Genomic DNA, 57,365 nt, shown 5'->3' on the forward strand with positions numbered 1-57,365 from the left:
GCCCCGTTCGGGCCGATCAACCCCAGGATCTCCCCCTTGTAGAGGGTGAAGTTGACGTTGTCGAGCGCGACCACGCCGCCGAAGCGCAGCGTGACGTTGTCGACCTCCAGCAGCGGCTCCCGGTCGGGGACCGCCTCCATCGCCGGCGCGCCGGCCTGCGCCGGAACAGCCGGCGTCTGATCGGTGTCACTCACCGACGATCACCTCCTTGCGACGGTCTTTGAACTCCGCCGCCCGTCGTCGGTTCGGAATCAGGCCCTCCGGCCGGAAGATCATCATCACCACGAGGACCAGCCCGAAGATGAGGAACCGGTACTCGTACAGCTCCACGCCGAACAACTCGATGCCGCGGAACCGCTCGATCATGTACGCCACCAGGCCACCGCCGACGATCGCGCCGACGATGTTGCCCGAGCCACCGAAGATCACCGCTGCCAGAATGATGATCGAGTTGAGCAGCTCGAAGTTCTGCGAGTTGACGAAGTTCTGCTTACCCGCGAAGAGCGCGCCAGCCAGGCCGGCGATCGCGGCACCCGAGGCGAACGCCCAGAGCTTGAACTTGAACGTCGGCACGCCCATCAGCTGCGCGGCGTCCTCGTCCTCCCGGATCGAGATCCAGGCCCGACCAACCCGGCTGTGCGTCAGGTTCCGCACCCCGATCACCACCACGATGATCAGCGTGAGGACCAGCCAGTAGTACGGCCGGGCGTCCAGCACGCCGAAGAACGGCTTGCCGTCGGCGTACTTGCCGGGCGGGTGCGGGATCTGGTTGAAGCCCCGCTGGCCCTTGAGGAAGTCCGAGCTGACCGCGGCGATCCGGATCATCTCGGCGAAGCCGAGCGTCACGATCGCCAGGTAGTCACCGCGCAGGCGCAGCGTCGGCGTACCGAGCATCACGCCCGAAAGCATGGTCATCCCGATCGCCAGCGGCACCACGAGCAGCCACGGCCAGAGCGTCTTGACGTTGCTGCTCGGCGAGGTCAACACCGCGACGGTGTACGCGCCGACGGCGAAGAAGCCGAAGTAGCCCAGGTCGAGCAGGCCGGCGAAACCGACCACGATGTTCAACCCGACGGCCAGCAGCACGTAGATCGAGACGGTGAAGAGCACCTGCGTGAAGTTCGCACCGGGGGTCGGAATCGGCCCGAGGTACTGGTAGAACTCCTTGTTCGGCAACGCGTAGAAGAACGCGATCACCGCGACCAGCAGCGCCCAGCGCACCCAGCGCGGCGCGGTGTGCCACCGTTGCCCGGCCGCCTCGCGGCCGGAGCGCACCCTCTCCAGGACGGTCGTCATGCCCGTGCCCTCCCCAGCGATTCGCCCAGCAGACCGGTCGGCCGGAACATCAGCAGCACCACCAGCACCGCGAAGGCGGCGAAGTCCTTCCACTGGCTGCCGAACAGGCCGGCGGCGTAGTTCTCCACCACGCCCAGCAGCAGGCCACCAACCAGCGCCCCGCGCAGGTTGCCGATGCCGCCGAGCACCGCCGCGGTGAACGCCTTGAGCCCCAGCAGGAAGCCGACGCTGTAGGTCAGGGTCTGGATCCGCACGTCGTAGAGCAGACCGGCCACACCGGCCATGGCGCCACCGGTGATGAAGACCGTCAGGATGATCCGGTCCTTGTTCACGCCCATCAGCGCGGCGGTGTTGGCGTCCTGGGCCACGGCACGGATGCCCCGGCCGGTTCGGCTGCGGTTGATGAAGAAGTCCAGCAGGACCATCATCAGCAGCGCCGCGCCGATCGTCAGCAGTTGCACCGCGTCGATCGGTACGCCGAAGACGTGGAACAGCGGCTTGCTGCTCACCAGACTCGGCGCGCCCTCGGGCAGTCGGCGCGTCCAGATGCCGAACGCCTCGGAGATCGCGATCGAGGCGCCGATCGCGGTGATCAGGAAGGCCAGCGGCGGGGCGTTGCGCTTACGCAACGGCCGGTACGCCACCCGCTCGATCACGGTCGCGGTGCCCGCCGACGCGATAGCGGCGACGATCACTGCCACCAGCAGGTAGAACAGGATCGAGCCGATCCCGCTGACCTGCGAGTTCTGGTCGAGTCCAAAACCGTTCCAGGTCCAGATCGCCGCGAACGCGCCGGCGATGAACACCTCGGAGTGAGCGAAGTTGATGAGTCTCAGCACGCCGTAGACCAGCGTGTAGCCCAGCGCGACGAGGGCGTAGATCGCGCCCTGAGTCAAGCCGGTCGTGGTGAGTTCTCCGAAGTTGGAGAACAGTCCATTGAAGTCCAAGGGAGGGACGCTCCATCACGTCTGGAGAGGAAAATGGGGCGCGGCCGGGAGCGAGCAGCTCCCGGCCGCACCCGCGATCACAACTCAATCGCCGTAGCAGCGACCAACATCAGGACTTGGGGATCTCCTGGTCCGGGACAACCTTGCCGCCCGTGACCTTGAAGGCCCAGACCTTGACCTGCGCCGGGTCCAGCTCGCCGCTCTCGACGAACTTGTAGCTCGCCGCGACACCCTCGCCGCTGTAGCCCTTCACGAACTCCAGCAGGCCCTCACGGGTGTTCTTGCCAGCCTTGATGCCGGCCAGCAGGATGTTCGCCGCGTCGTAGGCGGTGTCGCTGTAGGTGCCCGGGTCGGTGCCGTGAAGCGCCTTGAACTCCTGGACGAACGTGCCCCGGGCCTCGGCGGCCGGCTGGCACGGGCAGGTGAGGATGGTGCCCTCGGCTGCCGCTTGACCGGCGGAGGTGATGTACGCACCGTCGTTGACGCCGTCGCCGGCGACCAGCGGCGCGGTGACCCCGGCAGCGGTGAGCTGCTTACGGATCAGGCCGGCCTCCTGGTAGTAACCGCCGTAGAAGATCGCCTTCACGCCAGCGGCCTTGACCTTGGTGACCACACCGGAGAACTCGGTCTGCTTGCCCTCGCCCTGGACCTTGTCCGAGCCGACGACCGCCGAGCCGAGGACCTTCTTGACCTCGTCGGCCAGACCGGCGCCGTACGCGGACTGGTCATCGATGACGTAGACCTTGTCGGCCTTCATCACGTTCTTCATGTAGTTGCCGGCCGCCGGGCCCTGGCTGAAGTCGTTGCCGACCGCGCGGAAGAAGGTCTTCCACTTCTGGTCGGCCAGGCTGGGCCGGGTCGCGGACGGGGTGATGGTCACCAAACCGGCCTCGTTGAACAGCGGGCCGGCCGCCTCGGACTCACCCGAGTACGCCGGGCCGACGATGCCAAGGATCTTGGTGTCGTCGATCGCCTTCTGCGCCAGACCGGGCGCCTGGTCGGGGCTGCCCTGCGAGTCCAGGGCGGCCAGCTCGACCTTGCAGTCGGCGTTCTCCTTGTTGTACTTGTCGACGGCCAGCTTGACACCGTTGTTCTCGTTGATGCCGAGCGCGGCGGAGCTGCCGGTCAGCGCGCCAAAGAACGCGATCTTGCTGCCGCAGGCGTCACCGCCGGCTGCCGTCTCTTCGCCACTGGAGCATGCGGTTCCGCCGGCGACGAGCGCCACCATGGCGACCCCACCGATCACACGCGCGAGCTTCTGCCTCAAGGCCCGAACCCTCCTCGTCCCATGGTCCGAACCACCCGCTGGTTATTGGCCCTTGCGGGGGCGGACGAACCAGACCGTCGTCGCCGGTCTGGGGCCGGACGTTATCCCACCGTGAAGCTGTGACGTAAGCCCCAAGCGAGCGGGTTGACCGAACCGTTACACGCCGTGGCGGATTCGAAACGATCCCTGTAAGAACCTTCGGGCGTGAAGCTCTTTCACCTTTGTTTCGTCGGAGGCGGTCAGGGGCCTTCCGCCACCTACCGATCGAGGTCGGATACCCCCGCCCACCAGGCACGCGACGTTTTTCCATCGTCCGCCACCAGCAGCAGTCGATCTCCCGTCGACGTCACCGCGACCGCGGTGTCCCCGCTGTCCGGTACCGGCTGCGGCATGGTCATCGCCCGCCATGACTCGCCCACATCGACCGAGAGCCACAGTCCGTGACGGTCCCCGTCCCTCGTCACCGCCACCAACCCCTGCCCGACGGCCACCAGCCCGGCCGCCGACGCCACACCCGTTCCGGCCGCCCCGAATCCGCCCGCCGGCCGCCAGCCCTGCGTGGTCAGCCGCCAACTGCCGAATCCGGCCCGCACCGACCCGACCGCCACCGGCACGTCGCCAAGCACCGCCACCCGTTGCGCCTGCCCCCGCCCGTCCACCACGGGCAGGGCGGCCCGCCGCCAGCTCCGGCCGTCCGCCGAGGACCAAGCCAGCGGCACCAGCGCGGTACCCCCGGGCGGCAGCAGCGCACCCACCACCAGCCAGCCCGACGGCACGGCGACCGCGTCGTACGCCGCCGTCCGCCCCCGCTCGTCACCGGCCAGCTCCGGTGCGCCCTCCACCAGCGCGAACCCGGCAGCGTCCGGGGAGATCCAGACCGCCGCACCGTCGATCCGACTACCGGCGATCAGCCAGCCCTGCGGCCCCGCCGCAAGCCGGGCCACGTTGACCGCGCGCGGTCCGGCGTACCGCTCGAAGGGCGCATCCACCTCGTGCAGCGTGCCGTCCGGCGCCTGCCGCCAGGTGCCGGTGCGGGGATTGCCGTGCGCGCCCCCGTTCTTCGCCCCGACCGCCGCCAGCCGCCCGTCCCGGCAGGCCGCCGCGGAGAGCACGTGCTGCTGGCCGTAGAACGTCACCGGCGCCGTCGGCAGCGGCACCCAGGAAATGGCATCCGGGCTGCTCCAGGCGGCCGGGCGGGTCTCCCCGGCCAGATCGACCACGCCGCCGACCACGTACCACCGGCCGGCACAGGCGGTGGCGTCGCGCAGCACCGGTCGACCCGGCGCACCCGGCGTAATTGGCAGGTCCACCGACTGCCAGGCCGGCCGGACCGGTCGCGGCTCCTCGCAGTCGGGACAGGCCGAGGACCCGCAGGCGGTCACGAGCACGGCGAGAACGCCGAGCACCACCCCCATCCGCCGCGACACGAGTCGACGCCGATCAGGAGGCCGGCAGGGTCACCTCGCCGCCAGCGGTCTCCGCGAGGATCCGCTCCGCGACCTCTTTCATGGTCATCCGGTGGTCCATCGCCGTGCGCTGGATCCACTTGAACGCCTGCGGCTCGGTCATCCCGTACGTGGTCATCAGCGCGCCCTTGGCGCGCTCCACCGCCTTGCGGATCTCCAGACGGTCGGTCAGGTTCGCGACCTCGGCTTCCAGGGCCGCGACCTCCGAGTAGCGCGACAGCGCGATCTCCACCGCCGGGACCAGGTCGCTCTTCTGGAAAGGCTTCACGAGGTACGCCATCGCGCCCGCCGCCCGCGCCCGCTCCACCAGGTCGCGCTGGCTGAACGCGGTCAGGATGATCACCGGGGCGATCCGGGCACCGGCGATGCGCTCGGCGGCGGCCAGCCCATCCATGATCGGCATCTTGATGTCGAGGATGACCAGGTCGGGCTTCAACTCCTCGGCCAGGCGGACGGCGGTCTCACCGTCACCGGCCTCCCCCACCACCTCGTAGCCCTCTTCGACCAGCATCTCGGCGAGGTCCAGCCGGATCAGCGCCTCGTCCTCGGCGATCAGTACGCGCCTGCGCTCGGTATCCGTCGGCATCTCAGCCACCAGCCCTACCCCCACCATCGATCACTGCACGGCTACCACCCATGCTCCCGCATGAGAGTAGTCGGGTACAGTAAGCGCCACCCGCCGGGATGGTGGAACGGCATACACGGAAGTCTCAAACACTTCTGCCCGAAAGGGCTTGCGGGTTCGAATCCCGCTCCCGGCACTCTGTCATACACCTGTTCGATGATGTGGGCGTGCATCCACCGCAGATGCGGGCACAAGCCCGCGCTCTCCGCGCTCGCGGACACACCATCCACTCCGTAGCTCGCACTCTCGCATTGCCATACGCAACGGTCTGGCACTGGTGCGTCGATCGACCCGAACCGGCGAAGCGCGGCACGGAGCTACGGTGCTTTCGTTGCCTGCCGGATGTCGACAATCCGACCGACCCCGCCGCCTACGCCTACCTGCTCGGTCTCTACCTGGGCGACGGTCATCTGGCCGTCTCACCGAAGGTGCCAGTGCTTCGGATTGCTTGCACGGCGATCTATCCGGATCTCATCGACGCGTGCGAGGCGGCCATGCTCGCAGTGCTTGCCGCGCGTGTGCAGAGGATCCCCAAGCAAGGCTGCATCTCGGTCGAGAGCAGTGGGGTGCACTGGCCCTGCCTGCTGCCCCAGCACGGTCCCGGCAAGAAGCACGAACGGCCGATCGTCCTGACCGACTGGCAACGGGAGATCGTGGTGGCTCACCCGGGGGTCTTCCTGCGCGGCCTCTTCCACTCCGACGGCTGCCGTATCGCCAACCGGGTTACGACGCGAGGCAGGCATTACGTCTATCCGCGCTACATGTTCACCAACGAGTCGGCCGACATCATGGAGCTGTGCCAGTGGAGCCTCGATCTGCTCGGCATCGCCTGGCGAATGAACCGACCCAACTCGCTCTCGGTGGCGCGGCGACAAGCTGTCGCCACTCTGGACCGGCACGTCGGCCCGAAGTCCTGACCGCCGCATTCCGCGGCCGTCGTTGGTCATGGCGGGCGTGTGGGAGCCTGGCTGGCGCGCGGGCGGGATGGCCGGCGGCGGGGTCGACGACAGGGGTGGGAACTGATGCGGGTGGTCATTTTCGGTGCGACCGGCATGGTCGGCCAGGGTGTGCTGCGGGAGTGCCTGCTCGCCGACGACGTGCGGGAGGTGGTGACGGTAGGCCGCAGGCCGACTGGTCGGCAGGATCCGAAACTGCGTGAGCTCACGGTCGCGGACGTGGGCGAGTTGGACGCGGTGCGGGCCGAGCTGACCGGTGTGGACGCGTGTTTCTACTGCCTGGGTGTGTCGTCGTTGGGGATGGGTGAAGCCGCGTACACGCGGGTCAGCTACGACTACCCGCTCGCGGCGGCGCGGCTGTTGGCCGAGGTGAGCCCGAGCGTGACGTTCATCTACGTCTCCGGCGTCGGCACCGACTCCACCGGCCAGGGTCGGGTGATGTGGGCGCGGGTCAAGGGTCGTACCGAGAACGCGATCATCGACCTGCTGCCCCACGGCTATGCGGCGCGGCCCGGGTTCATCCAGCCGACATACGGGGCGGTGTCGCGGACCCGTGGGTATCGGATCGGGTACGCGATCACTCGTCCGCTCTTTCCGGTGTTGCGCCGGTTGCTGCCGAATCAGGTCACCACGACCGACGGGATCGGCCGGGCGATGTTGCGGGTGGCCCGGCAGGGCTCGCCCAGGCGGGTGCTGGGCAATCGCGACCTGCGCTGACCGGGCGTCCGTTCAGACGAGTGTGTCGAGCGCGTGGGCGAGGTCGACGCGCAGGTCTTCGGGGTCCTCCAGACCGACCGAGAGGCGCAGGAGCGCGGCGTCGGGTTTCGCCTCGCCCTGGACGGGTCGGTGGGTGAGCGAGGCGGGGTGCTGGATCAGGGTGTCGACGCCGCCGAGGGAGACCGCGTGGGTGATGAGTTGGCAGGCGCCGGCGACGGCGGCCGCGGCGGGTGCGCCGCCGCGTACCTCGAAGGCGAGCAGGCTGCCGGGTCCGGCCATCTGGCGGCCGACCAGCGCCGCCGGGTCGTGCACCGAGGGGTGGTGCACCCGGTGTACGGCGGGGTGGTCGGCGAGCCAGCCGGCGAGTTTCTCGGCGGTGGCCTGTTGGGCGCGGACCCGCAGCGGCAGGGTCTGCAGGCCGCGGTGCAGCAGGTAGCCGCCGAGTGGGTGCAGGATCGCGCCGGTGACCGCGCGGACCTGACGCAGTCGCACGGCCCAGTCGGCGTCGCAGGCGACGACGCCGGCGAGGACATCGCCGTGCCCGCCGATGCTCTTGGTGGCGCTGTGCAGGACGAGGGCGGCGCCGTGTCGGGCGGGTTGTTGCAGGACGGGGGTGGCGACGGTGTTGTCGACCAGCAGCGGGATGTCGCCGGCTGCGGCGGCGAGGGCGGCGATGTCGACCAGGTCGAGGGTGGGGTTGGCGGGTGTCTCGACGATGACCAGTGCGGTGTCGGGGCGGATGGCGGCGGCGACCTCGTCGGGGCGCGCCCAGGTGACGGTGGTGCCGAGCAGGCCGGTGGCGAGGACGTGGTCGGTTCCGCCGTACAGGGGTCGGACGGCGACGACGTGCCGACGGTCGTCGCGGGCGGCGGCGAGGAGGGTGGCGGTGAGGGCGGCCATTCCGCTGGCGAAGGCGACGGCCTGCGCGGTGCCCTCCAACTCCGCGAGGGCGGTTTCGAAGCGTGCGACGGTCGGGTTCCAGAGCCGTTGGTAGACGGCGCTGCCCTCGGTGGGGGGTGTGCCGCCGGTGGCGAGTTGCTCGTACGCGGCCCCGCCGTCGTCGACCGAGGGCAGCGGGTTGGTGGTGGACAGGTCGATGGGTGGGACGTGCACGCCGAGGGTGCGTAGGTCGTCGCGGCCGGCGTGTACGGCCCGGGTGTCCACCGTTGTCATGCCGGTAGCGTCGAACATCCAACGGCCCATGAGCAATGGGTCGGCAGATCATTCTGTCAAGTGGCTTGGTTCTGGTGGTGGATTCGGGTGAGGATGGTGGGATGCCTCCTGAGCCGAATGATGTACGGCCGTATCCGGCGTTGGACGAGGTGGACCGCGCGATCCTGACCGAGCTGGCCGCGGATGGTCGTCTGCCGAACAATGCCCTCGCCGAGCGGGTGGGGGTGGCGCCGTCGACGTGCCTGACCCGTACGCGGACGCTGCGCGAGCGTGGTGCGATCCGTGGTTTCCACGCGGAGGTGGATCCGGCCGCGCTCGGTCTGCCGTTGCAGGCGTTGGTGTCGGTGCGGTTGACCGCGCACGAGCGGGCGGCGGTGGACGCGTTCCGGGCCCGGTCGGTGCGGCTGCCGGGGGTGGTGTCGGTGTTCCACGTGGCCGGTGCGGAGGATTACGTGCTGCACGTGCGGGCGGCGTCCGGTGACGCGTTGCGGGACTTCGTGCTGGACCATCTGGCGGTCGATCCCGTGGTGCAGCACACCCAGACCAGTCTGATCTTCGAGCAGGCTCGCGGGATGGGTTGAGCAGCGGCAGGGGCGGGTGAAGCAGCCGACAGATCCCGGCCAAGCGGAACAAAACTGGTCGGCGAAGGGTTGGCTGACCGTGTGATCACCGTACCGTTGTCTGTTCTTGATCTTGCCCCGGTCGCCAAGGGCACCACCGCTGGCGCGGCGCTGGAGGCCACCACTGAGCTGGCCCGCCGCACCGAGGAGCTGGGCTACCACCGGTTCTGGGTGGCCGAGCACCACAACATGCCAGCGATCGCCAGCTCCGCCCCCGCGGTGCTGCTGGCGCACCTGGCCGCGAACACGTCGACGATCCGCCTCGGGTCGGGCGGGGTGATGCTGCCCAACCACGCGCCGCTGGTGGTGGCCGAGCAGTTCGGCACCCTGGAGGCGCTGCATCCCGGTCGGATCGACCTGGGCATCGGGCGGGCGCCGGGCACCGACCAGGTGACCGCGCTGGCGCTGCGGCGGACCATGGAGGGCCTGTCTGCGGAGGGCTTCCCGCGCGAGCTGGAAGACCTGATGAACTACTTCAGCGGGGAGCGGCCGGGGCAGATCATCGCCACGCCGGGTCGCGGTGAGCAGCCGGCCGTCTGGCTGCTGGGCTCCAGCGGTTTCAGCGCCCAGCTCGCCGGCCTGCTCGGCCTGCCGTTCTCCTTCGCGCACCACTTCAGCTCGGCGAACACCCTGCCGGCGTTGGCCCTCTACCGGCAGAATTTCCGGCCGTCGCAGTGGTTGGACAAGCCGTACGCGATGGTGGCGGTCAACGCGGTGTGCGCGGAGACCGACGAGCGGGCCGAGTGGTTGGCGGGGCCGAGCGCGTTGTCGTTCCTGAAGCTGCGCTCCGGTCGGCCGGAACCGCTGTCGACGCCCGACGAGGCGGCGGCGTACCCGTACTCCGAGTTCGAGCGGGAGTTCGTGGTGCAGCGCCGCGACGGTCAGGCGATGGGCTCGCCGGAGACGGTGCGCCGGCAGCTGACCGATCTGGTGGAGCGCACCGGCGCGGACGAGCTGATGCTGACCACGCTGGTGTACGACGTGCAGGACCGGGTGCGGTCCTACGAGCTGATCGCCGAGCAGGTGGCGGGCGGTCTGCACCGGGGGGCGTGAAACACGATCTTCACGTCAGCGTCACCCTGCCGACCCGGACGGTGCCTAATGTTGGTGCCGGTGGTGGTACGGCATTCCCGGTCGGGACGGGTTGGGAATGCCGCGGTGTGGCGCACCGGGCCGGAGCTGAGCGGATTCCGCGGCTGCGGCCCGGTGCCTGCCACCCTAGGCGACCCCACTCGGGACCGCCAGGGTCAGATCAACGTAGGTAGATGTTCGGGGTGGGTGGGTTGGCCATCTGATCGCCGATGAAGAACCCCGGGTGTGGCGGCTGGTTGTAGGCCGTGTTCTGCCACGCGATCGCCACCCGATACTGCGGGTCGTGCATCAGGGTGTGGATCCGGGTGCTGGTCGGTGTGGGCGTGCTGTAGATGCGCAGCGCCCGACTGTCGGTGGTTCGCCAGATCACCTCCTCACGCCAGTCGCCCAGGATGTCGCCGGAGAGCGCCGGGGTGGACTTGGTGCCGTTGTTGGACGCCACCGAGCTGCCGGTGAGCAGCCGGGTCTCGCCACCGGTGCCGTACTTGTCGATCGCCGTGCCGTCGAGCAGTTCCCGCACCGGGTCGCCGTCCCACCAGGCGAGGAAGTTGGCCGACGACGGCTTGCGGCCGATGTTCTGCCCTCTGGTGTTGGCCAGCCCGGCGACCGCTGACGACCACGACTCCGCACCGGGGCTGCCCGCCCAGATGTCCGCGGAGACGCCCCGGCCGTTGTCGCCGGAGGCCGGCGTGGACCACAGGATCTGACCGGTACGGGCGTCGGCGAAGTAGGAGCTGGGCTTGCTGCCATCCTCGTCGACCTTGAACACCTCCAGGCCGGCGCGGCCCGGGTCGAGGTCGGAGACGTGCAGGGCGTCGCCGTGCCCGTTGCCCGTCGAGTAGAGCAGCCGACCGTTGTCGTCGATGGTGGCGGCGCCGTAGACGATCTCCTGTCGGCCGTCACCGTCCACGTCGGCTACGGAGAGCTGGTGATTGCCCTGACCAGCGGCAGCGCCGTTGCCGGAGGAGTTCGAATCGAACGTCCAGCGCTTGGTCAGCGAGCCGTTGCGGAAGTCCCAGGCCGCGACGACCGCCCGGGTGTAGTAACCCCGGGCCATGATCAGCGAGGGGCGCTGCCCGTCCAGGTACGCGGTGCCGGCGAGGAACCGGTCCACGCGGTTGCCGTACGAGTCGCCCCAGGAGGAGACGGTGCCGCGCGGCGGGTCGTAGTTGACGGTGGATGCGATGGCGCCGGTCTGGCCGTTGAACATGGTCAGGTACTCCGGGCCGGACAGCACGTAGCCGCTGGAGTTGCGGTAGTCCGCCGACGACGAGCCGATGAGCTGACCGGTGCCGGAGCGGGTGCCGTCGGCGGTCTTCATGGCCACCTCGGCCTTGCCGTCACCGTCGTAGTCGTACACCTGGAACTGGGTGTAGTGAGCACCGGCCCGGATGTTGCGGCCCAGGTCGACCCGCCACAGCCGGGTGCCGGTGAGCGTGTACGCGTCGACGTAGACGACACCGGTGTAGCCGGACTGGGAGTTGTCCTTGGCGTTCGACGGCTCCCACTTGAGCACGATCTCGTAGGTGCCGTCGCCGTTGAGGTCCCCGACGGAGGCGTCGCTGGCGCTGTAGGTGTAACTCTCTCCGCTGGGGGTGCTACCGCCGGCCGGGACCTGCAACGGCACGTCCAGGTAGCCCGCGCCGAACTGCAGGGCCGGCGCCGACGCCGCCTGCTCCGCGCCGCCGACCACAGCCCGCACGGTGTACGCCGAGCCGGCCGCCGCGCCGCTGTCGAGGTAGGTGGTGGCACCGGTGATCGGGCTGGCGTTGACCCTGGTCGACCCCCGGTAGAGGTTGAACGCCACCCCGGTGGTCTCGGTGCCCAGCAACCGCCAGGAGACCAGGTTGCCGCTGCCGGAGCGGACGCTGATCAGCCCTCGGTCCAGGTTCTCCATCTGCACCGCCCCTGCCGACGGCGGGGGCGTGGTGGGGGGCGGGGTCGTGGGCGGCGGTGTGGTCGGCGGCGGTGTGGTGGGCGGCGGAGTGGTCGGCTCACCGGTGGTGGGGGCACCCGTGCAGCTGGTGCCGTTGAGCGCGAAGCTGGTCGGCACCGGGTTGCTGCCGGTCCACGAACCGTTGAAGCCGAACGCGGCGGTGCCGTTGGTGGCGATGGTGGCGTTGTAGTCGACGTTGCGGGCGGTGACCCCGGCACCAGACTGGGTCACGGCGGCGTTCCACGCCTGGGTGACCTGTTGGCCCACGGCGTACGACCAGGTCAGGGCCCATCCGGTGACCGGGTCCCCGAGGTTGGTGACGGTGACGTTGGCGCCGAAGCCGCCCTGCCACTGGTTCGTGATCTGATAGTCGACCCGGCAGCCGACGGCGGCGGCCGAGGCGACCACCGTGCCGAGGGTGCCGGCCACGACGGCGGCCACCGTCGTACCTGCGAGCAGGGTCAGCCGATGTCTGGACGGGTGCATGGACTGCCTCCGGGGATCCGGTGGTGATCGCCGCGGCCCACCGGCCCTGCCCGGGAAGCACGGTGGACTCGCCCCGCCGCTACGGCGGCGGCCGGCGATCTGATCGGGGGTGAACGCCCTGGAACTCACGGATCCGACTCACCGCGCATCGTAAGGCAAGCGCTTTCCGACGCGCAACATCGACGCCCGTCACATCTTTGCGCCTGTCGACTCTCGCCGGCAGCACGAGAGGTTTCCCGAGGGATCAGCGCGGGCCAGCATGCAGTGAAACACACAGCGAATGGAAGCGGCGGCCGCGACAGAGATACGACCAGAATTGTCGACCGTCACACCACCACATCGGGTTAGAGAAGACGCAAAGCCCGGCCCACGGACACCTTCTCCGCTGGGCCGGGCATTTTCAAATTGCGTTATCAGCAGTTTTGGTTGACGACGCGAGCCGAGTTGCCGTCAGAGATTCGAATCCATTTGTAGGCGGCTGACGTCTGCAGCAAGTCACCGGTGTAGCGATAGTAGTTACCGGTGCACTGCAAAGCGAACGTGTCGGTGTCCTTCTTGTACTTCGTGGAGACTTCACCTGGCTTGAGCAGGTAAGTCTTGCCACAGGAACCAGCCCCATCGCACCAGTCCGCGATGGATACCGGGTGCGCGGAATCATTGCGCACCACTCCGCAGCCCGCAATCGAACAGTTGCCAGCCAACGCCGGGCCGGCGCCAAAAAGCGTCGCACCAGCCACCGCAGCAGTCGTTAAGAACCCCGCCATTGCCAGCCGAGCGATCCCCCGATTTTTCGCCATTACGATTGCCTGCCTTCCATGAGATCAACTGCCTTGGATGCCGAACCTATCGTGGGTTTTCTGCAGAGTCAACAGTCCGGCCGCATCGATATCGGTGTTACAGGGGAGTGGCGATGGCGGTTGCGATGTGCCATGAGCATCGATCCGCAGAAGGCTTGTTTTGGGCGCGCACGCATGATCGACTGATCGGATGGCTCCGCACATGGACCCCGCCGAATTTCGTCGCGCCGGCCACGCCGTCATCGACTGGATCGCTGACTACTGGGCGACGGTGGAGCAACGACCGGTCGCCCCGGCCGATCCGCCGGGCACGGTGGCCGCCGCTCTCCCCACCGCACCGCCCACCGTCGGCGGCGAACCGGTCGAGGCGGTCCTCGCCGACCTGGACTCGATCGTCCTACCGGGGCTGACCCATTGGCAGCACCCGAGCTTCTTCGGCTACTTCCCCGCCAACACCTCCGGCCCGAGCGTGCTCGGCGACCTGGTCAGCTCCGGCCTCGGCGTCCAGGGCATGCTGTGGGCCAGCAGCCCAGCCTGCACCGAGTTGGAAACGGTGATGATGGACTGGCTGGCCCAACTGCTGGACCTGCCGCAGCGGTTCCGCTCGACCGGCACCGGCGGTGGGGTCATCCAGGACTCGGCCTCCTCGGCGACGCTGGTGGCCACCCTGGCCGCACTGCACCGGGCCAGTGGAGGCCGTTGGCGCGACACCGGCATCGACCGGCGCTACCGCGCGTACACCTCCGTCCACGGGCACTCCTCCATCGAGAAGGCCGTGCGGATCGCCGGGCTGGGCACCGACGGGGTCCGGCCGATCGAGGTGGACCCGGACACCCAGGCGCTGCTGCCGGGCGCTCTGCGCGCGGCGATCGAGGCTGACCTGGCCGCCGGAGACGTTCCCGCCATCGTGGTGGCGACCATCGGCACCACCTCCACGACCGCCATCGACCCGCTGCCGGAGATCGGGGCCATCTGCGCCGAGTACGGGATCTGGCTGCACGTGGACGCCGCGTACGCGGGCGCTGCCGCCGTCTGCCCCGAGCTGCGGTGGTCGCACGCCGGCCTGGAGTACGCCGATTCGTACTGCTTCGACCCGCACAAGTGGCTGCTCACCGGCTTCGACTGCGACGCGTTCTGGGTGGCCGACCGCAGCGAGCTGATCGAGGCGCTGACCGTGCTGCCGGAGTTCCTGCGCAACGCGGCCTCCGAGTCCGGCGCGGTGATCGACTACCGGGACTGGCAGGTGCCGCTGGGCCGGCGGTTCCGGGCACTGAAGCTGTGGTTCGTGCTGCGCTGGTACGGCGCCGAAGGGCTGCGGGCGCACATCCGTTCCGGGGTGGCGCTGGCCGACCGGTTCGCCGAGCGGGTCCGCGCCGACGACCGGTTCGAGGTGGCGGCGGCGCACCCGTTCTCCCTGGTCTGCTTCCGACTACGCGCCGGCGACGACGCGAACGCGGCGCTGCTGGCCCGGGTGAACGGCACCGGGCGGGTGCACCTGACGCACACCCGGGTCGCCGGCCGGTACACGCTGCGGCTGGCGATCGGATCGCCGCAGAGCACCGAAGCGCACATCGACGAAGCCTGGACCCTGCTCTCCGCGGCAGCCGACACCCTCCCCACCCCCTAGTCCCACGCCCTCTCGCCCTCTCGCCCTCTCGCCCTCTCGCCCCGCGCCCCGCGCCCCGCGCCCCGCGCCCCGCGCCCCGCGCCCCGCGCCCCGCGCCCCGCGCCCCGCGCCAAGATCTACGCAACTTCCCGGATCTTGCTGCCTCCGACGCACGAGAAGCAGCAACATCCCTGATGTTGCGCGGATCTTGACGACGAACACCGTGCCCGACCGGCAGGGAGCGGGGTTCGGGGCGCCCGCGGCCGTCAAGGTCACGCTCGAACCAGGATGTAGTGGCCACGAAGCGCCGGGAAGCCACTACATCCAGGATGTTGCGCGATCTTGGTGACTCAACCTTGGCAATGACGACGTTTGACCGGACATCGCCGCGCTCCGGCCCGCGCCTCTGCGCACCCCACCCCGGACGGCACCCGCACCCGCACCCGCACCCGCACCCGCATCGATCATGGAGTTGTGGTTCCGCACAAACCGCATTGACAGCGACATTCATCCCACCACAACCCCAAGATCGACACGGGCACGAGCACGGGAACAGGCATGACGGGGGGCGGACGCGAGCAAAGGCGGACGCGAGCGCGGTGCCTTGCCAGCGAGCGAGCGGGCAGGCCGGAGGCGAGGACCAGGGGCGAGGACCAGGCGGGGCGGGGCGGGGCGGGGCGGGGCGGGTTCAGCGTGGGGTGGGCGTACCCGTTGCGGCCAGATCGGCAGGGACCTCGCCAGCAGCAGCGGTAGCCGCAGCAGTGACGGCGGGCGCGGCAGCAGCAGCGGCGGGGGAAGCGGCGGCGGCGCGGGCCCGGCGGGTGCGGCGCAGGGCTCGCACGGCCAGCACCAGGGCGGCCAACCAGCCGACGGCCAGCAGGGCGTACACGGCGGGGCGGACCGGGCCGTCCAACTCGGCGGAGCGGATCAGGGTGCGGGCGTTGGTCAGCACGATCACGCCGCCGACCGCCGCGCCGAGCAGTTGGGCGGGCACGATACGCACCAGCCAGGCGGCCAGCGGGGCGGCGATGAGCCCGCCGATCAGCAGCGCGGCGACGGTGGGGAGCAGGAACCCCTCGGTCCCCAGCCCGATCAGGAAGCCGACACTGGCCGAGCCGGCCACCACGAACTCGGCGGTGTCCACCGAGCCGATCACCTTGCGTGGCTCCATACGGCCGGAGACCAGCAGTGCCGGGGTGGCCACCGGGCCCCACCCGCCGCCGCCGGTCGCATCGACGAAGCCGGCGACCAGACCCAGGGGGCCGAGGAAGCGACCGCGGAGCCGCCCACCGACCCGATCGGTGCGCAGCGGTCGGGCGAAGCGGACCAGCAGGTACGCGCCGAGCGTGAACAGGATGCCGGCCATCCACGGCGCGGCCGCCTCGGTGGAGATCGAGCTGAGCAGGGTGGCGCCGGCGAAGGCGCCGATGGCGCCGGGCAGGGCGATGCGGGTCACCACCCGCCAGTCGACGTTGCCGAACCGCCAGTGCGCGAACCCGGCGGCGAGCGTGGTGCCGATCTCGGCCAGGTGCACGGACGCCGAGGCGGCGGCCGGGGCGACCCCGGCGACCAGCAGCAGCGTGGACGAGGTCAGCCCGTACGCCATGCCGAGCGAGCCGTCGATCAACTGCGCGACGAGCCCGACCAGAGCGAGGACCAGCAGCTTGCGCACGAGCGCCCCCTGACTTTTCGGTTTCTCCTATCGACTTGGTCGACAATGCGGCACGGGGCAGCCGGGGTCAAGCCCTCGATCGGTGGATGGGACAGCGCCGGGCGGCGCAGCTGAATCAGGCGTTCAGATCCAGGCGCGTGGGTCGGCGGCCAACTCGGTGACACGCGCGGGAAGGGTGCCCGCGGCCACGTCGGCGACGCTGACCAGCTCCAGGATCTCCCGCTCGCTCGCTCGCAACGCGATCCAGACCTCCTGGAGCGCGTGGGCCGGGCCGTGGTAGCCGAGCTGCTCCGGGCGCTGCCCGCGTACGTGGGCGAGCGGCCCGTCGATCACCCGGATCACCTCCGCGAGGGAGATCTCCTCGGCGGGGCGGGCCAGCCAGTAGCCACCTTCCGGGCCGCGCTGGGCGTGCACGATGCCGCCGCGGCGCAGCTGAAGCAGGATGCTCTCCAGGAACTTCGGCGGGATCTCCTGGGCACGGGCGATCTGGTCGGCCGTGACCGGCCGGCCGCGCCCAGGACCGCTGGCCGTCGCGGCAAGCTCGGCGGCCGCGCGGAGGGCGTAGTCGACCCGGGCGGAGAGGCGCATGTCGGCAAGGTTAGCCCCCGGTCAGCCGGCCGGGCGGGCGACCCTCGGCCGATCGGACACGCATCGATGGGAACCCGCGCTATTCGCACCCGTTCCGGCCGCCGTCGAGAACCGGCGAAGTGCGTCATGATCCACCCTACGGTGGGGGCCGGAAAAGCCGATCCGGCGCGTCCTTATGCTGGGAGGGAGTACGAGTTTTTGGCCGTTTACCCGGCCTCCAGCAACGTATTGATAAACACCCGGGTGTGCTTGGGGGGAAGGCAACACGATGACCGATATCGCCACACGCACCTGGGATGGCATGACCATCCCGGTCGCCGGCACCTATCTTCTCGATCAGGCGCACAAGCGGATCGGTTTCCTGTCCCGGCACATGATGGTGAGCCCGGTGCGCGGCGAGTTCGCCGAGGCCACGGCACAGATCTCCGTGGCGGAGGACCCGCTGCTCTCCTCGGTGACGGCGACCATCATGTCGGCGAGCATCACCACCGGAAGCGTCGACCGGGACACGCATCTGAAGAGTGCCGACTTCCTCGACGTGGAGAGCCACCCCACCCTCGAATATCGAAGCACCGGAATCAAATGGCAGGGCAACGAGGATCCCATCTTCCAATGGGCCCGTCTGCGCAACCATCGACTCGGTGGACGAGGCCGAGGTCACATTCCCCTGCCGCAGTCCGAGGGCACACCCGGACGATTCGTGCTCACCGGTGAGTTGACAGTGAAAGGAATCACCCGGGCTGTCGACCTGGAGGTCAATTTCGGTGGCGCCCGTCGCGATCCGTACGGGCAGAACATCTTTGGATTCAGCGCGACGGCCGATATCGACCGCGAGGACTATGGCCTGCTCTGGAATGTCGTCCTCGAAAGCGGCGGAGTGCTGGTCGGCAAGACGGTGCAGATCGAGATCGCCGGCGAGGCCATCCACCAGGCCTGACCGCTCCTCCCCGCCACGACGCGTCCGGCACGGGCACGCGGGCGGCGGGGATGACCGACAACGTCAGGCGCCGACGCGGCGCAACAGACCCTCCTGGACGGCGCTGGCGATCTGCTGGCCGTCCGTGGTGAACATCCGGCCGGCGGCCAGCCCGCGCGCGCCGGACGCCGACGGGCTCAAGCAGTCGTAGAGGAACCACTCGTCGGCTCGGAACGGCCGGTGGAACCAGAGCGCGTGGTCCAGGCTCGCGCCGACCAGCCCGCCCGGACCCCACACCTCGCCGTGCACCGAGAGCACCGAGTCCAGCAGGGTGAGGTCCGAGGCATAGGTGAGCGCGCAGGCGTGCAGCAGCGGATCGTCCGGCAGTTTGCCGTCGATGCGCATCCAGACACGCTGGTGCGGGTCGGCGGGCCGGTCGCCGGGACGGACCCAGCCGGGCTCGCCGACATAGCGCACATCGATCGGACGGGGAATCTGACCCCAGATGCCCAGGCGCTCCGGGTAGCGGGCGAGCCGGTCGGACATCGTCTGCACGTCCTGCGGAGGGGGCACGTCCAGCGGGGCCGGGGCCTGATGGTCCAGCCCCTCCTCGGCGCGCTGGAATGACGCCGACATGAAGAAGATCGGCTTGTCGTGCTGGAGCGCGACCGCGCGGCGGACCGAGAAGGACCGGCCGTCGCGGACGTTCTCCACCTGGTACTCGATCGGCTCGACCGGGTCGCCGGGGCGGACGAAGTAGCCGTGCAGCGAGTGCACGAACCGCTCCGGGTCGACGGTGCGGCCGGCGGCGACCAGGGCCTGGCCGGCGACCTGGCCGCCGTACACCCGTTGTAGACCGACGCGGGGACTCATCCCCCGGAAGGTCATCTTCCCGGTCGGGTCGAGGTCCAGCACTTCCAGCAGCTGGTCCACCGCGGCCTGGCCGACCGCGACCCGACCGTCGCTCACTGCAGCGCCCGCGCCGACGCCGCGTCGACCAGCGAGCCGAGCTGGTGGACGCGCAGGGTGTTGGTCGAGCCGGGGGTGCCGGGCGGGCTACCTGCCACGATCACCACGTAGTCCCCGGGGTTGGCCCGGTTGAGGCCGAGCAGCGCCTGGTCGACCTGGCGGAACATGTCGTCGGTGTGCTGCACGAACGGCATCAGGAAGGTCTCCACGCCCCAGGTGAGGGCGAGCTGGTCGCGCACCTCGGGGACCGGCGTGAAGGCCAGCAGCGGCAGGTCGCAGTGCAGGCGGGACAGCCGTCGGACGGTGTCGCCGGTCTGCGAGAAGGCGACGAGCGCCTTGGCGTTGATGGCCCGGGCGATCGACGAGGCGGCGACGGTGAGCGCGCCACCGTGGGTACGCGGGTCGTGCTGCAGCCGGGGCACCCCGATCGAGCCGGCCTCGGTGGTCGTCACGATCTTGGCCATGGTGCTCACGGTCAACACCGGGTACTTGCCGACGCTGGTCTCGCCGGAGAGCATCACCGCGTCCGCGCCGTCGAGCACCGCGTTGGCGACGTCGGAGGCCTCCGCCCGGGTGGGGCGGGAATTTTCGATCATGGAGTCGAGCATCTGGGTGGCCACGATGACCGGCTTGGCGTTCTCCCGGCACAGCTGCACGGCGCGCTTCTGCACCAGCGGGACCTCGTCCAGCGGCATCTCGACACCGAGGTCACCACGGGCGACCATGACACCGTCGAAGGCCAGCACGATGGCCTCGAGGTGCTCCACCGCCTCCGGCTTCTCGACCTTGGCCAGCACCGGCCGGAACACGCCCTCCTCGGCCATGATGCCGTGGACGAGCTTGATGTCCTCGGCCGAGCGGACGAAGGACAGCGCGACCAGGTCGACACCGAGGCCCAGGGAGAAGCGCAGGTCCTCGGCGTCCTTGTCCGACATGGCGGGCACGCTGACCGCCACGTTGGGCAGCGAGACGCCCTTGTTGTTGGAGACCGGGCCGCCCTCGGTGACCAGGCAGCGGATGTCGTTGTCGGTGACGTCGGTGACCTCGACGGCGACCCGGCCGTCGTCGATCAGCAGCCGGTCACCGGGCTTCACCTCCTGCGGCAGCTTGCGGTACGTGCAGGAGACCCGCTCCTTGCTGCCGATGATGTCGTCGCCGGTGATCACGACCGAGTCGCCGGTACGCCACTCGTGGGGGCCGTCGGCGAACTTGCCGAGCCGGATCTTGGGGCCCTGCAGATCGGCGAGGACAGCCACCGGCTTGCCTGCCGCCTCGGACGCCTCCCGGACCAGTCGGTAGACCGCCTCGTGGTCGGCGTGACTGCCGTGGCTGAAGTTGAGCCTCGCCACGTTCATGCCGGCCTCGACAAGACCCCGGATGCGCTCCGGGGACGAGGTGGCGGGACCCAGAGTGCAGACGATCTTTACGCGGCGTGTCACGCCCATCAGGCTAGTCTCTCCTTCAGGTCGGACTCGGGGCCGACCCATTGCAGGCAGCGGAACGTGTGTCCAACGACGCGCGGTGCGCGTCGGGCCGGCGGGCGGAACCGCACCGGGAACGTTGTGGCGACGGGCATCAGCGACCGCGCGCCGGGAATCGTACGCCTCCGGTGGCGTGCACTGTCGGGGTGCTCCCGGCGGCGGCCCACCGTCAATGCTCCGACGGCGGCAGGGTGGGCACCGCGGTGAGCAGGTCACGCGGGTCGTAATGGCGCTTGGCCCGGCGCAGCCGCGCCCAGTTCGCACCGTAGGCGAGCCGGACCCGGTCGGTCTCCTCCGGGGCGAGCAGATTGGGGTAGCCACCGGGCAGGGCGTGCGGGGCGAGCGCGGTCGAGGTGCGCTCGGCCCACTCCCGGTGCGGCCCGGCCTGCTCGCCGGGCGCCCACACCGCGATGATCTCGGTCAGCAGGTGGTCGGTGCGCAGGCCGAACGCCGTGTCGCCGAGCCGGACCCGGGTGGCCGCGCCGTGGAAGTGGTGCACGGCCAGCGCGGAGAACGGTGAGCTGACCTGCCGGGCCGCGTCGACGAGCGTGTCCACCGCACCGTCGGTGAGCGCGGGCAACCAGCGGGTACGCAGCAGGTAGTGGTTGCCGTCGACCATCCCGCCGTCGAACATCCGCAGCGCGTCCGCGTACGGCATCGGGCCGATCTGGTCGACCAGCGGGGTGCCCAGCGCGCGCAGCCGGTCCATCCACGGCAACCCGGCGTCCAGGTCCGGACCGCTGTAGAACGGGCAGACGAAGATCACCGGCTCGCCGGCAGGGCCCGGCAGGAAGCCGGTCATCACGGTCAGCTCGTCCGGGGCCTCGGCGACCAGCGCGCCGTAGCCCCGCAGCACGGCCGGCGCCTCGGCCAGCGCGAACATGATCATGCCGGCGAGCACACCGGGCAGCCGGTGCGCGCGGAACCGCAACTCGGTGACCACGCCGACGTTCCCACCGCCGCCGCGCAACGCCCAGTACAGCTCGGCGTCGTGCCCGGGGTCGGCGGTGACCCGGCGGCCGTCCGCGAGGACCACCTCGGCACCGAGCAGGCTGTCCAGGGCCAGACCGAACCGGCCACACAGCGGGCCGTAGCCGCCGGCGAGAGTGAGCCCGGCCATGCCCACGTCGCCGACCGTGCCGGTGGGCACCACCAGGTCGTACGGGCGGGCGGCGGCGAGCATCCCGGCCGCCGTGGTGCCGCCGCCGATGGTCACCGTGGCCGCGTCCGGGTCGACCCGGACGGCGCTCAGCCCGGTCAGGTCGAGCACCAGGCCGCCGTCGCGCAGCGCCCGACCGGCCCAGTCGTGCCCTCCGGAGCGGACCGACAGGGGCAGGTGACACCGAGCGGCGATGCGGACCGCGTCGGCCACCTCGTCGGCGTCGAGACATCGGGCGACCAGCGCGGGCAAGCGGTCCACCGCACCGTTCCAGAGCCGGGTGGTGGTGGCGAAATCGGGATCGCCCGGCTCGTGGAGCCGGTCGCCGAGCAGGGCGCGCAGACGGGCGGTGGCCGTCGCGACATCGGGGGTGGCGGCGGAGATCATGGCGACTCCTCGACCGGGGCCGAACCATGGTGCCGGGTGCGCCCCGGCGGCGGCCCACGCTGGGCGCGACCGTAGCACCGGCATGCGGCCGAGCGCCGTCGCCATCACGACAGCCGCCGATGGGCCGGCACCTCAGCTCTCGGTCTTGACCAGCGGAAACTCCAGGGACCCGGCCGGGCAGAGGAAGGTCAGCACGTCCACCCGGTAGAGCCCGGCCTGCACCGCCGGGTCGGCCTCCAGCACGCTGCGTACGTCCTCGACGCTGCCGGTGCGGGCCAACCCGAAGCCGATCGGCGGCTCCGGGTTGCGGGCCGGCCCATCCACCGAACCGGAGACCAGGATGATGCCGCGTCGCTGCAACGCCTGCATGTGCTCGGCGTGCTCCGCCTGCAACCGCTGCACGGTCTCGGGGGGCAGGACCCGTCCCGTCGCGCCCGGATAGATCACGATGCACTCGTACGTGTCGAGCGCGAAGTCGACCTGCGGCACTCCCGCCATGGGTGCTCCCTCCGCCGTCGCGCCGGAACGCACCGGCCCCCGGCCAGCGTCGCACGTACGCCCCGGTCGTACCGGGCGCTTCCGGGCAACTGGCCTCGGCGCGCAGGCGACGTGTCCACCCACACAGTCGGCCGACGCGCGGTACGACGGCCGAGTTCCGGGGGATGATCTACCTGGTGGTGGGTGGGCTTTCCGCGCCCGCGACCACGAGACGATTGGGGATCGGGCAATGTCGACCAATATCAGTGAGCAACCCGCGAAGGCGTCCGGCACGTACCGGATCGGTGGCGACGTCACCGTCAACCGGCTCGGCTACGGGGCCATGCAGATCACCGGCCCGGGTGTCTGGGGTGACCCGAAGGACCCGGCCGAGGCGGTCCGGGTGCTGCGCCGGGCGGTCGAGCTGGGCGTCACGTTCATCGACACCGCCGACTCGTACGGGCCGTTCGTCTCGGAGTTGCTGATCCGCGAGGCCCTGCACCCGTACGCCGACGACCTGGTCATCGCGACCAAGGCCGGACTGAGCCGCTCCGGCCCTGGCGACTGGCGTGCGCTGGGCCGCCCGGAGTACCTGCGCCAGCAGTGTGAGCTGAGCCTGCGCCACCTCGGCCTGGACAGCATCCCGCTGTACCAGTTGCACCGGATCGACCCGAAGGTGCCGCTCGCCGATCAGCTGGGCGAGCTTGCGCTGTTGCAGCAGGAGGGCAAGATCCAGCACATCGGGCTGTCCGAGGTGAGCGTCGCGCAGATCGAGGAGTCCCGCGCGATCACCACGATCGCGTCGGTGCAGAACCTGTACAACCTCGCCAACCGCAGCGCCGAGGACGTGCTGGAGTACTGCGAGCGCAACGACCTGGCGTTCATTCCGTGGTTCCCGATCGCCACCGGTGAGCTGGCCCGCCCGGGCGGCCCCCTGGACGCGATCTCCACCGCGCACGGCGCGTCGCCCGCGCAGCTCGCGCTGGCCTGGTTGCTGCGCCGCTCGCCGGTGATGCTGCCGATCCCCGGTACGTCGTCGGTGGCGCACCTGGAGGAGAACGTGAGCGCGGCCGACGTGCGGCTCACCGACGACGAGTTCGAGGCGCTCGCCAAGGCGAGCTGAGCAGCCGGTTCGGACGCCGTCGGTTCAGTCGGCGGCGTCCGGCCTGGGCTCCCGGGCGGCCCGCAGCGCCTCGGTCGCCTGGGCCAGCAGGCGAGCGGAGTCGGTGCGCCCACTCACCTGGAGTTCCACCTCGGTGTCCCCTGCCTGGATCCGGATGCTGGCTTCGGTGCGCTGCTGGTCGACCCAGGACTGCAACAGGTTGAACAGCCCCGGAAGCAGCCCCTGGGCCAGCACCGCGATGATCACCGCGTCGCTGAAACCCGGCCGTCCCCCGCCACCACCACCGGCCTGACGGACCACCGGCCGGTACTCCGGGCGGCGGTGAATCCAGGTCAGCAGGTCGACCGCCGGCGGCTGCCGCTGCCGGGGGTTGATGGTCAGCCGGACGGGCAGCCGGGCGGCGGCGTCGCTGTCGGTCACGGTCTCTCCTGGTCAGTTGGCGGCGGGTCGGAAGGTGACGTTGTCCCCGTCGGCGGTGGCGACGCCCGCGACGGTCAACGCGTCCTCATCGGTAAACGGTGAGCTGGTGCCGAAGTACGTGGTGGTGCCGCTGACCTGCACCTTCCCCTGGGTCTCGTACGGCGTGGCGACCTGGGCGGTGGCCGGGCCGGTCAGCTCGACGGCGAGCCGCGGGTATTCCAGGATCTTCCAGGTGACCTTCTGCGCGGTACTACTGCCGTAGTAGCGGAACGGGCAGCCCGGCGGAGCGACGACCGTCTGCTTGGCGCACTCGTCCAACCAGGCGCGCACCCGGGCCTCGACGGCCTCGATCGCCGCCGGCTTGAGCACCGGAGCCAGTTGCAGGGTGGCCGCACCCTGCCCCGGGCCGACCGCCACGGTCTCGGTGGGCGTCTCGCTGAGCGCGCTGGACGGGCCGGTCGCGGTGTAGCTGCCGGGCAGCAGCACCAGCGGGGGACCCTCGGAGACGCCCGGCAGCTCCACCCCGTTGAGCCGTACCCCGGGGCCGGCGATGGGGGCGTCGAGCGGGACCAGCCCGCCGCTCAGCTGCCAGCCGTGGAACAGCACGGCGGTGGCGCGGTCGTCGCGGCGCAGGGTGACACCGGCGGTACGCCGCTCGCCGGCCAGCCGGTACGCCACCGTGGCGGTGGCGCTGTCGCCGTCGCGTTCCAGCTCGCTGATCTCGACGTCGGTCGGTGGCTGGTAGCCCTTGCCGCGCAGCAGTTGGGCGAGCAGCTTGCGGTCGGTGACGCCGCTCTGATCGGCCAGGAACCCGAGCGCGGCGTCGCTGTCCCGGTCGGCGAGCGCGGAAAAGTATCCGTCGACTGCGGCCTGGGGGCGGAAGAACGCCCACTGCACCACGCCGAGGCCGCCGGTGCCGACGCAGGCTGCCAGCATGAGAACACCGACCAGCAGCCAGGTGCGGCGGGTGCCGACCGGGCCGGAGTGGCCGAACAGCCGTTCGGCGGTGACCGGGGCCTGCTCGTCCGCTCCGGCGGGCACACCGGCCACCGACGCCCGGTCCAGCGCGTCGAGCCGAAGCTCGTGCGGTGGGTGGGTGGCGCAGACTGCCTCGTCCCAGCCGCTGCGCCCGGTCTCGAACGACAGCCGCCGCTCCAGGACGCGCCGCATCCCGTCGACGTGCCCGGTGAGCACCGCACCGAGGTCGGCCCGGTACTCCGCCGCTCGGACGTCGCGGGCGTGCAGCGGCAACACCACGTACCGCATGGTGAGCAGCACCGGCCAGAAGAACAGGAAGACCACGAAGTTGGTGGCCGGGTGCGGGAACGTCCGCATCAGCCAGGTCGGCAGAGCGTGTGCGAGGGTCAGCGGCAGACCGACACCACGGACGAAGGCGCTGGTGATCTCGTCCCCGGTGCGCCAGTGCACCAGCTCGTGGCTGAGCAGCGCAGCGACCTCGTCCTCCGGTTCGCTCAGCACGGCGGTGGTGACCACCACGTGCCGGGCGTACGTCCGGGCGTTGCTCAGGACGGGGTCGTCCTCCATGAGCAGCCGTGGCACGGCGGGCAGGCCGAGCCGTCGGGCGCAGTCGTCCAGCACGGGGCGCAGCCGCGCGTACTCGCGGCGGCTGGGCTGGCGGGCACCGGAGACCACCAGCAGGCGCGGTTCCAGCAGCACCCGGTAGAGCGTGTAGAGAACACCGATCAGCGCCGCCGCGACGACCGTGCCGACCAGGCCGGTGACCAGCGCGAAAGGATCGCCGGTGGTGCCCAACCAGGGCAGCACCAGCACGGCGAGGAAGCCGATCAGGAACCCGACGACGAAGCCGACCACGCCGCCGAGCACCCCGCCGGAGCGGCTCAGGAACGCCTCCAGCAGCGAGCCGATCAGCGGGGCGTCGCGCAGCACCTGGGGCACCTGGTCGTCGGTGCCGAACGCACCGGCGAAGAGCCCCGCGACGGCGAAGGAGAGGCCGCCCCAGAACGCCAGGAGCAGCGCGACCGGCAGGTAGAACCAGGTGGCGACGAACGCGCCGAGCACGCCCCGCCAGTCCCGCAGAATCCCGGCGCGCAGCCAGACCAGCGCACTGGGGTAGCCGGGTGGCCGGTCCGCGAACCCACCCGTGGACGGTGGTGAATCGCCCGCCAGCGGTTCGGCGGCCCGGATGTCGAGCTGCGGCACGGTCGGCGGGGTGCCCTCCGGCGGCACGGTATGCGGCTCGGTCATGCGCGCTGCTCCTTCTGAAAGGTCGAGTCGTCTGTCGGGAATGGACAGCCGGAGCAGGCTATCGAGCAGGTCTGATGTCTGGCACCCCGTTTCGGCGGAACGTCGCCCAACCGACACTCACCGTCGCGCACCCGTGGGTGTGGCTCCGTCCGGAACCACACCCACGGACCGGTTCAGAGCGCGAGGCAGTTGGGTCGCACCGGGCCGTCGACCAGGGCGCCGCGCACGATGGTGTACGCCGTACCGTCGAGCACCAGACCGAGGTGCCCCACCACCCGCAACGGGCAGTACGCCTGGATCAGCACGTTGGTCGCGCCGTCGTTGACGGCGGCGTTCCCGGTCGGCCGGACCAACTCGTCCTGGAGGGTTCGGATGGTGGTGTAGCGCACCGCCCCGGGGGTGTCGTCGCCGGCGTTGAGGTCGGCGAGGAAAGCCGAGCCGATGGTCATCTGTTGGCAGGCCACGACGCCGGCGCAGCTCCCGAGGCCGAGGAACGCCACGATGTTGGCGACGTAGGTGCCGTAGTGCGGTGTGCCGAGGCTGACGTACCGGCCGATGGTGGCGGTGCCGCCGAGCCGTTTGAGGTAGTAGCGGCTGACCAGGCCACCCTCGGAGTGGGCGACGACGTCCACGGTCGCCGCACCGGTGCTGGCGCGCACCTGCTCGACGTAGCCGGCGAACGCGCGGGCCGAGGTGGGAATGTCGCCGAAGCCCAGCCCGGGTAGCTGGTAGATGAAGGTCCGGTAGCCGTCGCCGCGCAGTCGGGCGGCGATCGGCTCGTACGCGACGGCGACACCGCTGAGCCCACCGACCACGATCACCGGGTTGGCCGCGGCAGCGGCGGCGAGGGCCGCCGCGGCGGGGGCTGCGGGGGCGGGGACGCTGGTGGCCGGGGCGGGATCGGCGGGGGCGGCGGCGGTCGCCGTGCCCGTGGACGCGAGCAGGGCGGCGGCGAGGGACACGACGAGGACGGTCTTTCGGAGCAGCATGGCTGCACCTCCGGGGGGAGGCACCCGGCGAACCGGGCAGGTGGGTGGGGGTGTCCGGTCGACCGTGCGACGATGATGCGCGCAACAATTTGGAAACGTCAATGGCTTGTTACGCGCCGGTAACCCGTTGTTCCATCGAGGGCGCAAACCGGCAATTCGTCGCACTCCACATCGGACACGCGACCGAATGCGCGCACCCCGGGCCGGGACGGCGAATGGCATGCTGTGGCCGTGGCCGCCGACGAACCCCCGGAGCGCCAGCTACGGGTGCTGCCCTGGTGGCTGGTCCCGGTCGGCCTGCTGCTCGCCGCCGCCCTGGGTTGGCTGGTGCTGGACCTGCTGCTCACCGAGGCCGACCGGGCCAGCCAGCCGGACACCCGCGCCACGTTGCGCATCGACGCGATCCGCACCGGCCTGACCGTGATCGCCGGCACCGGCGGTGGGCTGGCCCTGCTGCTGGCCGCTCGACGGCAGTGGATCGCCGAGCGGTCCCAACGGCACCAGGAGGCGGTCGCCGCCCGCGACCAGGCGCACCGCGACCGGGTGCAGGCGCACGCCGAATCGGTGGCCGACGCCGCGCAGCGCCAGCAGGACCGGCAGTCCGGGGCGGCCGAGCACGACGCGGCGGAGCGCCGGCTGACCGAGCTCTACACCCGGGCGGTCGAGTTGCTCGGTCACGACAGCGCGGCGGTACGGCTCGGCGGACTGCACGCGCTGGAACGCCTCGGTCAGGACAATCCGGAGCAGCGGCCGACGATCGTGGCGGTGCTCTGCGCGTACCTGCGGATGCCGGCGCCGGACGACGAGCCGCGCGAGATTGAGGTCCGGCGGACCGCGCAGCGCGTGCTCACCCGGCACCTGCGCGCGGACGACGCGGCCTACTGGCCGGAGGTCACACTGGACCTGACCGGCGCCCGGCTGGTCGACTTCGACGCCGCCGGCTGCACACTGGTCGACGCGGACTTCACCGGCGCCGTGTTCAGCGGAGCCACCAGCTTCGTCGGCGCGACCGCGCGGGGACGGCTCGGCCTCGGGGCGGCGGTCTTTGACGACGTACGCTTCGACGACCTCACGGCGGACGCGGAGGTCGTGTTGGATGATGTTCGCTTCGGCGGTCAGGCCAGCTTCGACCGGGCCGGATTCCTCGGTGGCCTGTCCTGCCGGCGGTCCAGCTTTGCCGGCCCGACATCGTTTGGCCGGACGACCTTCGACCAGCCGATAAGCTTCGACGGCACCCGATTCGTGGACGGCGCTTCGTTCCGCGAGTCCAATTTCCAGGGCGGCCTGTCCATGGAACACACGGAGTTCGGCGGGCTGGCCGAGTTTCGCTCGGCCCGGTTCGCGGCGATGGCCCTGTTCCGCTGGACGGTGTTCGGCGCGGAGGCCCTCTTCCAGCAGGCCCGTTTCACGGACTCCGCGAACTTCGGCCGGGCTCGCTTTCACAGCGTGGCCAGTTTCGAGGGCGCTCAGTTCAGCCGACGACCGCTGGTCGACCAGGCACGGGCAGCGGCCGGCGGCGGGCATGTCTGGCCGGCGGACACCACTGTCGAGCGGCTCGACGACGAGTGGCTGCTGCTCGTCGACCGCTGACGCGGGCGACGCGGTGGTCAGCGGGTGGCGGCTGGGGGGCGCAGACCGTCGAGGGCCACGCCGAGCACCCGGTCACGCTGCTCGGGTGACGGGAACTGGGCCATGGTGAGGCCGCTGATCAGCCGCACCACGTCGTCGAAGCCGACGTCGTCACGAACCACACCGGCGGCCTGGGCGCGACGCATCAGCGGCTCGCCGGCCGCGTAGATCTCCGTCCGGCAACTGCTGAAGATCTCGGAGTCGTGCAGCAACTGCTCGGCGAGCGCCCGCTTGGTGGCGACGTACGCGACGAATCGGTGCAGCCAGGCGACGAGCGCGTCCCACGGGGGCAGCCCGGCCAGGTCCTCGGCGGAGCGGCTCAGCGCGCGCACCTCCTCGACGTACACGGCCTCGAACAGGTGACGCCGGCTGGGGAAGTTGCGGTAGAGCGTGCCGATGCCCACCCCGGCCCGTCGGGCCACGTCCTCCAGGGAGGCGGCGGCGCCGTTCTCGGCAAACGCATCGCGGGCCGCTGCGACCAGGGCGTCGTAGTTACGCCGCGCATCGGCCCGCTTGGGCCGCTGGGCGAAGACCTCGGGCACCTGCCCCGCGCTGGTCATGACGTGCGTCACCTCACCCTGGTTGCATCCGGAGGCACCCCTCCGCTAACTTAGTGGAGGCACCCCTCCGGAATCCCGGAGGCCTGCCTCCGGTTAGCTTACCTCGGGACCCGCCCGATCGCCGCCTGGCCACCCCGATCGCCCGGACCCGACAGGCAAGCCCGGACCGACAGCCAGCCCGTCACGGACGACGGGCGACATGCCTCCTTCCGTACGTAATCAGGGAGTTTTCTCTCGTGGCAGTGACCTCCCGACGCAGCTCGCGTCGGCTCACCTTCACCGTGCTCGCGGCCGGTGCCGGGTTCTTCGCGATGCTCCAGTCGCTGATCACCCCGGTGCTACCGACCATCCAGCAGGACATGCACACCTCTCAGAACACCGTGACCTGGGTCCTGACCGCCTACCTGCTCTCCGCGTCGATCTTCACGCCGATCCTCGGACGGGTCGGCGACATGGTGGGCAAGGAGCGGATGCTGGTCGTCTCGCTCGCCGCGCTCGCCCTCGGCTGCCTGCTGGCCGCCATCGCGCCGAACATCGGCGTCCTCATCATCGCCCGGGTCGTGCAGGGCATCGGCGGAGCGGTCTTCCCGCTGTCGTTCGGCATCATTCGCGACGAGTTCCCGGCCGCGCGTGTCTCCTCCGCCGTCGCCGCCATCTCGGCGATCGTCGCCGCAGGCGGTGGCCTGGGCATCGTGCTGGCCGGCCCGATCGTCACCGCGTTGGACTACCGGTGGCTGTTCTGGATCCCGATGGTCGTGGTCGGGCTGACCGCCGTCGCCGCCCACCTCTTCGTCCCCGAGTCACCGGTCCGTACCCCCGGACGCATCGACTGGCGCGCCACCCTGCTGCTCTCCGGCTGGCTGGTCGCACTGCTGCTGCCGATCAGCCAGGGCGTGGCCTGGGGCTGGACCTCCCCCCGGGTGCTCGGCCTGCTGGCGCTCGCCGTGGTGCTGCTGGTCGGTTGGCTGGTCACCGAGGTGCGCTCACCCAACCCGCTGATCGACATGCGGATGATGCGCCTGCCCGGCGTCTGGACCACCAACCTGGTCGCCCTGCTCTACGGCGCGTCGATGTTCTCCGTGTACGCGTTCCTCCCGCAGTTCGTGCAGACCCCGACCGTCGCCGGCTACGGCTTCGGCGCCAGCATCAGCCAGGCCGGTCTGCTCATGCTGCCGATGCTCGTCGCGATGTTCGTCGCCGGTCTCGTCGCCGGCCGCCTGCAGGCCGTCTTCAGCGCCAAGGCGCAGCTCGCCACCGGTGCCACGTTCAACGTGGCCGCCTCCGCGATGCTCGCCACCGCGCACGACACCCGCTGGGAGGTCGCCCTCGCCGGTGGCCTGGTCGGCCTCGGCATCGGCCTGGCCTTCGCCTCGATGGCCAACCTGATCGTCGGCAGCGTGCCCGCCAGCCAGACCGGCGTGGCGACCGGCATGAACGCCAACATCCGCACCATCGGAGGCGCGATCGGCGCCGCCGTGGTCAGCGGCGTGATCACCGCGAACCCGCAAGCCAACGGCCTGCCCCGGGAGGCCGGCTTCACGACCGGGTTTCTCGTCCTCACGGCGATCGCCCTGGCCGCCGCGCTCGCGGCCCTCGCCGTCCCGTCCGCCCGGCGGGCGTCGGCCGGTCGCCGGCCGTCCGCCGCGACGATCGTCGAGTCGGAGCTAGCCGGCGAGTTCGCCACCATGCCAGCGACCCGCTGACCCGCGCTGCGGCCCGGGCGGTTCGCCGCCCGGGCCCCGGCGTGTTCGGGAGTACGCTGGCCGCTTCCCCGTCCACCATTCGTCGCCTTCAGGATGCGCCCATGTCCGAACTGCTGACCGCCGACCGCATCGAAGAGATCGGCGCCCTGGGATCCGAGAGCCCGGACCCCGCCGCGTTGGTCGCCGAACTGGTGGGCGCCGTCGACGAGGGGCGGGTCGCGGACCCGGACGACACCGGGTACGCCCTGCTGGTCGCCGTGGACATCCTGACGCAGGCGGGCGACCTGGCCGACGCGCTCGCCCTGGCCACCCGCGCCATCGCCGAACAGCCGAACGACGACGCGTACGCCCGGTCGGTGCGCGGTGGCCTGCTGCTGCGCCTCGGCCGCGAGGACGAGGGCATGGCCGAGCTGACCGCCCTGCGCCCGCTGTTGGAGACCGACCCCGAGGCCACGTACCTCATCGACGACCTGGTGGAGGCCGGCCACACCGAGACGGCGCTGGAGTGGCTGACCGCCGCGCTGGACGCCATCCTGGAACGGACCCGCAACCAGGAGCACGAATCCGAGGACGCGCAGGACGAGGCCGCAGCCATGATCTACGGCCTGGCACAGGGGCGGCACGACCTCCGCGAGGAGATGGGCCTGACGCACGACGAGTACGACAACCTCGCCGACCGGCTGCGCGCCGCGAGCGACCACGCGCTCGACGCGCTCGACGACGGCCCGGCGACCCTGCTGTTCTGGCCGCAGGCGGAGTTCAACGCGCTGCTGACGTGCTGGCCCACTCTCGTCGACAGCTACCCCGTCACCTGGGACGAGCACCGGGCCCAGATCGAACGCACCCTCGTCGAGGCATCCGGGCTGGGTGGCGCCGACCTGGGCGTGGTCGTCGGCTCCGTCGCCGGGCTGGCAGCCTTCGCCGAACGCACCGGCAGCGACCCCACCAGCGAGGAAACCCTCGACGAGTACGCCGACAGCCTCGACGAGACCGGCGTGACAACCTGGCCGCCGGGCCGCAACGACACCTGCTGGTGCGGATCGGATGCCAAGTACAAGAAGTGCTGCCTGCCGCGCTCACGCGGTTGACGTTCCCGTCCGCCCTCCGCTCACCGCCTGTCCCGACTGAAGGGCCAGCGCCATGCGCATCGGCGGCACTCTACTTATGATCGACACGTCCGATCGACCGCTCGGGCTCGACGATGGAGGCGATGGCGTGACCGCGCAGGAGCAGCACGAGACGATCGAGGACAGCCCGGTCGGCTGGGTCGCCAGCCACATCCGGCGCTACGTGGAGACCGACGGCGCCGATGGTGGCACCTTCCACGGCGTACCCTCGCTGCTGCTCACCACGCGCGGACGCCGCTCGGGCAAGCTGCGCCGCACCGCGCTCATGTACGGCCGCGACGGCGACAACCACCTGCTGGTGGCGTCCAACGGGGGCGCGGGCAACCATCCTGCCTGGTATCTGAACCTGAGCGCCGACCCGTCGGTGGAGATCCAGGTCGGCGCGGAGCGGTTCGCCGGTCGGGCCCGGACGGCGACGGCCGAGGAGAAGGTCCGGCTGTGGCCGGTGATGACGAAGGTCTTCCCGACGTACGCCCGCTACCAGAAGGACACCGACCGCGAGATCCCCCTCGTCGTCGTCGAACGGGCACCTCGGGAAGAATCCACCATCAATTGATATTCGTCAGTGTCGGGCAGGGTTATGGTGACCGCAGGTAAGCACCCACTCCGGCAAGGAGGACCTTGTGCGCCGCATCATCACCACCATCGCACTGCTCGGCCTGTCACTCTTCGCGATGCTGGCGCCGACGCCAGCAAGCGCGGCAAGTAGCGTCGAGGTCACGTCCGCGACCCTCGTCGCGCGAGGCGTCGCCGTGGACGTCACCCTCACCGTGACCTGCCCGGCCGGCATGTCCGGCGCGACTGAGCTGATCATCAGGCAGCGGTCCGGCAACAGGGTCGCCTACGCGGGCGGCTGGGCGCCTCTCAACAGCTGCACGGGCGAGCCTCAAGCCGTGCAAGGGCGGGCCTGGGTAGAGGGCGGCGGGCTGGTCCTCCACAAGGGTGTGGCGCTGATCAGCGGAGGTTTCGAGCTGTGCAACCAGGACGTCTGTGACTACCCGCAATTCGAACAGACGTTCCGCATCACCCGCTGAACATGTGGAACCGACGGTCGCAAGGTGACGTTGACCGCCGCGGGTGGCTGGTGGGCTGCGCTGCCACCACCCGTGGTCAATTTCCCAGCGCTCGGACCTTGGCGATCGTCTCCTGCACATGCTGCTTGGCCGGGTCGCCGCCCTGGGACGCCTGCGCGAGCGCCTGACGGTACGCATCGATCATGCCGACCAGCGGACCGGCGGCCACACCCTCCAGCGCTCCGGCGACGAGCGCCCGCGCCTCGGCCGCATCCTGCGCTGCCGCCGCGGTCTTGGCCTTCGCCTCGTCCAGCTTCTGCGACGCCGCCGCCAACCTCGCGATGATCTGTGCTGCGCTCACGCGCACCTCCCCCTGGTCGACCATCGCCTCCACCACCGCACCGGCGGAGACCACATGGGAGCGTACGAGATCCACGCACCCAGCGCGACCACGTGCTCGCACGGTCCCCGCGCCCCGCGCCCCGCGCCGATCTTGCAGTTTCGGTCGCCGAGATGCGTGGAATGCCCCCTACGTCGAGGCAGCAACTGCAAGATCGCGGAAGGGCGCAGACCGGTGCCCGCCGATCATGGAGGCGTGGTGCCTTAATTGTCGCTATAACGGTTACTTCGTCGCCCACCACAACTCCATGATCGGCGAGGCCGGTACGCGGATCTGCTCGCCGGGGCTTTGCTGGTCGCGGTGCGGCGGCGGTTCGTCGCCGGGCAGGATCGGGCGCCGGTGATCCGGTTCGTGGCATCCGTCCGGGAACGCTACGACGCCACCGGGCGCGACGTCGAGCCGGCCCTGGCCGAGGCCCTGGTCTGGGCGGCGGTCGGTGAGCGTCCACCGGTGCCGGGCAGCGCGGCGGCGATCGTCGCCCAGACAGTGTTGCTGCTCAGCCTGCTCGAGGACGAGGGTCTCACCGAGAGCCGATCAGGAAACTGAGGGCGGCAGGAAGATCCGGCCCCGGGCCGACTCCCGCGCGGTACGCGACGCCACGGTCAGCCAGGCGGCGACCAGCAGCACGTAGCCGGCCACCGCGGCCCACCGGAAGAGCACGGCATCGGTCCGCAGCGCGAGGCCACTCGTGCCGGTGACGACGGTGCCGAACGGGAAGGTGAAGCTCCACCAGGTGAGCGAGAACGGCAGGCGCGCTCGGGCGGTGCGGACCGTCACCGCGGCGGCGATCGCCAGCCACATCATGGCGAATCCCCAGGTGGGCAGGCCGTAGAAGAGGGCCAGCGCCTGTGCGGCCGACCCGTAGGGTGCGGGCAGCGCGAGGGGCGCGGCGTTGCCGAGCAGGTTGGCGGCGGTCACCGACTGCCCCAGTGGTCCGAGGACGATCCAGAGCGTGGGCACCATGGCGGCGGGGCCGATCCCGTGGTGGACGAGCCGCTGCCAGATCTGGCCGACGATGATCAGAGTGGCGAAGAGGCTGATGCCGAACATGGCGTAGCAGGTGAGCAGCAGGGTGAGCCGGATCTGGCCGGCCGGCGCGTACGGGACGAGCAGCGCTCCCGTCGCGGCGGACACCATCGGCGGTACCACCGGCATCAGCCATCCGCCGAACGCCGCGTCCGGCGCGATGCGGTGGCTGGTCATCATCTTGTACGGGATCCAGGCGCTGGTGGCGAGGCCCAGGATGGTGCCGCCGACCCACAGCACGGTGTCCACGGCGAGCGCGGCGGGCAGGCCGATCCAGTCCCGGCCCAGGATGAGGGTGCCCGCGCCGACCGTCAGGAGCGCCATCGCGGGGGCTCCCCAGAACTGGGCCAACACAGGGTTCTCCGCGTAGCTCCGCGCCGTCGCGGGATGGCGGGTCCAGTGCACCGCCCAGGCGGCAGTCAGCGCGACGAGCAGGAGGGCGGCCAGCGCCCACACGACGGTGGCGGCGGCCCGCAGCCCCGCCACGTGCACGGGCAGTGTGGCGGCGGCGTTCGCCACGATGCCGGTCCCCATGATCGACGCGTACCAGTTCGGGCCCAGGTTGCCGAAGAGCTGCGACGGGTGCTCCAGGTCGCGGAGCAGCCCTCCGGCCAGCCGTACCGGGGCGGGGCCGGCGGCCGGTGGGGCGTCCGGTGAGGCGGGGAGGAGCGTGGTCATGTCACCACACTCACTCCGGCACGCACGATCAACCAGGGGTTATCTCCTGATACATCCATAGACTGGGCCTATGCCCCTTCCCAGTCGGGTCGCCGACCTCGCCGCGTTCGACCTGCTGCTGTCCGTGGCGCATCTGGGGAGCGTCGGTGCGGCGGCCCGCGCGCACCGCATCAGCCAGCCGTCCGCCAGCGCCCGCATTCGTGGCTTGGAAAGCCGGCTGGGCGTCGCGTTGCTACAGCGCTCGGCGCGGGGCTCGCAGCTCACCCGCGAGGGGGCACTGGTGGCGGAGTGGGCGCGTACCGCGGTGGACGCCGCCGCCGCGCTGGAAGCCGGGCTCACCTCGCTGCGCGTCGCGCGGGACAGTCTGCTCCCGGTCGCCGCGAGCCTCACCATCGCGGAGTATCTGCTGCCCCGGTGGCTCGCCGCGCTGCACAGCACCGCACCCGCCATGTCGGTCTCGTTGACCACCGGCAACTCCGACGAGGTCGCCGCGGCGGTGCTGGGCGGCGCGGTTGCGCTCGGCTTCATCGAGAGCCCGGAGGTCCCCACTGGGCTACAGAGTCGAACCGTGGCCCGGGACACGCTGACCGTCATCGTCGTCGGCCGCCACCCGTGGGCCCGCCGGCGGTCGGGAATCACCCCGCCGGAGTTGGCCGCCACCTCCCTGGTCAGCCGGGAGGAGGGCTCGGGCACCCGGCGTCACCTCGAACACGCCCTGTCCCGACAGGCTGGCCTCACCCTCGCGCCCCCGGTGCTGCAACTGTCGTCGACCACCGCGATCAAGGCCGCCGTCCTGGAAGGCGTCGCTCCGGCGGTACTCAGCTCACTGGTGGTGGCCGGCGAGATCGCGGCAGGGACACTGCATCCGGTGCCGGTCATCGACCTCGACCTGAACCGCACCCTGCGGTTGGTCTATCCCAGGGGCCGCGCCCTGACCGGGCCGGCCCGCGACCTCGCCACGATCGCCACCCGACTGGCCGACGCTGGTGGCACGGCCTGATGCACAGGTTGGTCGCGCCGACGCCATCAGACGGGTCAGCGTAGGCCGCGGACCAGCAGCAGGTAGGCGCAGTAGGCCATCGGCACCAGCAGGAAGCAGATCAGGAACCCGAGCGGCAGGTAACGCGGCGGGGTGCCGGCGACCATGGCGGGTCTCCCCCATCGGCCCAGCACCAGGTACCCGCCGAAGAACGCCACCGCCGGCAGCCCCGCACAGATCCACGCTCCGAGGGTGAACCCGTCGACCAGGCCGACCCCGGAGGCGAGCACCAGGGCCAGCACGAGCACCCCGGCGGCAGCCCCGCACCCGGCGTAGACGGCGACCGCCCGGGCCAGCGGTGACCACGTCGGCAGGAGCGCCGGACGCTGGGCCAGCACCTCCGCCTGCTGCCCGTGCCGGTCGGCCTCGTCGGCCATCCGCCGGGCCAGCTCCAACTCCACCGCCGGGTCGGCCGGCGCCGCGCGCTGCGCCGGCACCCCGACGCCCGCCGGGCTCACCGCCGTCGGCAGCGCCAGCCGCGCCTCCCCCGCCGGCAACCGGGGGTACGCCCCGACCCCCGCCCGCCCCGGCGCGGCTGCGCCGGCGGATGCCCCGTCCCCCGTTCCGGGTGCGGTAGAGGGGCCGAACCCCGCAGCGAAGCCCGAACCAGAACCGGCAGCCGACACCGAGCCAGAGTCCGAGCCGGCAGCCGGCATGGAGCCGGAGTCGGCAGCGGAGGCCGAACCGGGGCCGGACGGTGGGCCGGGCCAAGTGGTGGCCTCGCCCGGCGCCGCCGTCCCCTGGCCAGGACCAGAGGCAGGGCCTGAGCCAGGAGGCGGGGATGGCTGGTCGATGCCGATTGCGCGGCCGAGCTGGTCGAGGCGCTGCCCCTGGGCAGTCAGCCTCTGCTGGAGGTAGTCGGCGGCGGCGTGCAGGTCCCGGCGGCGCGCGGACTCGGCGGCGGCGTGCTGCTCACCGGCGCGGTGCCGCTCGGAGAGCTGTCGGGCCAGCGCCGCGTACTCCTCGAAGGACACTGTCACCGTTCCCCGTCCAGCTCGTGCCCGTCGCCGACGAACGGGACGATCAGCCGTGTGCGCTGGTCGTGCCGGTCGATCAGCAGCGCCCGATCGGCGCGGGGCGTGTAGGTCAGGTCGTGCGTCCCGAGGTGCAGGGCCAGCTCGGCCCCGGGCACGTTGAGCGCGACCATGCAGGCGACGTCGTCGCGGTTCTGGCTGCCACCGAGGTCGTCGGCGAGTCGGCGCAGCCCACGCCACCAACCGAGCAGGTGCACCCCCTGCCCGGGGCCCTGGCGCAGGAGTGTGCGCAGGTCGTCCAGGCCGGAGCGGAACGTGCCCGGGTCGGTGGCCCCGAGGATCGGCGCCGCGGCGTCCATGCCGAACACCACCAGGTATTCGCGGCCGTCGGGCTCGGCGGCCAGCGTGGCGATCCGGTCGCGCAGACCGGCCGCGTCGAGCCGCTGCACCGGGTGGCCGGCGGCTCGTAGGACGGTTTCGGTGTCGTCGGCGACCGCGTCGGCGGCGGTCACCAGGGAGGCCAGCTGGAACCGGGCGTCACCGGGGGTGTGCTGGCGGGCCAGACTCAACGTCGCGGCGCGCAGCACGTCCGCGCCGGTCGGTGCGGTGCCCACCACGGCGAGGTGCCGGCCGGGGGTGGTGTCCATCAGGAACAACGCGGTGGTGCCGTCCACGTCGACCGTCCGGCCGACCAGGGCCATCGGGCGCCGGCCACCGGGGCGCAGCCCGGCGAAGGTGGGGTCGTCCTCGACCCGCGCAGCCTCGTACCCCTTGAAGACCGCCGGTGCCCGCGAGCCCGGCGGGCGGGCCTGCCACAACTCGTGGCGCAACGCGGCGAGGTCCGCGGCGGCGGCGTGCGCGTCGGGGAAACGCAGCACGGTGTCGGCGCCGACCGCGCCGGCGGCGGTGTTGACCACGGCGGAGCCGACCGGCAGGCCGCGGCGGCGTCGTTGAGCTGATCGAGCACCCCGCCGCCGCCGGGCAGCGCCACCCGCAACGCGAACTGCCCGAAGATCGCCTCGGCCCGCCCGTAGAGGGCCTCGATGCCGGTCATGCTCTGGCTCGCCAACACCAGGTGGATGCCGTACGAGCGGCCCTTGCGGGCCAACTCCTCCAGTAGGTCGACGGACTCGCGGGCCAGCGCGTCGTTGCCGGCGAGCAGCACGTGGAACTCGTCGATGACCGCCACGATGCGCGGCAGCGGATTGTCCCGGGGCAGGTCGGCGAGCTTGGTGACGCCGTGTCGTTTGAGTGCGGTGGCCCGGCGCTGTGCCTCCCGGCGCAGCTCACGCAGCACGGCGAGACCGTACTCGCGGTCGGATTCGATGCCGACCGCACGGGCGTGCGGCAGCCAGGACGGGTCCCGACCGGTGGGCACGAACTCGGTGAAACTCACGCCCTCCTTGAAGTCGAGCAGGTAGAGCTGCAACTCGGCCGGCGAGTAGCGGGCGGCCAGCCCGTAGAGGACGTCGAGGAGGAAGACCGTCTTGCCAGCACCGGTGCGCCCGCCGACCAGCCAGTGCGGGGTGGCGTCGTCGAAGGCGAGCGTCAGCGGGACCGCGCCGGCTCGGCCGATCACCGTCCGTAGACCGTTGCCGGCGGACTCGGCCCAGCGCCGCTCGGGCAGCAGATCCGTGAAGGGCAACGCGTCGGCGCGACGGGTGGCGGTGCCGAGGTGCTCGGCGAGCGCGCGTACCGAGGCGGGCGGCGGGTCGCCGTCGAGCAGGACGGGTGCGGCGAGCCCGCTGCCGTCGGCGCTGAACGGCAGGCCGGGCGGGTCACCGACGTACGCGTACCCCTGATGGAGTCGCACTGCGGTGGTGCCGCCCAGCGGCGGCGCGGTCTCGCCGGGCAACCGGGACGGGTGACCGGCGAGCAGCACGCAGACGGCGGCGGCCGGGCCGGCGTGGGTGAGCGCGGCGAGCCGGGCCAGCTCGCGCGGCGGGGGCGCGGCGGTGGCGACCACCACCAGCAGGGGCCGGGCGGCGGGCTGGCCGTGCTGCGCGGCGCGGGCGTGCTGCTCGGCGGCGTCCAGCAGCGCGGCCACCTCGGCCTCGCCGGTGGCCGGCGGGTCGAGCACCCCGGCGTCGAGCAGGGGCGCAACGGGCCGAAGGTGGCGCCCAGCGCGGCGGTGTCGAGGCCGGCGACCCGGACCTGACCGGGCGGTGCGGTGGCGACCAGTCGCAGCACCAGCGCCCGCAGCAGCCCGGCGACCTGTGGGTCCCGGGCATCGGTGTCCAGGGCCAGGTGGTGGCCGCCGCCGAGCGGGACCAGCACCGGGAAGCCGCCGTCCGAGGTGGACGCCTCGCCGATCCGCACCGCGGTCGGCTCGTCGGTCAGCGGCGTGGCGCCCGGGGCGGGAGTGGCCAGGGTGCCGCCGAGGCGGGCGAGGCGGGCCACCAGCTCATCGCCGCCGACCGGCGCGACGACAGTCTCTGCCGTGCCGAGCGCGCTCCGGGCCGTGTCCAGGTGCGCCCGGGCCGCCCGGTGGGAGTTGACCGCCTGCCCGTACGCCGACGCGAGCCTGCCCAACCTGTGCCCCCAACGCCAACGGCCGTCTGGTCCCAGGAACCCTAACGGACACCGGTGGCACCCGGACAGTCCTGCGAGGACGTGTCACGCCGGGCCGGTCACGCCGGGCCTTGCACGCCTCGCCGGTCACGCCTTGCCGGTCACGCCTTGCCGCAGGCCGCCGGGGTGGACGCGTCGGCCACCCCACAGCGGAACACCTCCACCGGGGCCGTCGCCACGTCGGGCACCTGCTCCACCCGCATCAGGGCCAGCCGCTTCTCGACCGGCTCCCCCGAGTCGGGGGTGAAACGGATCAGCCCGGCCACCCCCGGGTAGCCCTGGCCGGCGTTCTGCCGGAGCACCTCCGCGTGCACGCCGACCGGATTGACCGAGGTGGGCTCCCAGCGTTGACGTGGATCGGCGTGGTGCAGCCGGGCGGCGAGGCTCTCCACCGCCCGGATCAGCATCATCGCCGCGTCGTAGGCGAGGCTGACCCGCTCGCCGACCTGATACCCGGTGTCCGGCCGGCAGCGGGGTGGGTCGAGCAGATCGTCGGCCTGGATCCAGGACAGGAAGCTGGCGCGGGCGTCGTCGCGCCGGTCCTGGGCGGCCCGCAGCGCGGCGCAGGTGGCCAGGGCGGCCTTGGAGACGTACGTGACCGGGAGGTTGCCGGGCGCGGCGGCGCGCAGCCCGGGGTTGGCCATGTAACGGTTGACCGAGTCGTCGGCGACGAGGTGCCGAGGCGGGTTGCCCCCGCACTCGCGCAGCGCCCGCAGGAAGCCGTCGAACTCCGACCACCGCCCCGCGTAGAAGAGCAGACCGGCGTAGCCGCACTCATCGGTCAGCCGCTGACCGGTGCGCCACTCGTCGAGGCGCGTGACCCGGGCACCGAACCGCTGCCGGAGCCCGTCGACGAGGGTGCCCACGTACAGGTCCTCGGTGAGCGAACTGCCCTCCAGCGTCGTGTAGAAGATGTGCGCCTCGTCGACCTTCAGCACCTGCTGGGCGTACGCGTCGACCATCTTCACCTGATCCGCGTTGGGCGCGGAGATCTGCAGGTAGAGGCGGGAGTTGGCGTCCATCCGGTCGGCGGAGAGCGTGGGCGCCAGCACCGGCAGCCCGACCCGGTTCAGCTCGCGCAGGGCTCGGGCGGTGCTGGTCCGGCTCTCCACCAACCCGACCACTCCGAGCACCGTGGGGTCGTCCCGGGCCAGCTCGGCCAGCATCGCCACAGCCCGGTCGGCGTAGATCATCTGCCGGCCACCGTTGGCCACCACGATGCGCAGCAGCGCGGCGCCGTCGGCGCCGGCCGACTCCTTCAGCAACGCGTACTGGGCGGTGGCCATGCCTTCGAGCTCCTCCCGCTCGGAGACGTACGACTCCTCGTCGGCGCGGGTCCGGTTGCCGGTGAGGGTGCCCAGGTAGACCAGGGTGAGGAAGGGTCGGCGCTGGTCACTGCGCTGCCAGACCTCCTCGGCGGCACGGTTCTGCGCGAAGATGCGCCGTTGGATGGTCCGCAGCTTGTCCTGGCCGGGGTCGTTGTTGAACACCTGCGCCGCGCTGTCGCTGTAGCCGACGCACTCACCGTTGCCGGCCACCTCGACCGAGATTTGGCCGCCGGTGAGCGAGGGGTGGCAGCCCGGTCCCCAGCGGCTGCCCACCCACACGCCAGCCGCGGCCAGCAGCACCAGGCAGAGCGCCGCCGGCAGGAAACGCCGCGACCACCAGGGCGGGTCGGGCGCGGAGAACGGCCGCATGCCGCCACGCGACGGCGGGCCGGTGTCGGTGTCGTCGGGGCGCAGCGCCACGAGCCAGGCGGCCGGGCGGCGCAGCCGCCGCATCTCCGGCAGCGCCTCGGCCCACTCGTCGTACGCCTCGTCGGCCTCGGTCAACGGGTGCGGCTCGGGCAGTTCCGGCGGGGGTTGCCCGCCGGACGCGACGATGAGCAGCGGGTCGTTGCGGCCGGTCTCGGTGCGGACGTCGCCGATCAGGCGGACCAGTTCCCCGCCGACGTTGCCCGGAGCGACGTGGTCGAGCAGCAGCGCCGGGTACGCGGTGCGCCGCCAGTCCGAGGGGCGCCACGGCCGACGCCGGTACGCCTGCCGCAGGTCCTCCAAAAACGCGTGCAGCAGCAGTTTGTTGACCTGGTCGGGTTGTTCGCCGTCGCGCCACCCGGCGGTGAGCCGCTCGGCGAAGCCGAGGAAGGTGACCGACTGCCGGGGTGCCAGATACTGCTGGCGCATGAACCAGTTGTAGTGCCGCCCGAGCACCGGCACCCGGCCGGAGACGGCGGCCCGGAACACCACCCCCGGCACCGCGCGGCGGACCAGCCAGAGCAGCACCTGCGAGACGATGCTGACCGCGTCACCGCCGGTGGGCAGCGCCTCCGGCGTACGCGTACCCCGGCGGTCCCGCAGCCGGCGCACCAGGGCCGCACGGCTGTCGTCGGCGTCGATGCCGAAGCTGAGGCTCTGGTGCATCAGCCAGTCGGCGAGCGGGTAGTGCCGGAAGCGCAGCCGGGCGGCACCGAACGCCTCCAGGGAGAGTTGTCGGTGCAGCTCGCGCAGCAGCGCCGGCACGTCTCCGGCGCCCGGGGGCGCGTCGGCGTCCAGCACGGCGTGCGGCACCCGCCGCCGGGGGCCCTGGCCGAGGAACCGGCGCAGCGGCACCATCAGATCCGGGGTGTCGGAGCGGACCAGCCAGAGCAGCGGCAGTCGGCGGTCGCCGCGGCGGGGTCGCCGTAGCAGCCGCGCGAGCAGCGCGAAGAACTCCAGCCCGCCGGCCGGGAACCGGTCCCGACCGGCGGTCGACTGCCTCTGACCGGTCAACTCCCGCATCGGCACCCCCCGACCGTGGCACGGCGTGACCGCCGATTCCACCCAGTGTGGTCATCTGGCGCAAGCCCCGCTACCGGCCGGGCGGCCGACCGCCCACGGGGGACGGTCGGCCGCCGACCTCGGTGTCGGGTGCGGGTGACGGATGCGGGTGCGGCGCGGGTGCGGTCAGCCGGTGATCGCGTTCAGCGCCGGCAGGTAGCCGTAGCGGTAGCCGTCGGCGTCCGGGTGGTACGCCCCGATGATCCCGGAGATGTCGTTGATCCACGGGTCGCCGGCGCAGACGCCGTGCCCGGCGAAGGTGCGACGGGTGTCGGCGAAGGTGGCGCCGGCCGCGCTGGCCCGGGCAGCCGTGACCGAGGCGAGCACGTCGGCGGCCTCGTTGAGGATGGTGCGCTTGTAGGTGCTCATCGCCAACAGACCGCAGGAGCTGGTCTCGAACAGCCGCGGGTAGCCGAGGACGATCAGCCGGGCGTTGGGTGCCCGGTTGCGGATGGCGGTGTAGGTGGCGTCGAGCCGGCCGGGAAGCGTCGTGGTGGCGAAGGTCTTGGCGGTGTTCACGGCGTTGGTGCAGGACGACGTGCTGCCGAACCGGCAACTGGTGATGACGTCGACGAAGCCCGCGTCGTTACCGCCGATGGTGATGGTGACCAGGGTGGTGCTGGCGGTGAGGGCGCTGACCTGGTTGTTGAGCACGTCGGCGGTGACCGCGCCGCCGCAGGCCGGGAAGCTGAAGGTGGTCACTCCGTGGGCGGCCGCCCAGAGCGGGGCGTACGACTTCTGGCTGCGGAGGCAGCCGGACGTGTCGTACGGGCCGGCGCCGACGCCGGAGGAGTACGAGTCGCCGAGCGCGACGTAGTTGACGGCGGCGGCCTGCGCCGTGCCGGGGACGAGCACCGCGCCGAGTGCGACGGTGAACAGGGTGACCAACGCGGCCAGGGCGCGGGCCAGCGGACGCTGGGGCATGACGGACCTCCACAGGACAGGGGGTGGTGGGATCCTGCGACCGCGCGCGTGGCCAGGGGTGGAACTGTTGTTACCAGTCGGTAATGCTATCGAAACATTCAGATCAATGGAATAGCTACACCGCGCGGCGGGCCGGCGGCGTGCACAGTTGTCGATTAGGTTGGCGGGGCGAACACCCGATGGAGGGAGTCCACCCGTGCGACGAGTCCTCACGGCGGCCACCGCCGCCCTGACCCTCACCACCGCCGGCACCATGCTCGCCGGCACCCCCGGCCAGGCCGCCCCGACGGGCTGGGGCCGTCCCGTCGTCACCGCCGCGCCGCAACCCGGCGCGCCCGGCTTGGGCGACAGCTACTTCCCCGACTACGGCAACGGCGGCTACGACGTCGATCACTACGACGTCCGGCTGCGCTACGACCCGGCAACCGACCTGCTCACCGGCACCACCACCATCCTCGCCACCGCCACACAGGACCTCTCGGCGTTCAATCTGGACTTCCTGCTCGACGTCGAGTCGGTCCGGGTCAACGGCTGGGCGGCGAGCACCAGCACCGCCGGTGTGCACGAGCTGGTCGTCACCCCGACCCGCACGGTGACCCGGGGTCAGCAGCTCACCATCGTGGTGCGCTACACCGGCATCCCGTCGGAGACCCTGGTCGGCGGCTACACCGGCTGGACGCGTACCGACGACGGCGCCCTCGCCGTCAACGAACCCGAGTCGGCGTGGTGGTGGTTCCCGAGCAACGATCATCCACTGGACAAGGCCACCTTCGACATCTCCGTCTCGGTGCCCACCGGCGTCGAGGTGATCAGCAACGGCGTGCAGCCGCGACCGCCGCTGGCCGAGGCCGGTAACCGCACCCGGTGGATCTGGCGGACCACCTCCCCCACGGCCCCCTACCTGGCCTTCATGGCCATCGGCCAGTACGACATCGTCACCGACACCACCCCGAGCGGCCAGCCGGTGATCAACGCGTACAGCACCTCGCTGGGCGCGCTCGGTCCAGCCGCACGGGCCAGCATCGAGCGGACCGCCGAGATCGTCGACTGGGAGAGCGGGATCTTCGGCCCGTACCCGTTCGAGGCGCAGGGCGGCGTGGCGGGGCCGGTCGACGGCATCGGCTTCGCACTGGAGACGCAGACCCGACCGGTGTACGGCCCCGGGTTCTGGCGTCGCGGCGCCAACACGTACGTGGTGGCACACGAGAACGCGCACCAGTGGTTCGGCGACTCGGTCTCGGTGGCCGACTGGCGCAACATCTGGCTCAACGAGGGCTTCGCCTCGTACGCCGAGTGGCTCTGGTCGGAGGAGCAGGGCGAGGGCACCGCGCAGGAGGTGTTCGACTTCACCTACGCCGGCTACCCGGCCGACGACGAGTTCTGGCAGGTGCTGCCCGGCGACCCGGGTGCCAACCGGGTCTTCGACGACGCCGTCTACGACCGGGGTGCGATGACGCTGCACCAGTTGCGGTTGGCCGTCGGCGACGACGCGTTCTTCGAGATCCTGCCGGCCTGGACCGCCGAGCACCGCTACGGCAACGGCACCATCGCGCAGTTCCAGGCCCTGGCCGAACGGATCTCCGGTCTGGACCTGGACGACCTGTTCACCACCTGGCTGTTCACCGCCGGCCGACCCGACGTGGCCGCCGCCGCGCGCAAGGCCGCCCCGCCGACCGAGCCGAAGTCCTGGGCCAAGATCCGCGAGGCGCACGAGCTGCTGTCGCACTAGCTAGTCGCCCGGAAGGCCCGTCGCCCCCACGCGGCGGGCCTTCCGCTTGTCCCTGCGGCTCCTCGGCCCACTGTTGAAGCAGAGCAAAGGGGACCCGCAGGTGTCGCTGGGCTCCGTGCGGACCCGTCACCAACGGCGACTCAGGACGCCGACGTCGACGACCGGAGCTCCGACGGGGCGCCCGCCTGCCCGGCCGTGCTCGCCTCGATGGCGCGGATGTGCCGGTAGGCGAACCAGAGCGGCGGGAACGCCCCGACCGCGAAGGACAGGTCGACGAGCGTCCAGAACCAGGGGATGTCGCGGATCGGGCCGCAGATCAGGGCCAGCGGAACGATGCCCGCGCAGGCGATCATGCCGACCTGCACCACCCAGACGTTGCGCACCGGGTCACGCAGCGGCCCCCAGAACGCCACCGCCAGCACCACGTGGGCGAAGGCCAGCCAGTCGGTGCCGTAGAGCAGGAACGGATAGTCCTCGCCGGCCGTCACGAGCCCGGTGTGCACCCGTTCGATCCAGTTGACCAGCGCCGGCAACTGACCGGCGAGAGGGTCCAGTGCGCGCAGCAGCCAGCGCACCTCGATTTCCAGCGGAAACGCGGTGGCACCGCTCAGGAAGAGCCCGATCAGCACGATCCACAGCCACCGGCGGGTACGCCGTAGCCGCTCCTCGATGTCCATGACCGCAGCGTAACGATGATCTTCGTATCGTCAGGTCCCGTGAGAGGACCGCAGGGGGTGACCGCTGTCTCAGCGGCAGCCCACCGGCTCGGTGGCGGTCCGCACCGATTGCCCACGTTTGTGAGCGGCCTCACCAGCGGAAACGTCCGGCCGGCGGGCAGGAAGCTGCCGCACCGACCGGACGTCGACCTGTCTGGTGACGCTCCCGGGTCAGCGGGCGGCGAGCGCCTGCGCCGCCGGGCCGACCGGAGCCGGCAGCGCACCGACCCCGCCGAGATACCCGTGGATGGCGGCGGCCGCCGCACGCCCCTCGGCGATGGCCCAGACGATCAGCGACGCACCCCGGTGCATGTCACCGGCGACGAACACCCCGTCGGCATCGGTCTGCCAGTCGTCACGGGCGTCGACAGCACCCCGGGGATTACGGGTCACGCCGAACTGGCCCAGCAGCGGCTGCTGCTCGGTGCCCTCGAAGCCGATCGCCAGCAGCACCAGATCGGCCGGCAACTCCCGCTCGGAGCCCGGCACCACGGTGACGACCCGCCGGCCGTCGCGCTTCTCGACGGTCACCTCGGCGATCCGCACCGCTCGCACCTGGCCGGTGCCGTCGTCCACGAACTCCTGCACCGCCACGGCGAAGACCCGCTCGCCGCCCTCCTCATGCGCCGGGTAGCTGCGCAGGATCCACGGCCAGGTCGGCCACGGGTCCCGTGCCTCGTCGCGCTCGCTCGGCGGCTGCGGGTACAGGTCGAGCTGGTGCACGCCGGCAGCGCCCTGCCGGTGGGCGACACCGAGGCAGTCGGCGGCGGTGTCACCACCACCGATGATCACCACGTGCTTGCCGGCCGCGTCGATCGGGGTGCCGTCCGGCAGCAGCGCACGCGCCGGCCGGCCCTCGCCGGTGACCACGACGCCGGGCTGGTCGGTGGCCGCGGTGGCGACCGCGCGATTCGCCGCGACCAGATGCGCCATTGCCTGGTGTACGCCCCGAAGCGCCCGCCCCGGGGTCTCCGGGGTGTCCCGGCCCTGCAACGCGCCGCAGGCCAGCAGCACCGCGTCATGCTCGTCGCGAAGCTGCTCGGCGGTGATGTCCACCCCGACGTTCACGCCGGTGCGGAAGCGCACCCCCTCGGCGGCGAGCTGGGCCAGTCGGCTGTCGATGTGCCGCTTCTCCAGCTTGAAGTCGGGGATGCCGTACCGGAGCAGGCCACCGATCGCGTCGTCACGCTCGTACACCGTCACCGCGTGACCGGCGCGGGCCAGTTGCTGGGCGGCGGCGAGCCCGGCGGGCCCGGAGCCGACGACGGCGACCGACCGGCCGGACGGCGCCGGCACCGGGCGGGGAGCGAAACCGCGTGCCGCGGCGGCGTCGGCGATCTCCACCTCGACCTGCTTGATGGTCACCGGCTGGCCGCCGGAGATACCGAGCACGCAGGCCGCCTCGCAGGGCGCCGGACAGAGCCGGCCGGTGAACTCCGGAAAATTGTTGGTGGCGTGCAGCGACTCCACGGCGGCGTCCCAGTTGCCGGTACGCACCAGGTCGTTCCAGTCCGGGATGCGGTTGCCCAGCGGGCAGCCGTCGTGGCAGAACGGGATGCCGCAGTCCATGCATCGCGTGGCCTGCTCACGGACCAGTTCCTCGCCGGCCGACGGGTATACCTCATGCCAGTCGCTGATCCGCACCGGCACCGGACGGCGGGCCGGCAGTCGCCGGTCGTAGCGCAGGAAACCGTTCGGGTCAGGCACGTGCCACCTCCTGTGCAGCCACCCGCGGGGCGGGCGGCACCGACATCGCCGGCTGAGCCGACGGCGTCAGTTCTTTCATCACGGCGTCGTCGACGTCGAGGCCGGCGGCTTCGGCGGCCCGCATGATCTCCAGCACCCGGCGGTAGTCGCGGGGCACCACCGCGGTGAACTCGGCCACCGCCTCCGGCCAACGCTTGAGCAGCTCCTCGGCCACCGCCGACCCGGTCTCGGCGACGTGCCGCTGAACCAACTCGTGCAGCAGCGACTGCTCCTGCTCGCCCAGCGGCGCCAGGTCGACAAGTTCGGCGTTGACCCGCGCACGGTCCAGGTGGTGCACGAACGCGGTGCCGCCGGACATGCCGGCCGCGAAGTTACGGCCGGTCGCGCCGAGCACCACCACCGTGCCGCCGGTCATGTACTCGCAGCCGTGGTCACCGACGCCTTCGACCACGGCGATCGCGCCGGAGTTGCGCACGGCGAACCGCTCTCCCACCCGACCGCGCAGGAAGACCTCGCCCGCCGTGGCCCCGTACAGGATGGTGTTGCCGGCGATGATCTGATCCTCGGCCCGCTGCCCCGGCTCGGCGTCGGGGTCGAGGAACGGCGCGGCGGCGTCCGGACGGACGATGACGCGTCCACCGGAGAGGCCCTTGCCCACGTAGTCGTTGGCGTCGCCGTGCAGTCGCAGGGTCACGCCGCGCGGCAGGAACGCGCCGAACGACTGCCCCGCCGTGCCGTGCAGCACGAACTCGATGGTGTCCTCGGGGAGGCCGGCGCCGCCGAAGCGACGGGTCACCTCGCCGCCGAGCATCGCACCCACGCTGCGGTGCTCGTTGCGCACCGCCACTTCGACCCGCACCGGCGCCCCGTCGGACAACGCCGGACGGGCCAGCGCGATCAGCTCGTTGTCCAGTGCCTGTTCCAGGCCGTGATCCTGGGCGCGAACCCCACGTCGGGCGGCGCCGGCGGGCAACTCCGGAAGGTGCAGGACGGGCGCCAGGTCCAACCCGTGCGCCTTCCAGTGCGTCACCGCCGGGGCGACGTCGAGCAGCTCGGACTGCCCGATCGCCTCCTCGATCGACCGGAAGCCCAACTCGGCCAGGTATCCCCGGACCTCCTCGGCCAGGAAGAGGAAGAAGTTCTCCACGAACTCCGGGGTGCCGGTGAAGCGCTCCCGGAGCACCGGATTCTGGGTGGCGATGCCGACCGGGCAGGTGTCCAGGTGGCAGACCCGCATCATCACGCAGCCGGCAACGATCAGCGGCGCGGTCGCGAAGCCGAACTCCTCCGCGCCGAGCAGCGCCGCGATCAGCACGTCCCGGCCGGTCTTGAGCTGGCCGTCGACCTGCACGGTGACCCGGTCGCGCAGCTTGTTGAGCAGCAGCGTCTGCTGCGCCTCGGCCAACCCCAGCTCCCACGGGGTGCCGGCGTGCTTGAGCGAGTTCATCGGGGAAGCGCCCGTGCCGCCGTCGTGGCCGGAGATCAGGATGACGTCCGCCTTGAGCTTCGCCACGCCGGCGGCGACGGTGCCGACGCCGACCTCGCTGACCAGCTTGACGTGCACTCGGGCAGCCGGGTTGACGCACTTCAGGTCGTGCACCAGCTGGGCGAGGTCCTCGATGGAGTAGATGTCGTGGTGCGGCGGCGGGGAGATCAGACCCACGCCCGGGGTGGCGTGCCGGGTACGGGCGATCCACGGCCAGACCTTGTTGCCGGGCAGCTGACCGCCCTCACCCGGCTTGGCGCCCTGGGCCATCTTGATCTGCAGGTCATCCGCGTTGACCAGGTATTCGCTGGTCACACCGAACCGGCCGCTGGCGATCTGCTTCACGGCCGAGCGGCGGGCCGGGTCGTGCAGCCGCTCGACGTCCTCGCCGCCCTCACCGGTGTTGGACTTGCCGCCGAGGCGGTTCATCGCGATGGCGAGCGTCTCGTGCGCCTCAGCGGAGATCGACCCGTACGACATGGCGCCGGTGGCGAACCGCTTGACGATCTCGGTGACCGGCTCGACCTCCTCGATCGACACGGCCGGGCGCACCCCGGTGCGCAGGGTGAACAGCCCACGCAGCGAGCCGGCCTGCGCGGCGAGCGCGTCGACCTTCGCGGTGTACTGCCGGAAGACGTCGTACTGCCGGCTGCGGGTGGCGTGCTGCAGCAGGAAGACCGTCTCCGGGTTGAACAGGTGCAGCTCACCTTCGCGACGCCACTGGTATTCGCCACCGACCTCCAACCGGTCGGAGGCGGCGGTGCCCGCCGGGGGCCAGGCCAGCGCGTGCCGGGCAGCCACCTCGGTGTGCACGCCCGCGAGCCCCACCCCGCCGATCCGGCTGGGGGTGCCCCGGAAGTAGCGCTCGACCAGCCGGGTGTCCAGGCCGACCGCCTCGAAGACCTGCGCCCCGCAGTACGACGAGACCGTCGAGATGCCCATCTTCGACATGATTTTCAGGACGCCCTTGCCGAGCGCCTTGGCGTAGTTCCGCACCGCGGCAGCGGGCTCGACGCCGGCCAGTGCGCCTGTGGAGATCAGGTCCTCCACCGACTCGAACGCCAGGTACGGGTTGACCGCTGCCGCGCCGTAGCCGATCAGCACCGCCGCGTGGTGCACCTCGCGGCAGTCGCCGGACTCCACGATCAGCGCCGCCTGCGTACGGGTCTGCTCCCGCACCAGGTGCTGGTGCACAGCGGCGGTGAGCAGCAGCGACGGGATCGGCGCCAGGTCGGCGTTGGAGTCTCGATCGGAGAGCACCAGGATGCGTACGCCGTCCTCGATCGCCTCGGAGACGTGCCGGCAGATCTCGGTCAGCCGCGTCTTGATCCCGGCGGCGCCGTCCCGGATGCGGTACAGCCCGGAGACCCGGACCGCCTTGAAACCGGGCAGGTCGCCGTCCTCGTCGATGGAGAGGATCTTCGCCAGCTCGTCGTTGTCGATCACCGGGTGCGGCAGCACGATCTGCCGGCAGCTCGCCGCGCCCGGGTCGAGCAGGTTGCCCTCCGGCCCGATCGTCGACGCCAGGCTGGTCACCAACTCCTCACGGATGGCGTCCAACGGAGGGTTGGTGACCTGGGCGAAGAGCTGGTGGAAGTAGTCGTAGAGCAGCCGCGGCCGGGTGGACAGCGGCGAGATCGGGGTGTCCGTACCCATCGAACCGAGCGGCTCGGCACCGGTGCGGGCCATCGGCCCGAGCAGGATCTTCAGCTCCTCCTCGCTGTAGCCGAAGGTCTGCTGGCGGCGGCGAACAGAGTCGTGCGTGTAGACGGTGTGCTCACGGGCGGGCAGGTCGTTGAGCTCGATCAGTCCGGCGTGCAGCCACTCGGCGTACGGCTGGTCGGCGGCCAACTCGGACTTGATCTCCTCGTCGTGCACGATCCGACCGGCGACGGTGTCGACCAGGAACATCTTGCCCGGCTGGAGCCGCCCCTTCGCGACCACGTGGGCCGGGTCGAGGTCGAGTACGCCCGCCTCGGAGCCGAGCACGACGAGCCCGTCGTCGGTCTGCCACCAGCGCCCCGGGCGCAGCCCGTTGCGGTCCAGCACGGCGCCGACGATCTCGCCGTCGGTGAAGGCCACCGACGCCGGACCGTCCCACGGCTCCATCAGGCTGGCGTGGAAGCGGTAGAAGGCACGCTTGGCCGGCTCCATGCCGGGGTCGTTCTCCCACGCCTCGGGGATCATCATGAGCACCGCGTGCGGCAGGCTCCGCCCGGCCAGGTGCAGCAGCTCCAGGACCTCGTCGAAGTTCGCCGAGTCGGAGGCGCCGGGGGTGCAGACCGGGAAGACCCGCCGGATGTTGCCCGGCACGTTCGGCGAGCGCAGTAGCGCCTCGCGGGCCTGCATCCAGTTGCGGTTGCCACGGATCGTGTTGATCTCACCGTTGTGGGCGATGAAGCGGTACGGGTGCGCCAGCGGCCAGGACGGGAAGGTGTTGGTGGAGAAGCGGGAGTGCACCAGCGCGATCGCGCTGTCCACCCGCTCGTCGCGCAGGTCCGGGTAGAACGCCGGCAGTTGGTCGGGGGTGAGCATCCCCTTGTAGACCATCGTGCGGCTGGACAGCGACGGGAAGTATGCCGGCACGCCCCGCTCGGCGGTCTCCCGCTCGGCCTGCTTGCGCAGGCAGAAGGCCACCCGGTCCAGCTCGATGCCGCGTAGCGGGGAGCCGGCCCGGCCGGCGGGCGAGTCGGTGAGCCGGTGCGCGGCGACGAAGAGCTGCCGGACCCGGGGCATCGCCGCCAGGGCGGTCTCACCGAGCCCGGTCGGCTCGGTCGGCACGTCCCGCCAGCCGAGCACGTCGGCCCCCTCGACCAGCGCGTACTTTTCGACCACCCGGCGGGCACGCGCCTCGGCGGCGTCGTCGTCGGGGAGGAAGACCAGACCGGTGGCGTATTCGCCCGCCGGGGGCAGCGCGACGTCGGCCACCGCGCGCAGGAACGCGTCGGGCACCTGGATCATGATGCCCGCGCCGTCGCCGGTGTTCGGCTCCGCGCCGCGGGCGCCGCGATGGTCCAGCCGGCAGAGCGCGCCGAGCCCGTTGGCGACGACCGAGTGCGACCGTCGGCCGTGCAGGTCCGCTACGAAGGCCACACCGCAGGAATCGTGCTCCTGCGCCGGGTCGTAGAGACCCTGTGCGGGTGGGCGGACGCCGGGCGTCGGGGACGCCTGCGGGCTGTGCGGGTACGGCTGTGTCATTTCCGCGTACGGCTGAGCCACCGGGCCTCCTGTCGTCACTCAGGTTGGAACATGGTGGGGACGACGTCGGCCCGTGGGTCTGTTGAGTCTACGTTAGGGTCGGGGTCGCACGGCCACCTGAGATTGATCACACCGTCCATAGTCTGGGACGTGTAGTCTCGCGCGGTGGATCCGCTGAACAAGCACGTCTTTGACCGGTTGGAACGCTTCTACGACGCGGTGCCCCGCGACGTCGCCGGTGCGGAGGAGCATGGCGGGCTGGTGTTGTTCGTTCGCGAGAGTGCCGGCTGGCCGTTCTACGCCCGCCCCCGGATCGACGCCACCGAGCCGCCGTCGCTGGCCGACGTGACCTCGGTCCGCGAGCGGCAGCGAAAGCTGGGCCTGCCGGAAGCCTTCGAATGGGTGCACGAGACCAGCCCCGAGCTGCTGGCGGTGGCCCGTTCGGCGGGGCTGAACGTGCTGGAGGCGCCGCTGATGGTGCTCGACCCGACCGCGCTGCCGGACCCGGCGACGCTGTCCGACGTGGCGGTGCGGGTGCTGACCGCGGACTCCACCGGCTTCGCCGCCGACGTGGCCGCCCGACGTGCCGTGGCAGCGGTCTCGTTCGCCGCCGCCGGCACCGCGCCCGGTGCGGCCGGTCCGGCCGAGCGGGACGCCGCCATCACCGAACTCGAAATGGCCGCGCTCGACGAGGAACGCACCCGGATCGCCGACGGCCGGCGGATCTCCGCACTGGCCGGCACACCGACCGAGGGTGCGCTGGCCAGCGGCATGGCCATGCGGGTGGACGACGTCGCGGAGATCGCCGGGGTGGCTACTCTGCCGGCCGCCCGACGACGCGGGCTGGGCGCCGCGCTCACCGCCACCATCGCCCGGGAGTTGCGCGCGGCCGGCACCGACCTGATCTTCCTATCGGCGGGCAGCGAGGAAATCGCCCGGGTCTACCTGCGAGTCGGCTTCCGCCGTATCGGCACCGCCTGCATCGCCGAACCCGCCGCTCTCATCCCCTGACCTCTCCCGCGAGCGGGGTCAGGCTGGGGGACGCCACTGGGCGGCGGAGGCGGCGGCACTGGACAGCAGCCGCGAGTTGATCGTGCCGAGTGCGGCGTCCCGGGCGCGCAACGCCAACCGGCCCCGGGTCTGGAGCACCGCCGACATCCGCCGGGTCTGGCGGACCACGGCCGCCGCCCTGGGGCGGCGCACCCGGTCGTACGCCTGAACGGCGTCCGGCAGCCGAGCCTCGCGCAGCAGGGAGGCGAGCGTGGCGGCGTCCTCGAACGCGAGGCAGGCGCCCTGCCCAAGATGCGGCGGCATGGCGTGCGCCGCGTCGCCGAGCAGCACCACCCCGCCCGGCCCGACCGGAAAGCCGTACGCACGGGGCAGCGGGCGCAGCTCGCGCACCTCCTGCTGAACGAGGTCGGCCGGGTCGGTGGCGTCGAGCAGCGCGCCGATCGGGGCGGGCCAGCCCGCGTACCAGCGGCGCAGCAGGGCGAGCTGGGTCTCCGGCGGCTCCGGGCGTGGTGCGCCGGCGGCTGTGGCCACCCAGTAGATGCCGCCCCGGGTGGACCCACCCGAGGATCCGCGCTCGCCCAGCGACGCGGCCACGAACCGGTAACCAGCGCCGAGGACCTCACCGGCCAGCGGCTGGTCGTCGGGTAGCCGAGGTGCCTGATACCAGGGAATGACCGCGCGCCAGGCGGCACATCCGGAGCTGACCACCCGGGACTCGGGGGCGAGTTGGCGGCGGATGCCGCTGTCCGTGCCGTCAGCGGCGACCACCAGGTCGGCCTCGATGGTGTGCCGTCCGTCGCTGACCGCCGGTCGCTCGCCCGGCTCGACCCGGACGTGGCGCACCGTCACCCCGGTCCGCAGCTCGACCCGGTCGCCGAGGCCGGCGATCAGCGTGTCGTGCAGGTCTTCGCGGTGAACCACCACCGGCATCCGGTCGGCCGGGGCAGGCCGGGGCTGCACGAGCCAGTGCCCGTCCGGGCGACGGACCCCGCCGTCGGGCAGCGCGGTGGCGATGGCAGCCAGGCCCGCGCCGAGGCCGAGGGCCTGCAGCGCGCGGACGCCGTTGGGCCAGAGCACCACGGCGGTCGGCTCGGGGCGGACCCGTTCGGCGCGTTCCAACAGGGTGACCTGCCAGCCGGAGCGGGCCAGCGCGCCGGCCACCGCGAGGCCACCGACCCCTGCGCCGACCACCACCGCGCTTCGCATCGGTGCCGCCCCCGCTCAGCTGTCCCGGTCGGCGGGCCGCACGCCCGCGGCGTCGGCCCGGTCGGAGTCCGAGGCCGAGAGTTCGTCCGCCGGCTCGTCGTCGGTCGACGGGCGGTCGACGGGTGCGGCGTCACCGAGCGGCTCGCCGCCGCCCGGCTGGGAGCCCTCGTCGGTGGCCGGCTCCGGCGGCACGACACCGGTGTCCTGCCACGCGGCGTACTGCTCCTCGCTGACCACCCGGTAGCCCTCCGGCGCGGCGGTCCGCGCGGCGGTCTCCCGCTCGGAGAGGTCGACCTGGGACAGGTCGGACGTGGCAGGCGGAGTCGTGGCCGCCGCCGCGCCGAGCGGAATCAGGTAGTCCCGAGGGCCGCGAACCCGCACGAAGTAGATCAACGCGCCGAGGAAGACCAGGGCCGCGGTCCAGACATTGAGGCGGACGCCGAGGATCTGGTTGGCCTCGTCGGTGCGCATCAGCTCGATCCAGAACCGGCCGACGGTGTAGCCCATCACGTAGAGCGCGAACGCCCGACCCCGGCCCAGCTTCAATCGGCGGTCCAGGATGACGACCAACGCGACCACGCCGAGGTTCCACAGCCCCTCGTAGAGGAACGTCGGGTGGTAGAGGCCCGGTTCGAGGATCGGCTGCCCGGCGTCATCGCGCAGCGCGTGCCCCGGATTGTCCGGGTCCATCCGATGGATCTCCAGGCCCCACGGCAGTGTGGTGCGGCCACCGAAGAGCTCGTTGTTGAACCAGTTGCCGAGCCGGCCGACAGCCTGGGCCAGCGGCAGCCCGGGTGCCAACGCGTCGGCCACCACGCCGAACGGGATGCCGAGTTGCCGGGCCGCGATCCAGGCGCCGAGCGCGCCACCGGCGACGGCACCCCAGATCCCGAGGCCGCCCTCCCAGATGTAGAACGCCTTCAACGGCTCACCACCGGCGCCGAAGTATTTCTCCGGCGAGGTGATCACGTGGTAGATCCGGGCTCCGATGATGCCGGCGGGCACCGCCCAGACAGCGATGTCGAGCACCGCGCCGGGCGCGACGCCGCGCTGCCGCAGCCGGCGCTCCGTCACCCAGCAGGCCAGCACGATGCCGGCGATGATGCACAGCGCGTAGGCCCGGAGCGGAAAAGGCCCGAGCTGCCAGACCGCGGTGCTGGGACTGGGGAGGGCCGCCTGGGGGGACAGCGAGGCGAGGGTCACGGGTGCACACGCTACCGCTGCACACCCCACCAGCGGCACCCCGGGCGGCTGGAGCGCGCATCTCGGTGACTTCTGGATTGCGCCGCCGTACGCTCTTTGTCCATGAGCGCGCTCACCTGGGCGGTCGCCGCGGTCGTCAGCGACGACACCGGCCGGGTGCTGCTCTGCCAGCAGGGCCGGGGTGAGCGCCGCTACGCGCTACCCGGCGGGCGGCTGCGCCCGGCCGAGAGCCCGGTGCGGGCGGCCCTGCGGGACATCCGCGCGGAGACCGGCTGGGACATCGAGCTGGTCGACCTGGTCGGCGTCTACCACCTGGCCGGCCCCCTGGGGGAAACCCCGGCGGGACGCGCCGGGCCGCTGCCGGACGTCCTCGTGCACGTGTTTCGGGCTCAAGCCGTCGACACCCGGCCGACGTCCGACCCACCGCCGGGTTGCCGGTTGTCCTGGCACCCGCCCGCCGCGCTGCCCGAGGCGGTCACCCCGCTCACCCGGGCCGCGGTCACCGACGCGGTCGCCGGCCGCTCCGGCGTGCTCCGCGACGTCCCCTGGGCGCCCGATACCGCGTCGCCGGTCGCCCGGCACGCCAGCCCCGACGGCCGGCCGGAGGTGGGGCAGCCACCCGACCAGCGCGGCGGCACGACGACGGACCCGTCTGTGCGGCTCTGACGGCGCCCATGCCCAGCGAGGGCCGGCCGAGTTGAACGTGCTGCCGGTGCGGAGGGTCGAGTGCCGAGCGGTCAGCGGGTGGGAGTGCGGACGCCTTCGGCGAGTTCGGCGCTGAGGGTACGCAGGGCGGCCAGCCCCTCCGCCTCGGTGGACGCGTCGAGCACGCACCGGACCAACGCACTGCCGACGATCACCCCGTCGGCGTACCCGGCGACGGTGCCGGCCTGCGCACCGGTGCCCACGCCCAGACCGACACCGACCGGCAGGTCGGTGACCGCCCGGACCCGGGAGACCAGCGTGGGCGCGGCATCCGAGGTACGCGCCCGGGCGCCGGTCACACCCATGACGGCGGTCGCGTAGACGAAGCCGCGGCAGTGCTCCACGGTCATCGCCAGCCGCGCATCGGTGGACGACGGCGAGACCAGGAAGGTGCGGTCCAGTCCGTGTGCCTCGGAGGCGGCCAGCCACTCGTCCGCCTCGTCGGGAATGAGGTCGGGGGTGATCAGACCGGTGCCACCGGCAGCGGCGAGGTCACGGGCGAACACGTCCACGCCGTAACGCTCGACCGGGTTCCAGTAGGTCATGGTGACCA

General features: G+C 71.7%; 47 protein-coding genes, 1 tRNA gene and 1 pseudogene (2 of these 49 cut by a window edge). 18 read left to right on the forward strand and 31 right to left on the reverse strand.

Annotation, left to right across the window (positions count from 1 at the left end):
- The 6 genes from PCA76_RS23340 to PCA76_RS23365 form a co-directional block, all read right to left on the reverse strand.
- Positions 1-140, reverse strand: partial view of an ABC transporter ATP-binding protein gene (locus PCA76_RS23340; RefSeq protein WP_272619548.1) — the 5' end (the start) only. It extends 652 nt beyond the left edge of the window; only the first 140 of its 792 coding nucleotides appear in the window; it begins with the start codon at positions 138-140; the stop codon falls past the left edge of the window.
- Between the two features lie 46 nt (positions 141-186).
- Positions 187-1,296, reverse strand: a complete 1,110-nt coding sequence (locus PCA76_RS23345) for a branched-chain amino acid ABC transporter permease (protein ID WP_272612608.1) — start codon at positions 1,294-1,296, stop codon at positions 187-189.
- On the reverse strand, positions 1,293-2,243 hold the full coding sequence (locus PCA76_RS23350) for a branched-chain amino acid ABC transporter permease (protein WP_272612609.1): 951 nt from the start codon (positions 2,241-2,243) through the stop codon (positions 1,293-1,295). The genes PCA76_RS23345 and PCA76_RS23350 overlap by 4 nt, the downstream gene beginning before the upstream one ends.
- A gap of 109 nt (positions 2,244-2,352) precedes the next feature.
- A complete protein-coding gene (locus PCA76_RS23355; protein WP_272612610.1) occupies positions 2,353-3,510 on the reverse strand; it encodes a branched-chain amino acid ABC transporter substrate-binding protein in 1,158 nt (385 codons plus the stop codon).
- Between the two features lie 257 nt (positions 3,511-3,767).
- Positions 3,768-4,937: a hypothetical protein gene (locus tag PCA76_RS23360; protein ID WP_272612611.1), complete on the reverse strand. Its 1,170-nt coding sequence runs from the start codon at positions 4,935-4,937 to the stop codon at positions 3,768-3,770.
- Positions 4,938-4,950: 13 nt separating this feature from the next.
- Entirely contained in the window at positions 4,951-5,571 is a 621-nt protein-coding gene (locus PCA76_RS23365; protein WP_272612612.1) for an ANTAR domain-containing response regulator, read from the reverse strand.
- An 83-nt stretch (positions 5,572-5,654) separates the two neighbouring features.
- On the opposite strand from PCA76_RS23365, the gene PCA76_RS23370 reads away from it, so the two are divergent.
- From PCA76_RS23370 to PCA76_RS23380, 3 genes are all read left to right on the forward strand, one after another.
- Positions 5,655-5,737 (forward strand) — tRNA-Leu (locus PCA76_RS23370).
- Positions 5,738-5,768: 31 nt separating this feature from the next.
- Entirely contained in the window at positions 5,769-6,518 is a 750-nt protein-coding gene (locus PCA76_RS23375; protein ID WP_272612613.1) for a transcriptional regulator, read from the forward strand.
- A 105-nt stretch (positions 6,519-6,623) separates the two neighbouring features.
- Positions 6,624-7,274: an NAD-dependent epimerase/dehydratase family protein gene (locus tag PCA76_RS23380; RefSeq protein WP_272612614.1), complete on the forward strand. Its 651-nt coding sequence runs from the start codon at positions 6,624-6,626 to the stop codon at positions 7,272-7,274.
- A gap of 12 nt (positions 7,275-7,286) precedes the next feature.
- On the opposite strand, the gene PCA76_RS23385 is transcribed toward PCA76_RS23380, so the two are convergent.
- The gene (locus tag PCA76_RS23385) at positions 7,287-8,465 is read right to left on the reverse strand and encodes a trans-sulfuration enzyme family protein (protein ID WP_272612615.1); all 1,179 of its coding nucleotides are present in this window, start codon (positions 8,463-8,465) and stop codon (positions 7,287-7,289) included.
- Between the two features lie 83 nt (positions 8,466-8,548).
- Here PCA76_RS23385 and PCA76_RS23390 point away from each other — a divergent pair, with 83 nt between their 5' ends.
- Complete coding sequence (locus PCA76_RS23390; RefSeq protein WP_272612616.1) at positions 8,549-9,028, forward strand: Lrp/AsnC family transcriptional regulator; 480 nt, start codon at positions 8,549-8,551, stop codon at positions 9,026-9,028.
- Positions 9,029-9,109: 81 nt separating this feature from the next.
- Positions 9,110-10,120, forward strand: coding sequence for an LLM class flavin-dependent oxidoreductase (locus PCA76_RS23395; RefSeq protein WP_272612617.1), 1,011 nt, complete (start codon positions 9,110-9,112; stop codon positions 10,118-10,120).
- A gap of 199 nt (positions 10,121-10,319) precedes the next feature.
- On the opposite strand, the gene PCA76_RS23400 is transcribed toward PCA76_RS23395, so the two are convergent.
- Positions 10,320-12,581, reverse strand: a complete 2,262-nt coding sequence (locus tag PCA76_RS23400; protein ID WP_272612618.1) for a rhamnogalacturonan lyase family protein — start codon at positions 12,579-12,581, stop codon at positions 10,320-10,322.
- A gap of 413 nt (positions 12,582-12,994) precedes the next feature.
- Positions 12,995-13,378: a hypothetical protein gene (locus PCA76_RS23405; protein WP_272612619.1), complete on the reverse strand. Its 384-nt coding sequence runs from the start codon at positions 13,376-13,378 to the stop codon at positions 12,995-12,997.
- A 190-nt stretch (positions 13,379-13,568) separates the two neighbouring features.
- On the opposite strand from PCA76_RS23405, the gene PCA76_RS23410 reads away from it, so the two are divergent.
- Positions 13,569-15,005 (forward strand): pyridoxal-dependent decarboxylase, encoded by a 1,437-nt coding sequence (locus tag PCA76_RS23410; RefSeq protein WP_272612620.1) that lies wholly within the window; start codon positions 13,569-13,571, stop codon positions 15,003-15,005.
- Positions 15,006-15,672: 667 nt separating this feature from the next.
- Here the strand turns inward: PCA76_RS23410 and PCA76_RS23415 are convergent.
- Together PCA76_RS23415 and PCA76_RS23420 are read right to left on the reverse strand one after the other, a co-directional pair.
- Entirely contained in the window at positions 15,673-16,656 is a 984-nt protein-coding gene (locus PCA76_RS23415; RefSeq protein ID WP_272612621.1) for a sulfite exporter TauE/SafE family protein, read from the reverse strand.
- A gap of 123 nt (positions 16,657-16,779) precedes the next feature.
- The gene (locus PCA76_RS23420; RefSeq protein ID WP_091407884.1) at positions 16,780-17,244 is read right to left on the reverse strand and encodes an RrF2 family transcriptional regulator; all 465 of its coding nucleotides are present in this window, start codon (positions 17,242-17,244) and stop codon (positions 16,780-16,782) included.
- A 268-nt stretch (positions 17,245-17,512) separates the two neighbouring features.
- On the opposite strand from PCA76_RS23420, the gene PCA76_RS23425 reads away from it, so the two are divergent.
- Entirely contained in the window at positions 17,513-18,181 is a 669-nt protein-coding gene (locus PCA76_RS23425) for a YceI family protein (protein ID WP_272612622.1), read from the forward strand.
- Positions 18,182-18,244: 63 nt separating this feature from the next.
- Here the strand turns inward: PCA76_RS23425 and PCA76_RS23430 are convergent, their stop codons facing one another.
- The 4 genes from PCA76_RS23430 to PCA76_RS23445 all read right to left on the reverse strand — a co-directional run bounded on the left by PCA76_RS23430 (position 18,245) and on the right by PCA76_RS23445 (position 22,654).
- A complete protein-coding gene (locus tag PCA76_RS23430) occupies positions 18,245-19,129 on the reverse strand; it encodes an acyl-CoA thioesterase (protein WP_272612623.1) in 885 nt (294 codons plus the stop codon).
- On the reverse strand, positions 19,126-20,574 hold the full coding sequence (gene pyk / locus PCA76_RS23435; protein ID WP_272612624.1) for a pyruvate kinase: 1,449 nt from the start codon (positions 20,572-20,574) through the stop codon (positions 19,126-19,128). The genes PCA76_RS23430 and pyk overlap by 4 nt, the downstream gene beginning before the upstream one ends.
- A gap of 205 nt (positions 20,575-20,779) precedes the next feature.
- A complete protein-coding gene (locus tag PCA76_RS23440; RefSeq protein ID WP_272612625.1) occupies positions 20,780-22,156 on the reverse strand; it encodes an FAD-binding oxidoreductase in 1,377 nt (458 codons plus the stop codon).
- A 132-nt stretch (positions 22,157-22,288) separates the two neighbouring features.
- Positions 22,289-22,654, reverse strand: coding sequence for a YciI family protein (locus PCA76_RS23445; RefSeq protein WP_272612626.1), 366 nt, complete (start codon positions 22,652-22,654; stop codon positions 22,289-22,291).
- A 229-nt stretch (positions 22,655-22,883) separates the two neighbouring features.
- On the opposite strand from PCA76_RS23445, the gene PCA76_RS23450 reads away from it, so the two are divergent.
- On the forward strand, positions 22,884-23,756 hold the full coding sequence (locus PCA76_RS23450; protein ID WP_272612627.1) for an aldo/keto reductase: 873 nt from the start codon (positions 22,884-22,886) through the stop codon (positions 23,754-23,756).
- A 24-nt stretch (positions 23,757-23,780) separates the two neighbouring features.
- On the opposite strand, the gene PCA76_RS23455 is transcribed toward PCA76_RS23450, so the two are convergent.
- The 3 genes from PCA76_RS23455 to PCA76_RS23465 form a co-directional block, all read right to left on the reverse strand.
- Complete coding sequence (locus PCA76_RS23455; protein ID WP_272612628.1) at positions 23,781-24,176, reverse strand: effector-associated constant component EACC1; 396 nt, start codon at positions 24,174-24,176, stop codon at positions 23,781-23,783.
- A 12-nt stretch (positions 24,177-24,188) separates the two neighbouring features.
- Entirely contained in the window at positions 24,189-26,402 is a 2,214-nt protein-coding gene (locus PCA76_RS23460; protein WP_272612629.1) for a M48 family metalloprotease, read from the reverse strand.
- A gap of 173 nt (positions 26,403-26,575) precedes the next feature.
- The gene (locus tag PCA76_RS23465; protein WP_272612630.1) at positions 26,576-27,391 is read right to left on the reverse strand and encodes a lipase family alpha/beta hydrolase; all 816 of its coding nucleotides are present in this window, start codon (positions 27,389-27,391) and stop codon (positions 26,576-26,578) included.
- Between the two features lie 231 nt (positions 27,392-27,622).
- Here PCA76_RS23465 and PCA76_RS23470 point away from each other — a divergent pair, with 231 nt between their 5' ends.
- Positions 27,623-28,981, forward strand: a complete 1,359-nt coding sequence (locus PCA76_RS23470; RefSeq protein WP_272612631.1) for a pentapeptide repeat-containing protein — start codon at positions 27,623-27,625, stop codon at positions 28,979-28,981.
- A gap of 17 nt (positions 28,982-28,998) precedes the next feature.
- Here PCA76_RS23470 and PCA76_RS23475 read toward each other — a convergent pair whose 3' ends face one another.
- Positions 28,999-29,580 carry a TetR/AcrR family transcriptional regulator gene (locus PCA76_RS23475; RefSeq protein WP_272612632.1) on the reverse strand — a complete coding sequence of 194 codons (582 nt, stop codon included), beginning with the start codon at positions 29,578-29,580 and terminating at the stop codon, positions 28,999-29,001.
- A gap of 236 nt (positions 29,581-29,816) precedes the next feature.
- Between PCA76_RS23475 and PCA76_RS23480 the strand changes: the two genes are divergently transcribed.
- The 4 genes from PCA76_RS23480 to PCA76_RS23495 all read left to right on the forward strand — a co-directional run bounded on the left by PCA76_RS23480 (position 29,817) and on the right by PCA76_RS23495 (position 33,444).
- On the forward strand, positions 29,817-31,283 hold the full coding sequence (locus PCA76_RS23480) for an MFS transporter (protein WP_272612633.1): 1,467 nt from the start codon (positions 29,817-29,819) through the stop codon (positions 31,281-31,283).
- A gap of 101 nt (positions 31,284-31,384) precedes the next feature.
- Entirely contained in the window at positions 31,385-32,371 is a 987-nt protein-coding gene (locus PCA76_RS23485; protein WP_272612634.1) for an SEC-C domain-containing protein, read from the forward strand.
- Positions 32,372-32,498: 127 nt separating this feature from the next.
- The gene (locus PCA76_RS23490; protein ID WP_272612635.1) at positions 32,499-32,966 is read left to right on the forward strand and encodes a nitroreductase family deazaflavin-dependent oxidoreductase; all 468 of its coding nucleotides are present in this window, start codon (positions 32,499-32,501) and stop codon (positions 32,964-32,966) included.
- A 67-nt stretch (positions 32,967-33,033) separates the two neighbouring features.
- Positions 33,034-33,444 (forward strand): hypothetical protein, encoded by a 411-nt coding sequence (locus PCA76_RS23495; protein ID WP_272612636.1) that lies wholly within the window; start codon positions 33,034-33,036, stop codon positions 33,442-33,444.
- Positions 33,445-33,520: 76 nt separating this feature from the next.
- Here the strand turns inward: PCA76_RS23495 and PCA76_RS23500 are convergent, their stop codons facing one another.
- The gene (locus tag PCA76_RS23500; RefSeq protein ID WP_272612637.1) at positions 33,521-33,859 is read right to left on the reverse strand and encodes a DUF6244 family protein; all 339 of its coding nucleotides are present in this window, start codon (positions 33,857-33,859) and stop codon (positions 33,521-33,523) included.
- Between the two features lie 264 nt (positions 33,860-34,123).
- Between PCA76_RS23500 and PCA76_RS23505 the strand changes: the two genes are divergently transcribed.
- The gene (locus tag PCA76_RS23505; RefSeq protein WP_272612638.1) at positions 34,124-34,369 is read left to right on the forward strand and encodes a hypothetical protein; all 246 of its coding nucleotides are present in this window, start codon (positions 34,124-34,126) and stop codon (positions 34,367-34,369) included.
- Here the strand turns inward: PCA76_RS23505 and PCA76_RS23510 are convergent.
- On the reverse strand, positions 34,358-35,527 hold the full coding sequence (locus PCA76_RS23510) for a TDT family transporter (protein WP_272612639.1): 1,170 nt from the start codon (positions 35,525-35,527) through the stop codon (positions 34,358-34,360). The genes PCA76_RS23505 and PCA76_RS23510 overlap by 12 nt on opposite strands.
- Before the next feature lie 70 nt (positions 35,528-35,597).
- Between PCA76_RS23510 and PCA76_RS23515 the strand changes: the two genes are divergently transcribed.
- Entirely contained in the window at positions 35,598-36,527 is a 930-nt protein-coding gene (locus PCA76_RS23515) for a LysR family transcriptional regulator (RefSeq protein WP_272612640.1), read from the forward strand.
- A gap of 35 nt (positions 36,528-36,562) precedes the next feature.
- Here PCA76_RS23515 and PCA76_RS23520 read toward each other — a convergent pair whose 3' ends face one another.
- The 4 genes and pseudogenes from PCA76_RS23520 to PCA76_RS23535 all read right to left on the reverse strand — a co-directional run bounded on the left by PCA76_RS23520 (position 36,563) and on the right by PCA76_RS23535 (position 43,851).
- Positions 36,563-37,546, reverse strand: a complete 984-nt coding sequence (locus PCA76_RS23520; protein ID WP_272612641.1) for a hypothetical protein — start codon at positions 37,544-37,546, stop codon at positions 36,563-36,565.
- Positions 37,543-40,072 (reverse strand): annotated as a pseudogene (locus tag PCA76_RS32880) (FtsK/SpoIIIE domain-containing protein). The gene PCA76_RS23520 and the pseudogene PCA76_RS32880 overlap by 4 nt, the downstream one beginning before the upstream one ends.
- A 140-nt stretch (positions 40,073-40,212) precedes the next feature.
- Positions 40,213-42,888 carry a hypothetical protein gene (locus PCA76_RS23530; protein WP_272619550.1) on the reverse strand — a complete coding sequence of 892 codons (2,676 nt, stop codon included), beginning with the start codon at positions 42,886-42,888 and terminating at the stop codon, positions 40,213-40,215.
- A 165-nt stretch (positions 42,889-43,053) separates the two neighbouring features.
- Positions 43,054-43,851 (reverse strand): SGNH/GDSL hydrolase family protein, encoded by a 798-nt coding sequence (locus tag PCA76_RS23535; RefSeq protein WP_272612642.1) that lies wholly within the window; start codon positions 43,849-43,851, stop codon positions 43,054-43,056.
- Positions 43,852-44,047: 196 nt separating this feature from the next.
- On the opposite strand from PCA76_RS23535, the gene PCA76_RS23540 reads away from it, so the two are divergent.
- Entirely contained in the window at positions 44,048-45,580 is a 1,533-nt protein-coding gene (locus PCA76_RS23540; protein WP_272612643.1) for a M1 family metallopeptidase, read from the forward strand.
- Between the two features lie 140 nt (positions 45,581-45,720).
- On the opposite strand, the gene PCA76_RS23545 is transcribed toward PCA76_RS23540, so the two are convergent.
- From PCA76_RS23545 to gltB, 3 genes are all read right to left on the reverse strand, one after another.
- Positions 45,721-46,257, reverse strand: coding sequence for a hypothetical protein (locus PCA76_RS23545; protein WP_272612644.1), 537 nt, complete (start codon positions 46,255-46,257; stop codon positions 45,721-45,723).
- A 210-nt stretch (positions 46,258-46,467) separates the two neighbouring features.
- Positions 46,468-48,003 (reverse strand): glutamate synthase subunit beta, encoded by a 1,536-nt coding sequence (locus PCA76_RS23550; protein WP_272612645.1) that lies wholly within the window; start codon positions 48,001-48,003, stop codon positions 46,468-46,470.
- Positions 47,996-52,687 carry a glutamate synthase large subunit gene (gene gltB / locus PCA76_RS23555; protein WP_272619552.1) on the reverse strand — a complete coding sequence of 1,564 codons (4,692 nt, stop codon included), beginning with the start codon at positions 52,685-52,687 and terminating at the stop codon, positions 47,996-47,998. The genes PCA76_RS23550 and gltB overlap by 8 nt, the downstream gene beginning before the upstream one ends.
- Before the next feature lie 174 nt (positions 52,688-52,861).
- Here gltB and PCA76_RS23560 point away from each other — a divergent pair, with 174 nt between their 5' ends.
- Complete coding sequence (locus tag PCA76_RS23560) at positions 52,862-53,698, forward strand: GNAT family N-acetyltransferase (protein ID WP_272619554.1); 837 nt, start codon at positions 52,862-52,864, stop codon at positions 53,696-53,698.
- Between the two features lie 18 nt (positions 53,699-53,716).
- Here the strand turns inward: PCA76_RS23560 and PCA76_RS23565 are convergent, their stop codons facing one another.
- Complete coding sequence (locus PCA76_RS23565; RefSeq protein WP_272612646.1) at positions 53,717-54,904, reverse strand: FAD-dependent oxidoreductase; 1,188 nt, start codon at positions 54,902-54,904, stop codon at positions 53,717-53,719.
- 15 nt (positions 54,905-54,919) lie between these two features.
- Positions 54,920-56,107 (reverse strand): prolipoprotein diacylglyceryl transferase, encoded by a 1,188-nt coding sequence (gene lgt, locus PCA76_RS23570; protein WP_272612647.1) that lies wholly within the window; start codon positions 56,105-56,107, stop codon positions 54,920-54,922.
- Positions 56,108-56,209: 102 nt separating this feature from the next.
- Here lgt and PCA76_RS23575 point away from each other — a divergent pair, with 102 nt between their 5' ends.
- On the forward strand, positions 56,210-56,773 hold the full coding sequence (locus PCA76_RS23575) for an NUDIX hydrolase (protein WP_272612648.1): 564 nt from the start codon (positions 56,210-56,212) through the stop codon (positions 56,771-56,773).
- Positions 56,774-56,844: 71 nt separating this feature from the next.
- On the opposite strand, the gene trpA is transcribed toward PCA76_RS23575, so the two are convergent.
- Positions 56,845-57,365, reverse strand: the 3' portion of a protein-coding gene (gene trpA / locus PCA76_RS23580) for a tryptophan synthase subunit alpha (protein ID WP_272612649.1). Its footprint extends 283 nt past the window's final position; the window shows 521 of its 804 coding nt (coding positions 284-804); its start codon lies beyond the right edge, outside the window; the stop codon is at positions 56,845-56,847.

It is taken from the genome of Micromonospora sp. LH3U1 (assembly GCF_028475105.1).
In the GTDB taxonomy this organism is placed as follows: Bacteria; Actinomycetota; Actinomycetes; order Mycobacteriales; family Micromonosporaceae; genus Micromonospora.

What these genes read in the sequence shown, in the direction of transcription:
- PCA76_RS23345 (WP_272612608.1), bottom strand. Translation starts at nt 1,296, where the DNA reads ATGACGACCGTCCTGGAGAGGGTGCGCTCCGGCCGCGAGGCGGCCGGG.
- PCA76_RS23380 (WP_272612614.1), top strand. Translation starts at nt 6,624, where the DNA reads ATGCGGGTGGTCATTTTCGGTGCGACCGGCATGGTCGGCCAGGGTGTG.
- PCA76_RS23385 (WP_272612615.1), bottom strand. Translation starts at nt 8,465, where the DNA reads ATGTTCGACGCTACCGGCATGACAACGGTGGACACCCGGGCCGTACAC.
- PCA76_RS23390 (WP_272612616.1), top strand. Translation starts at nt 8,549, where the DNA reads ATGCCTCCTGAGCCGAATGATGTACGGCCGTATCCGGCGTTGGACGAG.
- PCA76_RS23400 (WP_272612618.1), bottom strand. Translation starts at nt 12,581, where the DNA reads ATGCACCCGTCCAGACATCGGCTGACCCTGCTCGCAGGTACGACGGTG.
- PCA76_RS23405 (WP_272612619.1), bottom strand. Translation starts at nt 13,378, where the DNA reads ATGGCGAAAAATCGGGGGATCGCTCGGCTGGCAATGGCGGGGTTCTTA.
- PCA76_RS23410 (WP_272612620.1), top strand. Translation starts at nt 13,569, where the DNA reads ATGGCTCCGCACATGGACCCCGCCGAATTTCGTCGCGCCGGCCACGCC.
- PCA76_RS23420 (WP_091407884.1), bottom strand. Translation starts at nt 17,244, where the DNA reads ATGCGCCTCTCCGCCCGGGTCGACTACGCCCTCCGCGCGGCCGCCGAG.
- PCA76_RS23425 (WP_272612622.1), top strand. Translation starts at nt 17,513, where the DNA reads ATGACCGATATCGCCACACGCACCTGGGATGGCATGACCATCCCGGTC.
- pyk (WP_272612624.1), bottom strand. Translation starts at nt 20,574, where the DNA reads ATGGGCGTGACACGCCGCGTAAAGATCGTCTGCACTCTGGGTCCCGCC.
- PCA76_RS23440 (WP_272612625.1), bottom strand. Translation starts at nt 22,156, where the DNA reads ATGATCTCCGCCGCCACCCCCGATGTCGCGACGGCCACCGCCCGTCTG.
- PCA76_RS23445 (WP_272612626.1), bottom strand. Translation starts at nt 22,654, where the DNA reads ATGGCGGGAGTGCCGCAGGTCGACTTCGCGCTCGACACGTACGAGTGC.
- PCA76_RS23450 (WP_272612627.1), top strand. Translation starts at nt 22,884, where the DNA reads ATGTCGACCAATATCAGTGAGCAACCCGCGAAGGCGTCCGGCACGTAC.
- PCA76_RS23460 (WP_272612629.1), bottom strand. Translation starts at nt 26,402, where the DNA reads ATGACCGAGCCGCATACCGTGCCGCCGGAGGGCACCCCGCCGACCGTG.
- PCA76_RS23465 (WP_272612630.1), bottom strand. Translation starts at nt 27,391, where the DNA reads ATGCTGCTCCGAAAGACCGTCCTCGTCGTGTCCCTCGCCGCCGCCCTG.
- PCA76_RS23475 (WP_272612632.1), bottom strand. Translation starts at nt 29,580, where the DNA reads ATGACCAGCGCGGGGCAGGTGCCCGAGGTCTTCGCCCAGCGGCCCAAG.
- PCA76_RS23485 (WP_272612634.1), top strand. Translation starts at nt 31,385, where the DNA reads ATGTCCGAACTGCTGACCGCCGACCGCATCGAAGAGATCGGCGCCCTG.
- PCA76_RS23510 (WP_272612639.1), bottom strand. Translation starts at nt 35,527, where the DNA reads ATGACCACGCTCCTCCCCGCCTCACCGGACGCCCCACCGGCCGCCGGC.
- PCA76_RS23515 (WP_272612640.1), top strand. Translation starts at nt 35,598, where the DNA reads ATGCCCCTTCCCAGTCGGGTCGCCGACCTCGCCGCGTTCGACCTGCTG.
- PCA76_RS23530 (WP_272619550.1), bottom strand. Translation starts at nt 42,888, where the DNA reads ATGCGGGAGTTGACCGGTCAGAGGCAGTCGACCGCCGGTCGGGACCGG.
- PCA76_RS23535 (WP_272612642.1), bottom strand. Translation starts at nt 43,851, where the DNA reads ATGCCCCAGCGTCCGCTGGCCCGCGCCCTGGCCGCGTTGGTCACCCTG.
- PCA76_RS23545 (WP_272612644.1), bottom strand. Translation starts at nt 46,257, where the DNA reads ATGGACATCGAGGAGCGGCTACGGCGTACCCGCCGGTGGCTGTGGATC.
- gltB (WP_272619552.1), bottom strand. Translation starts at nt 52,687, where the DNA reads ATGACACAGCCGTACCCGCACAGCCCGCAGGCGTCCCCGACGCCCGGC.
- PCA76_RS23565 (WP_272612646.1), bottom strand. Translation starts at nt 54,904, where the DNA reads ATGCGAAGCGCGGTGGTGGTCGGCGCAGGGGTCGGTGGCCTCGCGGTG.
- PCA76_RS23575 (WP_272612648.1), top strand. Translation starts at nt 56,210, where the DNA reads ATGAGCGCGCTCACCTGGGCGGTCGCCGCGGTCGTCAGCGACGACACC.